This is a genomic window from Pantoea sp. XY16 (assembly GCF_025153065.1).
GTDB classification, from domain to species: Bacteria; Pseudomonadota; Gammaproteobacteria; order Enterobacterales; family Enterobacteriaceae; genus Pantoea; species Pantoea alfalfae.
In genome coordinates this window covers 54,169-111,839 of sequence record NZ_JANZNP010000015.1, presented here as the reverse complement: position 1 = coordinate 111,839, position 57,671 = coordinate 54,169, and the positions used below count along the sequence as shown (strand labels likewise).

Genomic DNA, 57,671 nt, shown 5'->3' with positions numbered 1-57,671 from the left:
AAGGCTGAACTGGAGTACATGGAGCAGGGCGGCGCGCTGATCAACATGGATGTCAAAAAGGATAGCCGCAAAGTGAGCTGGAGCGAGAAGTGGTTCCAGATTAAGCAGCTGCTGACGTCACGCATGATGCTGGGCATCTACCTCGGTCAATACTGTGTTAACGCCTTAACCTACTTCTTTATTACCTGGTTCCCGGTCTATCTGGTGCAGGCGCGCGGCATGTCGATTCTGAAAGCGGGCTTTATTGCTTCGATTCCGGCGGTGTGTGGCTTCCTCGGCGGCGTACTGGGTGGGGTAATTTCTGACTGGCTGATGCGTAAAACCGGCTCGCTGAATATCGCACGTAAAACGCCAATCGTGCTCGGCATGCTGCTCTCCATCTCGATGGTGATGTGTAACTACACCGATACCGAATGGATGGTGGTGTTCTTTATGGCACTGGCGTTCTTTGGTAAAGGCATCGGTGCGCTGGGCTGGGCGGTAATGGCAGATACCGCGCCGAAAGAGATCAGTGGCCTGAGCGGCGGTCTGTTTAACATGTTCGGCAACTTCTCCGGCATCGTAACGCCTATCGCCATCGGCTACATCATTGCCACCAGCGGATCCTTTGAGGGCGCGCTGATCTATGTCGGCATTCATGCCTTTGTCGCAGCCTTCAGCTTCCTGGTCATTGCGGGCGATATCAAACGTGTCGAACTGAAAAACTGGCCCGGTAAGGATGCATTATGAATACGCAAAGTTCGCCGGTGATTACTGAGATGCAGGTTATCCCGGTCGCCGGTTATGACAGCATGCTGCTCAATATTGGCGGTGCGCACAACGCCTGCTTTACCCGCAACATTGTGGTCCTCACCGACAGCGCCGGTCACACCGGCGTGGGTGAAGCGCCTGGCGGTGACACCATCTATCAGACGCTGGTGGAGGCGATTCCGCAGGTGAAAGGCCAGCAGATTGCGCGAATGAACCGTCTGGTGCAGCAGGTACATAAAGGCAATCAGTCGGCTGACTTCACCACTTTTGGCAACGGTGCCTGGACCTTTGAACTACGTGTCAATGCGGTGGCCGCGCTGGAAGCGGCGCTGCTTGATTTGCTGGGGCAGTGTCTGGGCGTCCCGGTGGCTGAACTGCTGGGGCCGGGCAAACAGCGCGATGAAGTCACGGTGCTGGGCTATCTTTTTTATCTTGGCGACCGCCGCAAGACGGATCTCCCTTATCTCAGTGGCGATCAGGCCAGCCACGACTGGTATCACCTGCGTCATCAGGAAGCGCTGACGAGCGATGCCGTGGTGCGGCTGGCTGAGGCGGCTGCGGATAAATATGGCTTTAAAGATTTCAAGCTCAAAGGTGGCGTGCTCCCCGGCGAGCAGGAGATCGCTACGGCGGCAGCGCTCAAGCAGCGCTTTCCCGAGGCGCGCATCACAGTCGACCCCAACGGTGCCTGGCTGCTGGACGAGGCGATAGCGCTGTGTAAAGGGATGCAGGATGTGCTGAGCTACGCCGAAGATCCCTGCGGAGCAGAGCAGGGCTATTCGGGGCGTGAAGTGATGGCCGAGTTCCGGCGCGCCACCGGCCTGCCGGTCGCGACCAATATGATTGCCACCAACTGGCGCGAGATGAACCACGCGGTGATGCTGAATGCGGTCGATATTCCGCTGGCGGATCCGCACTTCTGGACGCTGAGCGGTGCCGTGCGTGTCGCGCAGCTATGTGATGAGTGGGGCCTCACCTGGGGTTGCCACTCTAATAACCACTTCGATATTTCTCTGGCAATGTTCACCCATGTGGGTGCGGCGGCGCCGGGCAATCCCACCGCCATTGATACCCACTGGATCTGGCAGGAGGGCGATCAGCGCCTGACGAAAAACCCGCTGCAAATCCGCAACGGAAAAATTGCCGTACCGGATGCACCGGGTCTGGGCATTGAGCTCGACTGGGAGCAGGTAAACAAAGCCCATCAGCTTTATCAGTCACTGCCCGCCGGTGCGCGTAACGACGCCACCGCGATGCAGTATCTGGTCCCCGGCTGGACATTTGACCGCAAGCGCCCGGCATTTGGCCGGACAACAGCATAAGGAGCAGGAGATGAGTTCAACACCGAAAGTGACCGCCATGCAGGTTATTCCGGTCGCAGGCTACGACAGCATGCTGCTGAACCTCAGCGGCGCTCACTCGCCATTCTTTACCCGCAACATTGTGATTATCAAAGATAACGCCGGACACACCGGCGTCGGTGAAATCCCGGGCGGCGAGAAAATTCGCCAGACGCTGGAAGATGCCGCCTCGCTGGTGATCGGCAAAACGCTGGGTGAGTACAAAAATACCCTCAGCCTGGTGCGCAGTACTTTTGCCGACCGCGATGCGGGCGGACGCGGCAACCAGACCTTTGATCTGCGCACCACGATTCATGTGGTGACCGGCATCGAAGCGGCGCTGCTTGATCTGCTGGGTCAGCACCTGGGCGTCAACGTCGCCTCGCTGCTGGGCGACGGGCAGCAGCGCGACCGCGTTGAGATGCTCGGTTACCTGTTCTACATCGGCGACCGCACTAAAACCTCGCTCTCTTATCAGAATCAGCAAGACGATCCGTGCGACTGGTATCGCCTGCGCCACGAAGAGGCGTTAACGCCGGATGCGGTAGTGCGCCTGGCAGAAGCGGCTTATGAGAAATATGGCTTTAACGACTTCAAACTCAAAGGCGGCGTGCTGCGCGGCGGTGAAGAGGCTGAAGCGGTCACGGCGCTGGCTAAACGTTTTCCTGAAGCTCGCATTACCCTCGATCCCAACGGGGCCTGGTCGCTCAACGAGGCGATCATGCTCGGCAAACAGCTCAAAGATGTGCTGGCTTACGCAGAAGATCCCTGTGGTGCAGAGCAGGGCTATTCAGGCCGCGAAGTGATGGCGGAGTTCCGCCGTGCGACCGGCATGCCCACCGCCACCAATATGATCGCCACCGACTGGCGGCAGATGGGGCATACCCTGTCGCTGCAGTCGGTGGACATTCCGCTGGCCGATCCGCACTTCTGGACCATGCAGGGCTCGGTGCGGGTGGCGCAGATGTGTCACGACTTCGGCCTGACCTGGGGCTCGCACTCTAACAACCACTTTGATATTTCGCTGGCGATGTTTACTCATGTTGCCGCCGCCGCGCCGGGTGCCATTACCGCCATTGATACCCACTGGATCTGGCAGGAGGGCAATCAGCGCCTGACCAAAGAGCCGTTCCAGATTAAAGGCGGCATGGTGCAGGTGCCGCAGAAGCCAGGTCTTGGCGTAGAGCTGGATATGGATCAGGTGATGCAGGCCAATGCGCTCTATCAGAAGCAGGGACTGGGCGCGCGTGACGATGCTGAAGCGATGCAATTTTTAGTACCGGGATGGACTTTCGACAATAAACGCCCGTGCCTGGTACGTTAACCTTTCTGGCTCCCGCCGCGGAGCCACCGTCACAGGAGTTCAACCATGAGTAATGCAGCCTGGCCTAATGGATTTCGTCGTCGCCTGTTAGCGGGCGACACCCTGATTGGCAGCTGGTGTGCGCTGGCCAGTCCGATCTCAACTGAAATCCTGGGGCTGGCCGGTTTCGACTGGCTGGTACTGGATGGCGAACACGCGCCCAACGACATCACGACCTTCGTGCCGCAGCTGATGGCGCTGAAAGGCAGCCATAGCGCGCCCGTGGTGCGTCCGCCCTGCAACGAGCCGGTGATCATCAAGCGCCTGCTGGATATCGGGTTTAACAACTTCCTGGTGCCGTTTGTCGAGACCGAAGAGGAAGCCCTGCGGGCGGTCGCCTCAACCCGCTATCCGCCAGCCGGGATTCGCGGTGTCTCGGTGTCGCACCGCAGCAACATGTACGGCACGTTGCCGGATTACAACAGCACCATTAATGACAACATCACGGTGCTGGTTCAGATCGAAACTCAGCAGGCAGTCGACAACATTGACGCGATTGCAGCCGTTGACGGCGTCGACGGTATTTTTGTCGGGCCGGGCGATCTCTCCGCTGCACTGGGCTATCTCGGCCAGCCTGCGCATCCTGAAGTGCTGAAAGTGATTAAACACATTTTTGAACGTGCCAAAGCCGCCGGTAAACCGAGCGGCATTCTGGCACCGGTGGAAGCGGACGCGCGTCGCTATCTGGAGTGGGGTGCCACCTTTGTGGCCGTCGGCAGCGATGTCGGGATGTTCCGCAACGCTTCGCAGACGTTATGCGACAAATTTAAGCGTTAATCAATCAAGGGGAAACGCAATGAAAATTGGATTTATCGGCCTGGGCATTATGGGCAAACCCATGAGTAAGAATCTGGTGAAAGCCGGTTATTCGCTGGTGGTACGCGACAACAACACCGAAAACGAAGCGGAACTGGCTAAACTGGGCGCGACCGTGGCGAAAACGCCAAAAGAGGTGGCTGAGCAGTGCGATGTGGTGATTACCATGGTGCCAAACTCGCCGCAGGTTATCGATGTCTGCCTGGGGAAAAACGGCATCATTGAAGGGGCGAAGCCGGGCCTGGTGGTGATCGACATGAGTTCGATTGCGCCACTGGCGAGCCGGGAAGTGCATGATGCGCTGGCAGAAAAGCAGATAAAAATGCTGGATGCACCGGTCAGCGGCGGCGAGCCAAAAGCGATTGAAGGCACACTCTCTGTGATGGTCGGCGGTGATAAAGCCGTGTTCGATTCCTGTTATGACATCATGAAATCAATGGCGGGATCGGTCGTGCATACCGGCGACATCGGTGCAGGCAACGTGACCAAGCTGGCAAACCAGGTGATTGTGGCGCTGAACATTGCGGCAATGTCCGAGGCGCTGTCGCTGGCGACTAAAGCGGGTGTGAATCCGGATTTGGTTTATCAGGCGATTCGCGGTGGGCTGGCGGGCAGTACGGTGCTGGATGCCAAAGCGCCGATGGTGATGGATCGCAACTTCAAACCCGGCTTTCGTATCGACCTGCATATCAAAGATCTGGCGAACGCGCTGGATACCTCGCACAGCATCGGCGCGCATCTGCCGCTGACGGCGGCGGTGATGGAGATGATGCAGGCACTGCGCAACGATGGACAGGGTAACGCCGACCACAGCGCGCTGGCCTGCTATTATGAGAAGTTAGCGAAGGTTGAAATCGCCCGCTAAAACCCGGTGCCGGTCTCCCCAAACCGGACTGGTCAGGAGCCGTTTTAATTACTCAACTGCGCTCGGATTGCCTATGAAAATCGTAATCGCACCGGATTCATATAAAGAGAGTTTATCCGCCCTGGATGTGGCATCGGCGATTGAAGCGGGTTTCCGTGACATTTTCCCCGATGCGCATTACGTGAAAATACCGGTCGCCGACGGTGGCGAAGGCACGGTAGAAGCGATGGTGGCGGCGACGAAGGGGAAAATCGTCAGGCTGAAGGTGACCGGGCCGCTGGGCACGCAGGTCGATGCCTTTTATGGCTTGTCCGGCGATGAGTCCACTGCTTATATCGAAATGGCAGCAGCCAGCGGACTGGAGCGGGTGCCAGCATCACAGCGTGACCCGTTGATCACGACCTCATTCGGCACCGGCGAGTTGATCCGACATGCGCTGGATAAGGGCGTCGGCCACATCATCATTGGTATCGGCGGCAGCGCCACCAACGACGGCGGTGCCGGGATGATGCAGGCGCTGGGTGCCCGATTGCTCGACACCCAGGGTAAAGAGATTGGCCAAGGTGGCGGCGCGCTCTCTCAGCTCGCTAGCATTGATATTGACGCCCTGGATGCCCGCATCCATCAGTGCCGCATTGAAGTGGCCTGTGACGTCACGAATCCGCTGACCGGCAAAGAGGGCGCATCGGCTATTTTCGGTCCGCAGAAAGGGGCGACCCCGGCGCTGGTGCAGCAGCTCGATCAGGCGCTGGCCCATTACGCTGAGATTATTCACCGCGATCTCGACATCGATGTGCTGCATATTCCCGGCGGCGGCGCGGCGGGCGGCATGGGCGCGGCGTTGCACGCCTTCTGTCAGGCGGAGCTGCGGCGCGGCATTGAGATTGTTACTGAGGCACTGGGCCTGGCTGAAGAAGTCAAAGATGCTGACCTGGTGATTACCGGTGAAGGGCGTATCGACAGCCAGAGTATTAATGGCAAGGTGCCGATTGGGGTTGCCAACGTGGCAAAGCGTTTTAACAAGCCGGTGATTGGCATCGCCGGAAGCCTGACGGCGGATGTCGGCGTGGTGCATCAGCACGGGATTGATGCAGTGTTCAGCGTGCTCTACAGCATCTGTACACTCGAAGAGGCACTTGCGGATGCCGGAAAGAATGTCGAGATGACAGCGCGTAACGTGGCCGCGACGTTAAAACTGGCCGGATTTCACTGACCGTCAGGACTATCAGGCCAGGCAATGCGGGCCTGATAGTCCTGACGGTGATGCTGGTGGTAAGCATAGTTTTACGGCATCAGCCTTTTACCCCGGAGGCAGGTGCGTCAGCGGAAGCTAACGCACCTGCCGGTTAGCGTTTGCGCGAATAACAGGCGTGGCAGCAGGTCCGTCAGACTTCCCCGAATCCTAACAGTCGCCGGGCTTCTCTGGCGACGTTCTCCATCTCATCCTGCAGCTCCAGCAGTTCCGGCTCCAGCGCAGCGATATCGCTGGCCTCCAGTAGCCCGCGTTCCAGCTGATGACAGAGTTGCTTCATGCGCGGCACGCCGCTGTAGCTGGCACTGCCGTGCAGCTTGTGAATAATTTCACGCAGGGCGTTGACCTCATTGGCCGCCATAAACTGCGCCATCTTCGCATGCACTTCCGGTAAAAATTCCAGCAGCATGCGTAGCAGATCGCGCGCCAGATCCGGTTTGTTCGCCGCCTGTCGCAGCGCCAGCTGCCAGTCCAGCGTCGGTAATATCGGCTGCAGTTCCGGCAGGGAGACCACTGGCGGCGGCGTATAGCGTGCCAGCAGTTGTCTCAGCTTGCTCTCATCAATCGGCTTGGCAAGATAGTCATTCATGCCCGCCTTGATCAGCTGCTCACGCTCGCCATCAATCGCATGTGCGGTCACCGCCACAATCGGTGTATTCGCGTGATGCGGCAGACCCCGGATAATTTCGCTGGCACGAATGCCATCAATTTCGGGCATCTGAATATCCATCAGAATCACATCCAGCGACTGCTGACGCGCTGCGCGGATGGCGTGTTCGGCGCTGCTGCACAGCAGGATGTTCTGCACCTGCTCCTCCAGCAGCGCGCCAATCAGCTTGAGGTTGGCGGGATTGTCATCCACCGCCATCACCGTTAGCGGTAGACGCGGTGACAGCGGCAGCTCGCTGATCTGACGGGTATGGAGATCCAGTAACATCGGCAGAAGCCGTGTCAGTGAGATCGGCTTAGCAATGCAGCCGTCAATGCCGCGTACCTTCAGTTCATCAGCCAGCAACATCATCGGGCTGGGAAGGGCCATCAGCACGTTGTCTGCCCGATCCAGCAGCCCATTGATCAGGCGCTCATTAAGTAGTGCAGGCTGGCTGATACCGACCGGCATCGCCATCAGCAGCAGCGGATAGTGAGATTCTTTCAAACCTTCCAGCGTTTCGCTGTAGTCGATCTGCAATGGAGTGGCGCTTAACATCTCCAGCGCGGCGCTGGCAACGTTAGCATCCGCTTCCACATAGGCAATGCGCGCATGGGACAGCGCATCCAGCACGCGAGGCATACCGGGTGCATTGGGATTAAGATCCAGCTGTACGCGAATCACAAAGGTCGACCCCTGATCCGGCTGGCTGCTGAAGGTGATTTCTCCTCCCATCTCCCGCACCAGTTTCTGGGTGATGACCAGACCCAGCCCGGTGCCGCCATGGCGGCGCGTAATACTGGCGTCAGCCTGACGGAACGCCTGGAACAGCTGTGTCTGCTGCTGCTCAGAGATGCCGATGCCGGTGTCCTCAACCTGAATCTCCAGCTCGACGCGCGACTGGGTAATCACCCGCTGTCCGACGCGCATGCCGATGTAACCCTGCTCGGTAAACTTGATGGCGTTACCAATCAGGTTGATCAGAATCTGTTGCAGACGCAGCGCATCGCCAATCACGTTGTCCGGTACGCTGCTGTCACATACCACCGTCAGCTCCAGCCCCTTTTCATGCGCCGACGGCGCCAGCAGCACCAGGGTTTCATCCAGCGTGGCGCGCAGCGGGAAGGGGATTGCCTCCAGCATCAGCTTGCCTGCTTCCAGCTTCGAAAAATCGAGAACGTCATTGATAATACTGAGCAGGTTATTTGCCGAGCGCTCAATGGTCTGCATATAGTCGCGCTGGGTGGTGCGCAGTTGGGTTTTCAGCATCTGCCGGGTAAAGCCCAGCACGCCATTGAGCGGCGTTCGCAGCTCATGCGACATATTGGCCAGAAACTCAGATTTGATACGTGCGGCTTCCTGCGCGCGTTTCTTCGCCAGATCCAGTTCAACGTTCTGAATTTCCAGCTGCTCCAGCGTCTCTCTTAAATCCCAGGTTGCCTGGTCGATATTGTGCTGCATCTCTTCGTGATAGGCGGTCAGCGACATCGCCATCGCGTTAATGCCGTTTTTCAGAATGTTGAGTTCACCCAGCATGTAGCCCTCAACGCGGCTGTCGAGCTGGCCGCGACGGATGCGGTCAACGGTAGTGACCATATTGCGGATCGGGCCGGTGACATCGCGCATCAGACGATAAGCAAATAGCATGGCAAGACAGAGGCAGAAGAGCAGCATCAGCGTGGCAACAAACACCTCTTTGTACTGCTGTAACCGCACCGACTGCAGATCCAGTTCAATCGCCACATAGCCCAGCGGATTGCCCGCTGGCTTGGCATCTTCATCCGGTAATTCATCCACATCGTAACGCTCGCTGGTAATCGGCGTACGCAGAATTAATAGGCTGCCGTGGCGCTCCATTGAGACATCGTCAGGCAGGGCGCGGATATCATTCTGTTGCAGCAGGCTGAGGTTTTGCTTGTGGTTCGAGGTGACATAAAGCTGATTGTGATTATCAAACACCGAGATGGCCCGGACGATGCCGGAATGGCGGCGGTGCAGCAGGCTGACCAGTCCACGCATGGCATCACGGTTGTGCCACGTCATGCTGTATTCGCTGGAGATCGCCAGGGGTTCGATGATGTTAGCCCCGGCATCAATCACCTGGCGCTGCAGTTCGTTGTAGCGGTGCACCACAAAAAAGGAGCTGAGCAGCAGGCCAACCATCAGCGTGGGTGCCAGGATTAAAATCATCATTCGCGCCCGCAGGCTGTATTTGGTCATAATAGTCGCCTGGCTACTCCGGCATTAACGTCCCTGTGCATGCTGTCGACAAAACGATGCAGGCCGTTTTCGATAAAGAGAATGAATAACACTATGGCGCAATTCTACGTTGCAAAACAGCGCGTGACGACGCAACAACGGATCACCGTCACCATTGAGGAGCTCGACCCGTTCGGGCAGGGGGTGGCGCGCCACAAGGGCAAAACCCTTTTTGTCACGGGTGCTCTGCCGGGTGAACAGGCGGAGGTCGTGCTGACAGAGGATAAACGTCAATTTGCCCGGGCGAAAGTGACACGACTGATTAGCCGCAGCCCGGAGCGCGTCACGCCGCGCTGCCCGCACTACGATCGCTGCGGCGGCTGCCAGCAGCAGCATGCCGATGTGGCGCTGCAACAGCAGAGCAAATCCCAGGCCCTGAGCCGGATGCTGAGCCAGGCCGCAGCACAGAACGTGGCGGTAGATGAGGTGATCGCCGGTCAGCCCTGGGGCTACCGTCGTCGCGCCCGTCTGGGTCTGCAATGGCAAAATAAAGCGCAACGCTTACAGATGGGCTTTCGTCAGGAAGCCAGCAACGATCTGGTCGATATTCAGCACTGCCCCATTTTAGCGCCCGAACTTGAAGCGTTACTGGTTCCGCTGCACCAGTGCCTCAGTGAGTTGCGCGCCGTCAGGCGTCCCGGACATGTGGAACTGGTGCTGGCGGATAACGGCCCGCTGATGATTCTGCGCCATCTTGATGCGCTGCATGCCAGCGATCGTGAAAAACTGGAACAGTTTTCGCATAAGCATCAGCTTATGCTGTTCCTGGATGCCGGTGATGAAGCATTGACCGCGTTAAGTGAATCGACGCCGTTTTATCATTCGCACCAGCTTAAGCTAACCTTCAGCCCACAGGATTTTATTCAGGTTAACGATGCGGTTAATCAGCAGATGGTCGCGAAGGCGATCGCCTGGCTCGATCTGCAGCCGGAAGACCGGGTGCTGGATCTGTTTTGCGGCATGGGAAACTTCACACTTCCTATAGGAATCTTCGTACATAATGTGGTTGGTGTGGAGGGGATTGCAGCATTAGTACGGCAGGCAGCGTATAATGCTGATTTGAATAATCTTAAAAATGTCAGTTTCTTTCAGCATAATCTGGAAGAAGAGGTGTCGCGCCAGCCGTGGGCGGCACAGGGATTTAACAAGGTATTACTCGATCCGGCACGCGCCGGGGCTGCGGGCGTCATGGCGCATGTGGTTAAACTTGCACCAGAACGCGTGGTCTATGTTTCGTGTAATCCCACAACACTCGCCCGCGACAGTCAGACATTGCTGTCGGCAGGCTACCAATTGGAAAGGGTCGCGATGCTGGATATGTTCCCACATACCCGTCATCTCGAATCCATGGTGCTGTTCAGAAAAACATAAGCGATGAATGTCGTTGTGCAGGAGAGGTTATGGTTGCGGTCAGAAGTGCGCATTTAAATACTGAGGGGGACTTCGCCCTCGACCAGTGGATCGCCAGTCTCGGTATTGCCAACCCGCAATCCTGTCAACGCGTTGCTGAGACCTGGCGCTACTGCGAAGCGCAGACGCAGGGCCATCCCGATCAGTCGCTGCTCCTGTGGCGCGGTATTGAGATGGTGGAAATCCTCTCCATGCTCAGCATGGATATTGAAAGCCTTTGTGCGGCGCTGATTTTCCCGCTGGCTAACGATGAAGTGGTGAGTGAAGAGGAGCTGGAAACTGCCGTCGGCAAAGGCATCGTCTCGCTGGTACACGGCGTGCGCGATATGGACGCCATCCGCCAGCTGAAAGCGATCCATAACGACTCCATGGCCTCTGAACAGGTCGATAACGTCCGCCGCATGCTGCTGGCGATGGTGGAAGACTTTCGCTGCGTGGTGCTCAAGCTGGCCGAACGCATCATGAACCTGCGCGAAATGAAAGATGCGCCGGAAGATGAGCGGGTGCTGGCCGCCAAAGAGAGCACCAACATCTATGCGCCCCTGGCCAACCGTCTTGGTATTGGACAGCTCAAATGGGAGCTGGAAGATTACTGCTTCCGCTACCTGCATCCCGACGAATATAAGCGCATCGCCAAATTACTACATGAGCGAAGAATCGACCGCGAGCAGTACATCGATAACTTCGTCAGCAACCTGCGCAAAGAGATGGCCAAAGAGGGCGTGCGCGCCGAAGTCTATGGTCGCCCGAAACATATCTACAGCATCTGGCGCAAGATGCAGAAAAAGTCGCTGGCCTTCGATGAGCTGTTTGACGTACGGGCGGTGCGCATCGTGGCCGATCGCCTGCAGGATTGCTATGGCGCGCTGGGTACGGTGCATACGCTCTATCGCCATCTGCCCAGTGAGTTTGATGACTACGTCGCTAACCCCAAACCCAACGGCTATCAGTCAATTCATACGGTGGTGTTAGGGCCGCAGGGCAAAACGGTGGAAATCCAGATCCGTACCCGCCAGATGCATGAAGATGCCGAGCTGGGCGTGGCGGCGCACTGGAAATATAAAGAGGGGCCAACCTCCAGCAGCGCGCGCGGCGCGGCGGGTCATGAAGAGCGTATTGCCTGGCTGCGTAAGTTGATTAGCTGGCAGGAAGAGATGGCCGACTCCGGCGAGCTGCTGGAAGAGGTCCGCAGTCAGGTGTTCGACGACCGGGTCTACGTTTTCACCCCGAAAGGTGACGTGGTGGATCTGCCGGCCGGTTCGACGCCGCTCGACTTTGCCTATCATATTCATAGTGACATCGGTCACCGCTGCATCGGTGCAAAAATCGGTGGTCGCATCGTGCCGTTCACCTATCAGCTGCAGATGGGCGATCAGGTTGAAGTGATCACCCAGAAACAGCCGAACCCGAGCCGCGACTGGCTCAATCCGAATCTGGGCTATATCACGACCAGCCGTGGACGCTCGAAGATCCACAACTGGTTCCGAAAACAGGATCGCGACAAGAACATTATCGCCGGACGGCAGATTCTGGATAACGAACTGAATCAGCTCGATATCAGCCTGCGCGAAGCGGAAAAACTGCTGCTGCCGCGCTATAACGTGACCTCACTGGAGGAGCTGCTGGCGGCCATTGGCGGCGGCGATATCCGTCTTAACCAGATGGTTAACTTCCTGCAGGCGAAGCTGAATAAGCCGAGTGCTGAAGAGGAAGATCGCGAAGCGCTGCGCCAGCTGACCCAGAAATCCTACTCGCAGCCCGCACGCAAAGAGAGTGGACGCGTGGTCGTCGAGGGCGTAGGCAATCTGATGCACCACATTGCCCGCTGCTGTCAGCCGATTCCGGGCGATGATATTGTTGGCTTTATCACCCAGGGGCGCGGCATCTCAATTCACCGCGCCGACTGCGACCAGCTCTCTGAACTGATTTCACATGCGCCGGAACGTATCGTCGATGCCGTGTGGGGCGAGAGCTACTCCAGCGGTTACTCGCTGGTGGTGCGCGTCACCGCCAACGATCGCAGCGGCTTGCTGCGTGACATCACTACCATTCTCGCCAACGAGAAAGTGAATGTACTGGGCGTCTCAAGCCGCAGCGACACTAAAAAGCAGCTGGCGACCATCGACATGGATATTGAGATCTACAACCATCAGGTACTGGGACGTGTCCTGGCGCGCCTGAACCAGGTCTCTGATATTATTGACGCCCGCCGCCTGCACTGATATTCAGCTGCACTGCGGCAACCGGCAACAGGAGGTTGCGCGGACGTTTTCTGCGGTACTTGAGAGTGCCGGACGCGGTTCATCCCGTCCGGCACTGTTATACGCCTCGCCTCCTTGCCCGCTTCCTGTCACCTGACTACTCAAGGACCCGTCTGAATGAACGCTATTGAGCGCCTGCTTGGCATCATGAAAACCCTGCGCGATCCCCTCCATGGCTGCCCGTGGGATCGTGAACAGACCTTCACTTCTATCGCGCCCTATACGCTGGAAGAGACCTACGAAGTGCTGGACGCCATCCAGCGCGAAGATTTTGACGATCTGCGCGGCGAACTGGGCGATCTGCTGTTTCAGGTGGTGTTCTATGCGCAGATGGCCAGCGAACAGGATCGCTTTAATTTTGAGGATATCTGTCACGCCATCAGTGACAAGCTGGAGCGCCGTCATCCGCACATTTTTGGCGATGCCACGGCAGAAACCAGCAGTGACGTGCTGAAAAACTGGGAAGCGATTAAAACCGCCGAACGGGCTGATAAAGCCCAGCATTCAGCGCTGGACGACATTCCTAAAGCGCTGCCCGCACTGATGCGTGCTCATAAGATTCAGAAGCGCTGTCACAATGTGGGATTCGACTGGACTACGCTGGGGCCGGTGGTGGCAAAAGTGCATGAAGAGATTGATGAAGTGATGCACGAAGCACAGCAGAGCGTGGTGGACAGTGAAAAGTTGGAAGAGGAGATGGGTGACCTGCTGTTCGCCACCGTTAACCTGTCGCGCCATCTTGGCAGTAAAGCGGAAACGGCGCTGCAAAAGGCCAATGACAAGTTTGAGCGCCGGTTCCGCGAAGTCGAAGCGATCATCGCAGCACAGGGGTTAAGCATGCCGGGCGCCACGCTGGAGCAGATGGAAGCGGCCTGGCAGCAGGTAAAACTGGGCGAAAAAAGCTGATTATTCCAGCGCTGTGCATAAAGTCGCCATGTGTGCTTACTCGTTTCAGCGCGGCAACAACTTTGTGACGCACATCAACATTTCATTGGCAGCTATCCGCTATGGTAGGACGCAGCAATGCGTTGGAGGATGGCTGTGATTCATCAATTGTGGCTGATAGCGGTTTCCAGTATACTGTTTTCCCGTCCTGGTTATTCCACCGTCTTTAAACCTAAACTCTCAGGTTCAGCATGACAACGAATTATATTTTTGTGACCGGCGGGGTCGTTTCCTCTCTGGGTAAAGGCATTGCCGCCGCCTCCCTCGCAGCCATTCTCGAAGCTCGTGGTCTGAACGTGACCATCATGAAGCTGGACCCGTATATCAACGTGGATCCAGGCACCATGAGCCCGACCCAGCACGGCGAAGTTTTCGTCACTGATGACGGCGCTGAAACCGATCTCGATCTGGGTCACTACGAGCGCTTCATCCGCACCAAAATGTCGCGTCGTAACAACTTCACCACCGGCCGTATCTACTCAGAAGTCCTGCGCAAAGAGCGCCGTGGCGACTATCTGGGTGCAACCATTCAGGTTATCCCGCACATCACCAACGCCATCAAAGAACGCATTATTGAAGGCGGTGAAGGTCATGATGTGGTGCTGGTCGAAATCGGCGGCACGGTAGGGGATATCGAATCACTGCCATTCCTGGAAGCGATTCGCCAGATGGCCGTGGATGTGGGCCGTGAACACACCATGTATATGCACCTGACGCTGGTACCGTACATGGCGGCTGCCGGTGAAGTGAAAACCAAACCGACTCAGCACTCCGTAAAAGAGCTGCTGTCGATTGGTATCCAGCCAGATGTGCTGATTTGCCGTTCTGACCGTGCCGTACCGGCCAACGAACGTGCCAAAATCGCCCTGTTCTGTAACGTTCCTGAAAAAGCGGTAATCTCGCTGAAAGACGTTGATTCCATCTACAAGATTCCTGGCATGCTTAAGTCGCAGGGCCTGGATGACTATATCTGCAAGCGCTTCAACCTGAATGCACCGGAAGCCAACCTGGCCGAGTGGGAGCAGGTGATCTACGAAGAAGCTAATCCGGGTGGTGAAGTCACCATCGGTATGGTGGGCAAGTATGTTGAGCTGCCGGATGCCTACAAATCCGTTATCGAAGCGCTGAAACATGGTGGCCTGAAAAATCGTGTCACCGTGAACATCAAACTGATCGATTCGCAGGATGTTGAATCCCGCGGTGTCGAATTACTGAAAGATCTGGATGCGATTCTGATCCCGGGTGGCTTCGGCTACCGTGGTGTGGAAGGCAAGCTGATGACCGCACAGTACGCACGTGAAAACAACGTGCCGTACCTGGGCATCTGTCTGGGCATGCAGGTTGCGCTGATGGAGTTCGCGCGTAATGTTGCGGGCATGCCGGGCGCCAACTCCACTGAATTTGTGCCAGACTGTAAATACCCGGTGGTGGCATTAATCACCGAATGGCGTGACGAAGAAGGCAACGTCGAAGTCCGCAGCGAGCAGAGCGATCTGGGCGGCACCATGCGTCTGGGCAGCCAGCAGTGTCAGTTAACGCCGGGCAGCCAGGTTCGCCAGCTCTACGGCTCTGACACCATCGTTGAGCGCCATCGCCACCGCTATGAAGTGAACAATATGCTGTTAAAGCAGATTGAAGCAGCCGGTCTGCGCGTAGCAGGTCGCTCTGGTGATGATCAACTGGTTGAGATTATCGAGATCCCGAACCATCCGTGGTTTGTGGCCTGCCAGTTCCACCCTGAGTTTACCTCGACCCCACGCGACGGCCATCCGTTGTTTGCCGGCTTTGTTAAAGCCGCGCATGAGCATCAGAAGCGTTTAGCGAAGTAAGTTTCACAGACAACGCGCGAACTTTTCGCGCGTTGTCTGTCTTAGGATTGACTAACTTGTACTGAGGAAAATCGTAATGTCCAAAATCGTAAAAGTCATCGGTCGCGAAATTATCGACTCACGTGGTAACCCGACTGTTGAAGCTGAAGTGCATCTGGAAGGCGGTTTTGTCGGCCTGGCCGCTGCGCCATCAGGTGCCTCTACCGGTTCACGCGAAGCGCTGGAACTGCGTGACGGTGACAAATCACGTTTCCTGGGCAAAGGCGTAACCAAAGCCGTTGCTGCAGTAAACGGTCCGATTGCTGAAGCGGTAAAAGGCAAAGACGCGAAAGATCAGGCGAACATCGATAAGATCATGATCGACCTGGACGGTACTGAGAACAAATCTAACTTCGGTGCTAACGCCATTCTGGCTGTGTCACTGGCAGCGGCTAAAGCAGCTGCAGCTTCTAAAGGTCAGGCGCTGTATGAGCACATCGCTGAGCTGAACGGCACCCCAGGCAAATACTCTATGCCACTGCCTATGATGAACATCATCAACGGCGGCGAACATGCCGACAACAACGTCGACATCCAGGAATTCATGATCCAGCCGGTTGGCGCTTCTAACGTTAAAGAAGCTATCCGTATGGGTTCTGAAGTATTCCACAACCTGGCAAAAGTGCTGAAAAGCAAAGGCATGAGCACGGCAGTGGGTGACGAAGGCGGCTACGCGCCTAACCTGGGTTCCAACGCCGAAGCGCTGGCTGTCATCGCTGAAGCGGTAAAAGCAGCAGGCTACGAGCTGGGCAAAGACATCACTCTGGCGATGGACTGTGCGGCATCTGAGTTCTACAAAGATGGCAAATACGTTCTGGCCGGTGAAGGCGGTAAAGCGTTCACCTCTGAAGAGTTCACCCACTTCCTGGAAGATCTGACTAAACAGTATCCGATCGTCTCTATCGAAGATGGCCTGGATGAATCTGACTGGGACGGCTTCGCTTACCAGACCAAAGTGCTGGGCGATAAAATCCAGCTGGTGGGCGACGACCTGTTCGTGACCAACACCAAAATTCTGAAAGAAGGTATCGATAAAGGTATCGCTAACTCCATTCTGATCAAATTTAACCAGATCGGTTCTCTGACCGAAACCCTGGCTGCGATCAAAATGGCGAAAGATGCAGGCTACACTGCCGTGATCTCTCACCGTTCAGGCGAAACTGAAGATGCAACCATCGCTGACCTGGCGGTAGGTACTGCAGCGGGCCAGATCAAAACCGGTTCAATGAGCCGTTCTGACCGTGTTGCTAAGTACAACCAGTTGATCCGTATCGAAGAAGCGCTGGGTTCTAAAGCGCCATTCAACGGTCTGAAAGAAGTTAAAGGTCAGTAATGACCCTGTGCTGATGGCGCGTTAAGCGGCATCGCATACACTGAAAGCCCCGCCTTGTGCGGGGCTTTTGCTTTTTCGTGTCGCGCAGCTGTTGTTGTGCGGTACACGCTGGCATAATCAGCGCCCCGATTTATCCAGGCGAGTAAAAAATGTTCTACCCGATTAACGAAATGTTCCAGACACTGCAGGGCGAAGGTTATTACACCGGCGTGCCTGCTATTTTCATCCGCCTGCAGGGCTGCCCGGTGGGCTGTAGCTGGTGTGATACCAAACATACCTGGGAAAAGCGGGCAGATCGGGAAACGTCGCTGGGCGATATTTTGATCAAGACAGTGGAAAGCGACGCCTGGGGTGATGCCGATGCGGCGACCCTGGTGAGTGCCATTGCGCAGCAGGGCTGGACGGCGCGCCACGTGGTGATTACCGGTGGTGAACCGGCGATTTATGACCTGCGTCCGTTAACGACTGCGCTGGAGCAGCACGGTTTCCAGTGCCAGATTGAGACCAGCGGAACCCACGAGATCCACTGTTCCGAACAGACCTGGGTGACTGTCTCCCCGAAGGTCAACATGCGCGGCGGCTACGATGTGCTGCCCCAGGCGCTAAGCCGGGCCGATGAAATTAAACATCCTGTGGCGCGTCAGCGTGATGTGGACGCACTGGATCTGCTGCTGGCGGGGATGGATGACACCAAAGCCCGAATTATCGCCCTGCAGCCCATCAGTCGCAAAGATGAGGCTACCCGACTCTGCATTGAGACCTGTATTGCACGCAACTGGCGTCTGTCGATGCAGACCCATAAATATCTCAATATCGCCTGATAAAGCGCGCGATGTCGTTAACCGCAGGAAAGAGGTGATTCAGATACGTGACGGAAAGGGAAATAGTGTCGGATCGAAGGGTTCGATCCGACAGGTTTAGCCGCGGTAAACGCAGCCTGCGGTGCAGGTTTCTTTGATCATGACCGCGCTTAACAGCGGCAGTTGCGGCTTCATCTGATCCCAGATCCATTTCGCCAGCACTTCGCTGGTGGGATTTTCCAGGCCAGGAATATCATTCAGATAGTAGTGGTCCAGCCGATTGTAAAGAGGCTTAAACACCGCCTTCAGTTCAGCAAAATCCATAACCCAGCCGGTATGCGCATCCACTTCGCCGGTAATCTCCAGACGAACCAGGAACGAATGACCGTGCAGACGGCCACATTTGTGTCCGGCCGGCACATTCGGAAGATGGTGCGCGGCTTCGAACTGGAACTCTTTAAACAAGGTGGTAGACATAGTGGTTCTCAGACATTTAAAAACCGCTGAATTCTACCTGATTACCGCTTTTTTCGCACCCGCGCCGCACAAAGCGATACTTTCCCATCCGATTACCGGATCGTGTCGAGCTAATTAACTAATAAATCACCCGTTTGCTTATCAGTTTTAACGATTAACCCTACCAGAAAAACCACTTAGTCATTTTGGTTATTTGATATGTCGAAGGTGTATTTAATCGTTAATATACGGACCGGTAACCTACGCACTCTTCCGCCACTTTACGGTCCGGACTTCTGATACTGGAATTTTTAACGCGATGACGACTCAGGCACCTGGTTCACTGCTTCCGCTCTCACCGGAACAACTCGCCCGCTTACAGGCGGCGACGACAGATTATTCCCCGACTCAACTGGCGTGGCTGTCAGGCTATTTCTGGGGCCGGGTAGAGCAGACGCCGGGTGGCGCCGTCGCCAGCAGCGCACCGTCCGCGCCCGCCGCTGAAGCGCCGGTTATTACCTTGCTTTCCGCCTCTCAGACCGGCAATGCCCGTCGCCTGGCGGAGCAGCTGCGTGATGATCTGCTGGCTGCGAAGCTGAACGTAAACCTGGTGAATGCCGGTGATTACAAGTTTAAGCAGATTGGCCAGGAAAAAATGCTGGTGGTGGTCACCTCTACTCAGGGCGAAGGTGAGCCACCGGAAGAGGCGGTGGCGCTGCATAAATTCCTGATGTCGAAGAAGGCACCGAAAATGGAGGGGGCGGCCTTTGCAGTGTTTGGCCTGGGCGATACCTCTTATGAATTCTTCAGTCAGGCGGGCAAAGATTTTGACAGCCGTCTGGCGGCGCTGGGCGGCGAACGTCTGCTGGACCGCGTTGATGCGGATGTCGAGTATGCAGAGCAGGCCACGGCCTGGCGCGGTGCGCTGACGGAAATTCTGAAAAAGCGCGTGCCGACCGAATCCCCGGCGCAGGCTGCGGCGACAGCGGCAGGCACCGTCAACGAAGTGACCACCAGTCCCTACAGCAAAGAGTCTCCACTCAGCGCCAGCCTGGCGGTGAATCAGAAAATTACCGGACGTGACTCAGACAAAGATGTGCGCCATATCGAAATCGATCTGGGCGACGCCGGTCTGCGCTATCAGCCTGGCGATGCGCTGGGCGTCTGGTATGAAAATGACGCGGCGCTGGTCAGCGAACTACTGGAGCTGGTCTGGCTGAAAGGCGATGAGTCAGTGGAGGTTCAGGGCAAAACCCTGCCGCTGGCTGAGGCGCTGCAGAAGCACTTTGAGCTGACAGTGAATACCGCGCAGATTGTCGCACAGTACGCTCAGCTGTCCCGTAACGCCGAGCTGCTGTCGCTGGTGGATGATAAAGCCCGGCTGCAGCAGTATGCGCAGCACTATCCGATTGTGGATATGGTGCGGCTGGCACCGGCTGAACTGAGCGCTGAACAGCTGACCGGGCTGCTGCGCCCGCTGACGCCGCGACTCTACTCTATCGCCTCTTCACAGGCCGAAACCGACACCGAAGTGCACATCACTGTAGGTGCCGTGCGCTTCGATATTGAAGGCCGCCAGCGCGGCGGCGGTGCATCGACCTGGCTGGCCGATCGTGTTGAAGAAGAGGGCGAAGTCCGCGTCTTCATCGAGCACAACGACAATTTCCGCCTGCCGGCTAATCCGGACGCGCCGGTGATCATGATTGGCCCGGGCACCGGCATCGCGCCGTTCCGCGCCTTTATGCAGCAGCGCGACAACGACGGTGCCAGCGGCAAAAACTGGCTATTCTTTGGTAATCCGCACTTCACCGACGATTTCCTCTATCAGGTGGAGTGGCAGAAATATGTGAAGGATGGCCTGCTGACGAATATTGACCTTGCCTGGTCACGCGATCAGGCAGAGAAGATTTACGTACAGGATAAGATCCGCGCGAAAGGGGCCGAAGTCTGGCGCTGGATTGAAGAGGGCGCACATCTTTATGTCTGTGGCGACGCGAATCGTATGGCAAAAGACGTCGAGCAGGCATTGCTGGATGTGGTGGTCGAACACGGCGGAATGGATCGTGAAACGGCCGACGAATTTTTAAGTGAGCTGCGCATTGAGCGCCGTTATCAGCGAGACGTTTACTAATGAGTGATAAACACCCTGGACCGCTGGTTGTAGAAGGTAAGTTAACCGACGCTGAGCGCCTGAAGAAGCAGAGCAACTATCTGCGCGGCACCATCAAAGAAGATCTGGAAGAGGGTCTGACCGGTGGCTTTACCGGCGATAACTTCCTGCTAATCCGTTTTCACGGCATGTACCAGCAGGACGATCGCGACATTCGCGCTGAACGTGCGGAGCAGAAGCTGGAACCGCGCCACGCCATGATGCTGCGCTGCCGACTGCCGGGCGGGATCATTACGCCGACGCAGTGGCTGGCCATCGACAAATTTGCTACCGACAAAACTATTTATGGCAGCATCCGTCTGACCAACCGTCAGACCTTCCAGTTTCACGGCATTCTGAAGAAGAACGTCAAGCCGACGCATCAGATGCTGCATGAAGTGGGACTGGATGCGCTGGCGACCGCCAACGACGTCAACCGTAACGTGCTCTGTACGTCGAACCCGGTTGAGTCGGAACTGCATCAGGAAGCGTATGAGTGGGCGAAGAAGCTCTCCGAGCATCTGCTGCCGCGCACCCGTGCCTATGCCGAGATCTGGTGGGATAAAGAAAAAGTCGCGACAACAGACGAAGAGCCGATTCTCGGTGAAACCTATCTGCCGCGTAAATTCAAAACGACGGTAGTGATCCCGCCGCATAACGATGTAGATCTGCACGCCAACGATCTGAACTTTGTCGCCGTCGCCGAGAACGGCAAGCTGGTGGGCTTCAACCTGCTTGTGGGAGGCGGTCTTTCGATCGAGCACGGTAACAAAGCGACTTACGCGCGTACCGCCAGCGAATTTGGTTACTTCCCGGTTGAGAAGATCCTCGATGTTGCCGAGGCGGTCGTGACGACGCAGCGTGACTGGGGTAACCGTACCGACCGTAAAAACGCCAAAACCAAGTACACCCTGGAACGCGTTGGCGTCGAGACCTTTAAAGCGGAAGTTGAAAAACGCGCTGGCCTGACGTTTGAGCCGATCCGTCCCTATGAGTTCACCACCCGTGGCGATCGCATTGGCTGGATCAAAGGCATCGACAACAAATGGCATCTGACGCTGTTTATCGAAAATGGTCGCCTGCTCGACTATCCGGGCCGACCGCTGAAAAGCGGCATCGCGGAAATTGCGAAAATCCATCAGGGTGACTTCCGCCTGACCGCCAACCAGAACCTGATTGTGGCGGGCGTGCCGGAAAGCGAAAAAGCGCAGATTGAAGCGATCGCCCGCGCACATGGTCTGATGGATCATGTGACGCCACAGCGCGAAAACTCGATGGCCTGCGTCGCGTTCCCGACCTGTCCGCTGGCGATGGCAGAAGCCGAACGCTTCCTGCCCGCGTTTGTGACTAAAGTCGAGGGCATCATGCACGCGCATGGCGTTGGTGATGAGCACATAGTGTTACGCGTTACCGGTTGTCCGAACGGTTGCGGCCGTGCCATGCTGGCTGAACTGGGTCTGGTGGGTAAAGCGCCAGGCCGCTACAACCTGCATCTGGGCGGAAACCGCAGCGGAACGCGTATTCCCCGTATGTATCGTGAAAACATTAACGAAAGCGAAATTCTCGCCACCATTGATGAGCTGGTGGGACGCTGGGCCACCGAGCGCCAGGCCGCTGAAGGCTTTGGTGACTTCACCATCCGCGCAGGCATTGTTGCGCCGGTGCTGGACCCGGCACGCGACTTCTGGGAGGAAGCAAAATGAGTCAGCCCGACCTCGCAGCACTGAATGAGATGTCCAAAGTCCAGCGTGCGATGGCGCTGGCGGCGACCAATGCGCAGCTGGAGAAGTCATCAGCAGAAGAGCGGGTCAGCTGGGCGCTGGAGAATCTGCCGGGCGCCTATGTGCTCTCCTCCAGTTTCGGTATTCAGGCCGCGGTGTCGCTGCATCTGGTGACGCGTCAGCAGCCCGATATTCCGGTGATCCTGACCGACACCGGCTATCTGTTCCCGGAGACCTATCGTTTTATTGATGAGCTGGCGGACCAGCTTAATCTCAACCTCAAGGTGTTCCGTGCCGGAACCTCACCGGCCTGGCAGGAAGCGCGCTATGGCAAACTGTGGGAGCAGGGGGTCGAAGGGATTGAGAAGTATAACGAGATCAATAAAGTCGAGCCGATGAACCGGGCTATTGAAAGCCTGGGTGCCCAGACCTGGTTTGCCGGTCTGCGCCGCGATCAGTCCGGCAGCCGGGCGAATCTGCCGGTGCTGGGCGTGCAGCGAGGCGTCTTCAAGCTGCTGCCGATTATCGACTGGGATAACCGCCAGATTCATCAGTATCTGGAGCAGCACAAGCTGAAGTATCATCCGCTGTGGGATGAAGGCTACCTTTCGGTGGGCGATACCCACACCACCCGCAAGTGGGAGCCGGGTATGGCAGAAGAAGAGACGCGCTTCTTTGGTCTTAAACGCGAGTGTGGTCTGCACGAAGGCTGATGCCGTGCTTCTCTCCCCCGCCAGGGGGAGAGAATGTCTTCGTGCAGTCAGTCAGGCAGGAAGTTAAACGCCTTTTAATCCGGCAAACGCCTCCGCTGCACGGGTCACATTCACTTTCGTCACCTCATACTCCGCCACCGCGACAAACGGATCTTCCGCTAAGATCGCATCCAGCTTTTCACGTTCCATCTCCCTGACCATCAGCATGCCGCCCGTGCGTGGATCTTTACGTCCCGCGGCAATAAAAAAGCCCGCATCAAAATAGCGATCGAGCCAGTCGATATGGCCTGCCAGCAGCGCTTCAACCTCTTCTATCGGACGAACGTAATTCAGAAATACCACGTACATGTCAGATCCTCACACTTTGGGATTGGTCAGTTCGCTGAGCAGCGGCAGCAGCACGCGAACACTGTCGCGGGTTCGCAGGGCTATCTGGCCCGGCAGCCAGCGGTCGAGATAGCTCAGATTATCCAAATCAGTCTGATGACGGGTTACACCATCAGGAAAGTGGTGGCTGCGATGACGCTGTAACGCGCCATCTTTATTTCCCAGCGTCCAGTTGCTGGCGGTGACATCCAGCAGCGGAAAGCCCGCCCTGTCGAAGGCATTCAGACCGTTGAAGTCTTTGCGATTCAGCTGGTGGCTGGCAGCGGGAATGCCCAACTGACGGGCCAGTAGCAGAGCGCGGTCGCTGGTCTGCTTGCGCACCGCCCGAGGCGTGTTCATGCCGCTGTTGAAATAGAGATGATCGCCGGTGATCAGGCTGTTCAGATCGATGACCAGCAGCGTATTTTTCTTCTCACGCGTGCTCATCCGCTCAACATAATCATCCATGCCGTGCAGATCGGTTTCTCCGGCGCTGAGCGCCACAAAGCGGATGCCGTAGTGCAGCGGTTTGTGACTCAGCTGCTGTGCCAGCTCCAGCATCACGCCAAGACCCGACGCATTATCGTCGACGCCCTGCAGACGCAAGCCGCCCAGATTATGATGGACCTGGCTGCTGTTCTGCGGCGTCCAGGTATCCAGATGCGCCACGATCAGAATCTCCTGCGGCACGCTGCCTGCACGCGCGGCTATCACCGAGGTGGCCGTGAGCTTATGCCAGCGCTGCGTACCGTCATCCTCCTGCCATTTATAGCCGGTGTTGAACTGGCGGGTATCGGTTTTATACCCCAGCGCGGTAAATTGCTGTTGCAGATAGTCAGCGGCCATCAGTTCAGCCGGACTTCCGCTCATCCGGCCAGGAAAATAGGTGGCGATGTGCCGGACCTGCTGTTCGGCAAACTGACCCGCTGGCGCGGCCAGGACCAGCGGGGAAATGAGTGCGCTAAACAAAACTGTCGCGACCCTCAGGCGGAGGGAACAAAACATAGTGCATCCTTTTTTTCATTATCCGGGAGCCAACAGGCATGCGGGCCAGGGCCAGCCATGCCGCGCGCATTATACGCCTTTTGTTCTGTGAGCTGGTTAGCGGAATCGGGCGCTGCTCTGAGCGAAAGCACGAACACACATTTATTACTGGCACTTATCTGGTTTTGCAGACGCAGGCGCGGCCCTGAATGTGTGAACCTGTTCACAAAAAAGCCATTAAATACATCTGCTAAGAACAAATTGTTCTGTGCTTTGCGGCGTCGTTATTCCATTCGGTAACTACTCATTCCAATTCGTAATTTCATCTGGATAAACTCAGCGACGTATAGTCGCGTTAATACAAAGTTAAATCATCAGGGTTAACGTGGACTATTTGCCTCTTTTTGCCGATCTCTCTGGCCGCCCGGTTCTGGTTGTCGGCGGTGGAGATATTGCGGCGCGAAAAATTGAACTGCTGCGTCGCGCGCGCGCGCGTATTCAGATCGCCTCTCGTGAACTCTGCCCTGAACTGCAGGCACTGCTGGATAAGCAGGAGCTGGAGTGGGTGGCGACCGCATTTGACCCGACCCAGCTGGATGGTGTTTTCCTGGTGATTGCCGCCACCGACGACAACCAGCTTAATACCCAGGTTTTTGAAGCCGCAAACGCGCGGCATAAGCTGGTTAACGTGGTCGACGACCAGCCAAAATGCACCTTTATCTTCCCGTCGATTGTTGACCGCTCACCGCTGGTGGTGGCGATCTCCTCCAGCGGCACCGCACCGGTGCTGGCACGCATGCTGCGCGAAAAAATCGAAACGCTGCTGCCCGCCAGTCTTGGTCAGATGGCGGAGGTAGCCGGACTCTGGCGCGATAAGGTCAAACAGCGCTTCAGCCGCATGTCCGATCGTCGGCGTTTCTGGGAGCGTGCCTTCGACGGTCTGTTCGCCAGTCAGATGTCCGCCGGTAACGTCGAAGAGGCGAAGCGCACGCTGGATCGTGAACTGCTGGAAGAGCCAACCCGTCAGGGCGAGATCTTTCTGGTCGGTGCCGGGCCGGGCGACAGCGGCCTGCTGACGCTGCGTGGCCTGCAGGTAATGCAGTTAGCCGATGTGGTGCTCTACGACCATCTGGTCAGCGAAGAGGTGCTGGACCTGGTGCGTCGCGACGCCGACCGCATCTGCGTCGGTAAACGCGCCAGCGCGCATACGTTGCCGCAGGAAGAGATTAATCAGTTGCTGGTTTCACTGGCGCTGAAAGGTAAGCGCGTTGTCCGCCTTAAGGGCGGCGATCCCTTTATCTTTGGCCGCGGCGGCGAAGAGCTGCAGGCGGCACAGCAGGCGGGCGTGCCGTTCCAGGTGGTGCCGGGCGTCACCGCGGCTGCCGGCGCGACAGCCTATGCCGGGATTCCGCTGACCCATCGCGATTACGCGCAGAGCGTGATGTTTATTACCGGTCACTGCCGTCCCGATGGCGATGATATTGACTGGCCATCGCTGGCGCGTGCGCGTCAGACGCTGGCGATCTACATGGGCACGGTTAAAGCAGCCGCTATCAGCGCAGCGCTGATTCAGCACGGTCGCGCGCCATCAACGCCAGTGGCGGTGATCAGTCGCGGCACCCGTCAGGATCAACAGGTGCTGACCGGCACCTTAGAACAACTTGAGGCGCTGGCCGCCTCGGCACCTACTCCGGCGCTGCTGGTGATTGGAGAGGTGGTTAATCTGCACGGGCAACTCGCCTGGTTTAAACATTCAGCACAACAGGGGACTCGCGAGTCCGCCGTTGTCAATCTGGCTTGAGGGAAAATCATGGACCAAAAACGACTCACTCATCTGCGTCAGCTGGAGGCGGAGAGTATCCACATCATTCGCGAAGTGGCAGCGGAGTTCAGCAACCCGGTGATGATGTACTCCATCGGCAAAGACTCCTCGGTGATGCTGCATCTGGCGCGTAAAGCCTTTTATCCGGGCACGCTGCCGTTCCCGCTGCTGCATGTGGATACCGGCTGGAAATTCCGTGAAATGTACGCGTTTCGCGACCGCACCGTGAAAGCGATGGGCGCAGAGTTGCTGGTTCACCGCAATCCGGAAGGCGTGGCGATGGGGATTAACCCTTTTGTCCACGGCAGTGCCAAACACACTGACATTATGAAGACCGAAGGGCTGAAGCAGGCGCTGAACAAATATGGTTTTGATGCGGCCTTTGGTGGCGCTCGTCGCGATGAAGAAAAGTCACGCGCCAAAGAGCGTATCTACTCCTTCCGTGACCGCTTCCATCGCTGGGATCCGAAAAACCAGCGTCCTGAGCTGTGGCACAACTACAACGGCCAGATCAACAAAGGCGAGAGCATCCGTGTCTTCCCGCTGTCGAACTGGACCGAACTGGATATCTGGCAGTACATCTTCCTGGAAAACATCGAGATCGTGCCGCTCTATCTCGCCGCGCCGCGTCCGGTGCTGGAGCGTGATGGCATGCTGATGATGATCGATGACGATCGCATCAACCTGCAGCCGGGTGAAGAGATCACCCAGCGGATGGTCCGTTTCCGTACGCTCGGCTGCTGGCCGCTGACTGGGGCGGTAGAGTCCGAAGCGCAGACGCTGCCGGAGATCATCGAAGAGATGCTGGTCTCCACCACCAGCGAGCGTCAGGGCCGCATGATCGATCGCGATCAGTCCGGTTCGATGGAACTGAAAAAACGCCAGGGTTATTTCTAAGGAGACGCCAGATGAATACCGTAATTGCACAACAGATTGCCGACCAGGGCGGCGTTGAAGCCTGGCTGACCGCTCAACAGCATAAGAGCCTGCTGCGTTTTCTGACCTGCGGCAGCGTGGACGACGGAAAAAGTACCCTGATTGGGCGTCTGCTGCATGACACCCGTCAGATCTATGAAGATCAGCTTTCATCACTGCACAACGACAGCAAACGACACGGCACCCAGGGCGAGAAGCTCGATCTGGCGCTGCTGGTGGATGGCCTGCAGGCGGAGCGTGAGCAGGGCATTACTATTGATGTGGCCTACCGCTACTTCTCGACCGAAAAGCGTAAATTTATTATCGCGGACACGCCGGGACATGAGCAGTACACCCGCAACATGGCGACCGGCGCGTCAACCTGCGATCTGGCGATCCTGCTGATCGATGCACGTAAAGGCGTACTGGATCAGACCCGCCGTCACAGCTTTATCTCAACGCTGTTGGGCATCAAACACCTGGTGGTGGCGATCAACAAGATGGACCTGGTGGAGTACGATCAGGCACGCTTCGAGCAGATCAAACAGGATTACCTGGATTTTGCTGCCCAGCTGCCGGAAGACCTTGATATCCGCTTTGTGCCAATGTCAGCGCTGGAAGGGGACAACGTTGCCTCTGCCAGTCAGACCATGCCGTGGTACAGCGGACCGACCCTGCTGGATGTACTGGAAACCGTGGAGCTGAAGCGCGTTGTCGATCATCAGCCGATGCGTTTCCCGGTGCAGTATGTGAACCGTCCCAACCTGGATTTCCGTGGCTATGCCGGTACTCTGGCGTCGGGCAGCGTGCAGGTGGGCCAGCGGGTAAAAGTGCTGCCGTCTGGCGTGGAGTCGACTATTGCCCGTATTGTGACTTTTGATGGCGATTTGCAGGAAGCGGGTGCAGGCGAAGCGATTACGCTGGTACTGCAGGATGAGATTGATATCAGCCGTGGCGATCTGCTGGTGGATGCCAGCGAAGCACTGGCTGCGGTGCAGTCTGCCAGCGTTGATGTGGTCTGGATGGCGGAACAGCCGCTGCAGGCCGGTCAGAGCTATGACCTGAAAATCGCCGGTAAGAAAACCCGTGGTCGCGTTGAGAAGGTGCTGCATCAGGTCGAGATCAATTCGCTGGAGACGCGTCAGGTCGATTCGCTGCCGCTGAACGGTATTGGTCGCATTGAGATCACCTTTGACGAACCGATGGTGCTCGATAGCTATCAGCAGAACCCGGTAACCGGCGGCATGATCTTTATCGATCGCCTGAGTAACGTCACCGTGGGTGCCGGCATGATCCATCAGCCAAACCATGATGCGCCGGTTAACAGCGGTGAGTTCAGCGCGTTTGAGCTGGAACTGAATGCGCTGGTGCGTCGTCACTTCCCACACTGGAACGCGCGCGACCTGCTGGGCGGTCAATAATGGCGCAGCACGATGATAACGTGGTGTGGCATGACCATCCGGTAACACGTGCTTCTCGCGAGCAGCAGCACGGCCATCAGGGCGTGGTGCTGTGGTTCACCGGGCTTTCGGGCTCGGGGAAATCCACCGTCGCAGGTGCGCTGGAGCAGGCGCTGCACCGCATCGGTGTCAGCACCTATCTGCTGGATGGTGACAATGTGCGTCACGGCCTCTGTCGTGACCTCGGCTTCAGCGATGATGACCGCAAGGAGAACATCCGTCGGGTCGGTGAAGTGGCGAAGCTGATGGTGGATGCCGGACTCGTGGTGCTCACCGCCTTTATTTCGCCGCATCGCGCCGAGCGTCAGATGGTGCGCGACCTGCTGGAGCCAGGGCAGTTTATCGAGGTGTTTGTCGATACACCGTTAGCGGTGTGTGAAGCGCGCGATCCGAAAGGTTTATATCGCAAAGCGCGCGCCGGTGAGCTGCGTAATTTCACCGGCATCGACAGCGTCTATGAGGCGCCAGACAGCCCGGAAATCAAGCTGGATGGCGAACAATTGGTTACAAAACTGGCTGCCCAATTGTTAGACCTGCTGCGCGACCGCGATATCATCAGATCCTGAAGAGACAGCGGCAGATCGGGTCTGATCTGCCGCCCTCGCGCCAACAGGATGCCTATGCAGAACATTACCCCAATGCTCGCCCGTAAAGATGACTCAGCCCCGGATGAGCCACGCTCACTGCTGCCGGGCGGCGTTATCGGCTTTCTTGCTTACTGGTGTGCGCTGGCGATTCCATTCCTGCTGTTCGGCTCTAACACGCTGTTTTTCTTTCTCTATACCTGGCCATTCTTTCTGGCGCTGTTGCCGGTCGCTGTGGTGACGGGTATTGCACTGAATACGCTGCTGAGCGGGCAGTGGCTCTGGGCCGCGCTTGCCACAGTGATTATGGTGGTCACGCTCTTCTGGTTAATGTTCTCATTTCTTTCTGGCTGGTAAGCCATCACTGCGCTTGTGCTGATGTGCAAACGCATCGGCAGGTTACAAATCTTTTCCCGCCAGAATCGGTACTGATTACCCGGACGCGCAGCAAAGCATGCCATTTTCGCCGCTGGTGTGGAGTCCTGTGCAAAGTTATGGGATGATTGGGCCGTTTTTAGGGGGCGGGATGGGAAAACTGACGTTACTGTTATTGGTGCTGCTAGGCTGGCTGCAATATTCATTGTGGCTGGGGAAAAATGGCATCCATGACTATACGCGCGTCAATGATGATGTCGCGGTGCAACAGGCAAACAATGCCAAACTGAAATCGCGAAACGATCAGCTGTTTGCCGAAATTGATGACCTCAATGGCGGCTCGGAAGCGATCGAGGAGCGTGCGCGCAATGAACTGGGCATGATTAAGCCCGGTGAGACCTTCTATCGTCTGGTGCCTGACCAGAATAAACGCAACGCGCAACAATCAGCGCAAAACCTACAACGATAAAACATGAACACTCTGGCCTCCCTTGCGGATGTGATTGCCGTGGTGCCCGCTGCCGGGATCGGCAGCCGCATGCAGGCAACCTGTCCAAAGCAGTATCTGACGATTGGTCAGTACACCCTTCTGGAACACAGCATTGCACGTCTGTTTTCCCATCCCGCTATCAGACAGGTGATTGTTGCCCTTAGCCCCGATGACGAGCACTTTGCTTCCCTGCCGCTGGCACGCGATCCGCGCGTGGTCAGGGTCACAGGCGGAGAGACCCGTGCCGAATCGGTGCTGGCAGGACTCCAGGCCGCACAGGGTTCCGCCTGGGTGCTGGTCCATGACGCTGCGCGTCCCTGTCTGCATCCCGACGATCTCCAGCAACTGCTCAACGTGCGCGAACAGAGCCACGTAGGCGGAATTCTGGCCGCGCCCGTGCGCGACACGATGAAGCGGGGCGAGCCGGGCAAAGCGGCAGTGGCCCATACCGTAGAACGTGACGATCTCTGGCACGCCTTAACACCGCAATTTTTCCCTCATGCACTGCTTACCGCCTGCCTGACGCGGGCGCTGGCAGAAGGCGCGACCATCACCGATGAAGCGTCGGCGCTAGAGTATTGCGGCTACCATCCGCTGTTAGTCAGCGGACGCAGTGATAACATCAAAGTCACCCGGCCAGAAGATCTGGCGCTGGCGGCTTTTTATCTGAGTCAGATTCAATTAAAGGAGAGCGCATGATGCGTATCGGTCACGGTTTTGACGTTCACGCCTTTGGCGGAGAAGGTCCGTTAGTGATTGGCGGTGTGCGGATCCCGTTTGAACACGGTTTTATCGCCCATTCGGATGGCGATGTAGCGCTGCATGCGCTGACTGACGCGCTGCTTGGCGCAGTAGCGATGGGCGACATCGGCAAGCTGTTTCCCGACACCGATCCGGCCTTTAAAGGGGCAGACAGCCGCGGCCTGTTGCGAGAGGCCTGGCGTCGTATCGAAGCCAAAGGCTATCGTATCGGTAATGTCGACGTTACGATTATTGCTCAGGCTCCGAAAATGCTGCCGCACGTGCCACAGATGCGCATCAACATTGCAGAAGATTTAGGCTGCCATATGGATGCGGTCAACGTTAAAGCGACCACCACCGAGAAGCTCGGCTTTACCGGGCGCGGCGAAGGCATCGCCTGTGAAGCGGTCGCGTTAGTTCTGAAAGCTGACAGCCAATGACGCTGAATTACCTGCACGGCACGCCCGTCGCTTCCGGCGTGATCAAAGCCAACCCGGAAGATTTCGTGGTGGTGGAAGACCTCGGGTATGGCGCGGATGGGGAAGGTGAGCATCTGCTGGTGCGTATCCGTAAGGTCGGGGCCAATACCCGCTTTGTGGCGGAGGCGCTGGCTAAGTATCTTGGTATTCATCAGCGCGACATGAGCTATGCCGGGATGAAAGACCGCCATGCGGTCACGGAGCAGACCCTCTGTTTTCGTCTGCCAGGCAATGCGATGCCCGATCTGCGTGGTTTTTCGCTTGAGGGCGTCGACATTCTGCAGGTGGTACGCCACAAGCGTAAGCTGCGCATCGGCGCACTGGCAGGGAATGCGTTCCGGCTGGTCATTCGCCAGATCAGCGATCGTGATGCGGTTGAAACGCGTCTGGCGCAGATTCGCGATGCGGGCGCGCCCAACTATTTTGGTGAACAGCGTTTTGGTCGCGGCGGCAATAACCTGGAGATGGCGGAAAAGTGGGCGCGCAATGAGATCATTATTCGCGACCGCAACAAGCGCAGCCTGATGCTTTCTGCCGCACGCAGTGCGCTGTTTAATCAGGTGACCAGTGCGCGTCTGCAACAGCAGGGCAGCCTGACGCAGGTGCTCAACGGCGATGCTTTGCAGCTGACTGGCCGTGGCAGCTGGTTTGTTGCCCAGCCTGATGAACTTGCAGAGTCACAGCGCCGGGTTGAACAGCATGAGCTGCGCATTACCGCGCCGCTGCCCGGACGCGGTGAACCTGGCCCGCAGGCTGACGCGCTGGCCTTTGAGCAGCAGGCGCTGGCGGATGAGTCGCTGCTGCTGGAATTAATGGAACGTGAGAAGGTCGATGCCGCCCGCCGCGCCATGCTGGTGGTGCCGCGCGATATGCAATGGAGCTGGTGGGATGACGTCACGCTGGAACTGGCGTTCTGGCTGCCTGCGGGTAGCTTTGCCACCAGCGTGGTCCGGGAGCTGCTGACTCAAACGGATGCGCCCGATCAGCCTGATGAGTAATCTTCGCTGCAACATGACCCGACTTGTGGGTAATGTTGCGGCAAACCCCCACCGTCGTGTGATTTACGCCTACCACTTCCTTGCGTGCCTCGCTAGAATGCAAAAATCGCTGTCCATTCATCACCTGTTGCCATGCCGTTGAAACAGGTTCAGTCACGGCGACCAGTCGAATAAAAAAAGGTCAGAACGAAATGCGGATATTGCTCAGCAACGATGACGGCATTCATGCGCCAGGCATTCAGACTCTGGCAAACGCTCTGCGGCAGATTGCTGACGTGCAGGTTGTTGCTCCCGATCGTAACCGAAGCGGTGCCTCCAACTCCTTAACGCTGGAAACACCTCTGCGTACTTTCACCCATGAAAACGGCGATATCGCGGTTCAGATGGGCACCCCGACCGATTGCGTCTATCTGGGGGTGAATGCGCTGATGCAGCCGCGTCCTGACATTGTGGTGTCAGGCATCAATGCCGGCCCTAATCTGGGCGATGATGTCATCTACTCCGGCACGGTGGCGGCGGCGATGGAAGGGCGACATCTTGGTTTACCGGCGATAGCGGTTTCGCTTAACGGCCATCAGCACTACGCCACTGCGGCAGCGGTGACCTGCGCAATCCTCAGGGCGCTGACGCATGAACCGCTGCGCACCGGCCGCATTCTCAACATCAATGTCCCCGATCTGCCGCTGGCCGAACTTAAAGGCATCCGCGTGACGCGCTGTGGCAGTCGCCATCCAGCGGATCAGGTGATTGCGCAGCAGGATCCGCGTGGCAATACCCTCTACTGGATTGGCCCGCCGGGCGAAAAACTGGATGCGGGCCCGGATACGGACTTTGCCGCCGTGGATCAGGGCTACGTTTCTGTGACCGCACTACATGTCGATTTAACGGCGCACAGCGCGCAGAATGTGCTCAGTGACTGGCTGGCTAAAGCTGAGGTGAACCTGGCATGGTGAATCGGCGTATTGAGACATTGCTGTCACAACTGCGTCAGCAGGGTATTGATGATGAGAACCTGCTGAAAGCCATCAGCGAGGTGCCACGCGAACGGTTTATTGACGAGGCGTTTGAGCATAAAGCCTGGGACAATGTAGCCTTGCCTATCGGCTCCGGTCAGACGATCTCACAGCCCTATATGGTCGCGCGGATGACCGCGTTACTCGGCCTGAATCCGCATTCGCGTGTACTGGAGATTGGTACGGGGTCCGGGTATCAGACAGCGATTCTTGCCCATCTGGTAGACCATGTTTATTCAGTGGAACGCATCAAAGGGCTGCAGTGGCAGGCCAAGCGTCGTCTGAAACAGCTGGATCTGCATAATGTCTCAACCCGCCATGGCGATGGCTGGCAGGGCTGGCCTTCTCGCGGGCCGTTCGATGCCATTATCGTTACAGCCGCTCCACCGGAAATTCCGAATGCGCTGATAGCACAACTGGCAGAAGGCGGCATTATGGTGCTGCCGGTTGGCGAAGATCAGCAGGTACTGAAGCGCCTGCGCCGCCAGGGCGCAGAAGTTACGGAAGAGATCATTGAACCGGTGCGTTTTGTTCCGCTGGTGCAGGGCGATCTCGCCTGACGCTCTTCGTATTTCTTCACAACTGTTTCATGGCACCACCTGGTTGATATTGTTACTATCCAGTTTATTCAACGAAAACACAGATTTTATCGCGCCGCGCAGAGCATTCTGCTGGCCGGTACAGTGAAACAGATAGATCAGCGTTGCCATCACGGGGGATTAATGAGCACGGGAAGCACACTTTTTCAGTTACGCCGTCTGGCGGCACTTTCACTGGTAGGATTCTGGCTTGCAGGCTGTAGCTCCGGCGACAACTCACAGGCACCCATCAGTCGCGTTGGCGATGATGGTGGCATGATGAACAGCCAGGCTGGCGCAGGCCCGGTTTCGGGTGGTGTTCCTGCCGCGCCGTCTCAGGGACAAATGTTAAGCAGAAATTCAGCATCTGTTCCCAGCAATGGTGGAATGATTAGTACCAACAGTAATGTTGAGACGCAGAACGGCCGGATAGTGTACAACCGCAGTTACCAGAATATTCCTAAGGGTAGCTACTCCGGTGAAACGTATACCGTTAAGCGCGGAGACACCTTGTTTTACATTGCCTGGATTACCGGCAATGATTTCCGTGATTTAGCCCAGCGCAATAACGTTGCCGCGCCATATAGCCTGAATGTAGGCCAGACTTTACAGATTGGTAACGGATCGGGCCAGCCGATTACCGGTGGAAATCCCATTACCGTTGCTGATGCAACGCAGGGCGGCGTGCCGGCCGCGCCACAAATTAAATCGCCTGCTGTTGCACAGCAACCTGTTATTACGTATTCTGATGATTCAGGTAATTCGGGTGGCAGCAAATTGTTGCCTTCGAAAGGAGCAAATGTTGCAACGACAACAGCTCCGGTGATTACCGCACCCCCAACGGTTAGCAGTACTACCAACAGTTCAACGCCGGTCGGAAGCTGGCGCTGGCCGACTGACGGGAAGATTATCGATAACTTCTCTGCCGCCGAAGGTGGCAATAAAGGTATCGATATCGCCGGGACGCGCGGACAATCTGTGGTTGCCACTGCTTCAGGACGAGTGGTTTACGCAGGTAACGCACTCCGGGGTTACGGTAATTTGATCATCATTAAACACAACGATGATTACCTGAGCGCCTACGCCCACAACGATACAATGCTGGTTCGGGAACAACAGGAAGTTAAGGCGGGGCAAAAGATCGCTACCATGGGTAGCACCGGAACCAGTTCAGTCAGATTACACTTTGAAATTCGTTACAAGGGGAAATCCGTAAACCCGTTGCGTTATTTACCGCAGCGATAATCCGGCAGAACAAAACTGTTTTATGTTCTGCCCTGGAATCACGGGTAGGAGCCGCTTATGAGCCAGAATACGCTGAAAGTAAACGAGTTACATGAGAACGCGGAATTCGATGAGAATGGAGCTGAAATTTTTGACGAGAAGGCACTCGTTGAAAACGAAGCCAGTGATAGCGACGTAGCGGAAGAAGAGTTGCTATCACAGGGTGCGACGCAGCGTGTATTAGATGCGACGCAGCTCTATCTTGGGGAGATTGGCTATTCTCCGTTGTTAACGGCAGAGGAAGAAGTTTTCTTCGCTCGCCGTGCATTGAGAGGTGACATCCCTTCCCGTCGCCGCATGATCGAAAGTAACTTACGCCTGGTAGTGAAAATCGCCCGTCGTTACAGCAATCGTGGTTTAGCCCTGCTGGACCTGATTGAAGAAGGTAACCTCGGCCTGATTCGTGCCGTTGAGAAATTTGACCCCGAGCGCGGGTTCCGTTTCTCAACCTATGCTACCTGGTGGATTCGTCAGACCATTGAACGGGCGATCATGAATCAAACCCGTACCATTCGTCTGCCGATTCACATTGTAAAAGAACTGAATGTTTATCTGCGAACTGCGCGTGAACTTTCCCACAAGCTCGACCATGAGCCGAGTGCGGAAGAGATCGCCGATCAGCTTGATAAACCTGTTGAGGACGTAAGCCGTATGTTACGTCTCAACGAACGCATTACCTCAGTTGATACGCCATTGGGCGGTGATTCTGAAAAAGCGCTGCTGGATATTCTGGCCGATGAGAAAGACAACGGCCCTGAAGACACCACGCAGGACGATGATATGAAACAAAGCATCGTCAAATGGCTGTTCGAACTGAACGCCAAGCAGCGTGAAGTGCTGGCACGTCGTTTCGGCCTGTTAGGCTATGAAGCGGCAACGCTTGAGGATGTGGGTCGTGAAATCGGCTTAACCCGTGAGCGTGTACGTCAGATTCAGGTTGAAGGTTTGCGCCGTCTGCGAGAAATCCTGCAGGCGCAGGGCCTCAGCATCGAAGCACTGTTTCGTGAATAATCGTCTGTAAGATGGTCTGAGTTCGAATGCAAAAAGCGGTGGTGAAAACCACCGTTTTTTTTATGCCTGCAGAAAAGTGATTTACAGAAGTGTGCCAGCGCCGCACCGTGCGTTCACACGATGCGGCGTGCTATCACACCAGTGATTTAAGCCGGTAAATCCAGTCGAGCGCCTGACGCGGTGTCAGCGTATCCGGATCCAGCGCCTCAAGCGCCTCCACCGCTGGCGAGGTCTCTTCAACCAGCAGCGGCAGCTGAGAACCATCTACCGTTGATGATGCCGAGTGATTTGAAACGGTTTCCAGCTCTTTCAGCTTGTTGCGCGCTCGCTTGATCACCTCTTTAGGCACGCCGGCCAGCGCGGCTACGGCCAGACCATAACTCTTGCTCGCTGCACCTTCCTGAACGCTGTGCATAAAGGCAATAGTGTCGCCATGCTCAACCGCATCCAGATGGACGTTGACCACGCCTTCCATTTTTTCCGGCAATGTTGTCAGCTCAAAGTAGTGGGTGGCAAACAGCGTCATCGCCTTGATGCGGTTCGCCAGGTTTTCGGCGCATGCCCAGGCCAGCGATAAACCGTCGTAGGTCGAGGTGCCGCGTCCAATCTCATCCATTAGCACCAGACTGTTTTCAGTGGCGTTATGCAGGATGTTTGCGGTTTCGGTCATCTCAACCATAAAGGTCGAGCGCCCGGAGGCGAGATCGTCAGCGGCACCGACGCGGGTAAAGATGCGATCCAGTGGTCCAATCAGCGTCTCATCGGCAGGAACGAAACTGCCAATCCATGCCATCAGCGCAATCAGTGCCGCCTGTCGCATATAGGTACTTTTACCACCCATGTTAGGACCGGTAATAATCAGCATTCTGCGCTGGGGTGCCAGTGACAGCGGGTTAGCAATAAACGGCTCTTTCAGGACCTGCTCAACCACCGGATGGCGACCGCCACTGATTTTAATGCCGGCTTTATCCTGCAGCACAGGACGGCAGTAGTTCAGGGTCCAGGCACGTTCTGCCAGGTTGCTCAACACGTCCAGTTCGGCCAGCGCGGCGGCACTCAGCTGTAGCGCTTCAAGGTGCGGCAGCAGCTGATCGAACAGCGCCTCATACAGGCTCTTCTCCAGCGACAGGGCTTTACCCTTCGAGGTGAGAACTTTATCTTCGTACTCTTTCAGTTCCGGGATGATGTAGCGCTCAGCGTTTTTCAGCGTCTGACGACGGACATAGTGCATCGGAACCTGATGACTCTGTCCCCGACTCACCTGGATGTAATAACCATGCACACCGTTAAAGCCGACCTTCAGCGTATCCAGTCCCAACTTCTCGCGTTCACGGATCTCCAGCCGGTCAAGGTAGTCGGTAGCGCCATCGGCCAGCGCGCGCCACTCATCCAGCTCCGCGTTGTAGCCTGGCGCAATCACCCCGCCGTCGCGAATCAGCACCGGCGGTGACTCAATCACCGCCTGTTCCAGCAGCTCACGTAACGCGCTGAATTCGCCCATCTGCGTGCGCAGCTTCTGTAGCTGTGGCGCTTTAACGTCGGCCAGCAGTTGGTTGAGTTCCGGCAGTTGTTGAAACGCATGACGCATGCGGGCCAGGTCGCGCGGACGCGCAGTGCGCAGTGCGAGACGTGCCAGGATACGTTCCAGATCGCCGACCTGACGCAGCACCGGCTGCAGCACGTCGCTGAGATTCTGCAGTTCAGCAATCGACTCCTGACGCTGGTTAATGATGCGCACATCACGCAGCGGCATATGCAACCAGCGCTTCAGCATCCGGCTGCCCATCGGGGTGACGGTTTTATCCAGCACAGCCGCTAAGGTGTTGTCAGTACCGCCAGCCAGGTTCTGGGTAATCTCCAGATTGCGGCGGGTGGCGGCATCCATGATGATGCTGTCCTGCTGCCGCTCCATGCTCAGCGAGCGGATGTGGGGCAGCGTGGTGCGCTGGGTATCTTTGACATATTGCAACAGGCAGCCCGCCGCACTCAGTCCGAGGTGCGCGTTCTCTACGCCGAAGCCATTGAGGTCGCGGGTGCCGAACTGCAGATTCAGCTGCTGGCGCGCGGTGTCAATTTCAAACTCCCACAGCGGACGACGGCGCAGGCCACGACGCTGATCGATCAGCGACATCGCCTGAAAATCTTCAGGGTAGAGCAGCTCAGCAGGATTGGTGCGCTGTAGCTCTGCCGCCATGGTTTCGGCATCAGCCGGTTCGCTTAATCGAAAACGGCCTGAGCTGATATCCAGCGTGGCGTAGCCAAAACCGCGCGGACTTTGCACAATCGCCGCCAGCAGATTGTCATGCCGCTCCTGCAATAGCGCCTCATCACTGATGGTGCCGGGTGTTACAATGCGCACCACTTTGCGCTCGACCGGTCCTTTGCTCAGCGCCGGATCGCCTATCTGCTCGCAGATGGCAACCGATTCGCCCAGCTGAACCAGCTTAGCCAGATAGCCTTCAACCGCATGATAGGGCACACCTGCCATCGGGATCGGTTCGCCCGCGGACGCGCCGCGTTTGGTGAGTGAAATCTCCAGCAGCTGTGAGGCGCGTTTTGCGTCGTCATAAAACAGCTCGTAGAAGTCACCCATACGGTAAAACAGCAGAATATCAGGATGCTCAGCCTTGAGGCGCAGGTACTGCTGCATCATGGGCGTATGGGAAGGAAAGTCCTTTTCGGTTGGCTCTTGCATAAGGTTTTAACTCATCTTTAATGCGGTAAATTTCTGGCGGTCAACGCCCATGAAACCGAAAGGATTCGCGTCGGCGCGCAGGATAACCAGATGATAACGAATAGGGCAGGGCATATGCCAGCCTGATAATCGCCCTGATCCTGACCGGGTATAACCTGACAGGCATCCTGGCAAATGTGGCGACGGCTGGCGACAGAAAAGTGGCGTTTTTCATGATGCTGGCGCGGTGCTGCGAGGCGGCTCGCGATTTCTGCGTCAGTTTATGGCGGAAGGGGCGGCGCTACAGCGCACAGCAGAAGGAAAATACTCAGTGCAGCCCGTTCTGCAGCGCCCAGACGGCGGCTTCAAGGCGGGATTTGAGGTTCATTTTTTTCAGCAGATATTTGACGTGAACCTTGACCGTGCTTTCACTGATAGCCAGTTTGCGGGCAATCGCTTTGTTGGTCATTCCATCGCTGATCAGTTGCAGGATGTCGCGTTCACGTCGGGTCAGCTGGCTGATATCGCGCGTCTGCGCAGGCTGTGAATTGCGCAACCGCGCAACCAGAATTGGGGTTAACGCTTCGCTCAGTACGATCTGCCCGGCGGCCGCCTGATGCAGCGCTTTCAGCAAGGCTTCGGGTTCCATATCTTTCAGCAGATAACCATCCGCACCGCGCTTCAGCGCGCTGACCACATCCTCTTCATTATCGGAAACGCTGAACACCACCACCCGGCCAGAAAGGGCGATTTCGCGCAGTTGGGTGAGGGTATCCAGCCCGCTCAGACCGGGCATATTAAGATCCAGCAGGATCAGGTCGGGATCGTGCTGTTGTGCCAGCGCCAGACCATCAATGCCGTTACCCGCTTCGGCCACTACCTGCAGTCGTTCATCCAGCGCAATCAGCTGCTTCAGACCGTTGCGCAGCATAGGATGATCATCGATTAATAAGAGCGTAAATTTCTCTGCCGTCACAATCTTTCCTGTCCTATACGCCAGCCCTGTACGGGCGAAGGTGCCTATCTTACCGGTGAAGCGGGGTCGCTATATACTCCCAAAGGACTACTCCTTTATTTCCATTCAGATGCCCTTTTGCTGAAGATGTTCGCAGCTGCAATTAAACCGCATGATTTATAAGGTTTATCTGCATTCAGTTAACTACTTAACCGGGATGAGCTGAGATTGCCACGCCTTTGTAACCTGCATTGCCGTTGATTTGTATCAAGCAAGCCACCAGGCCGGATGCGCAGGATATGCACAATTATTATTCTGCTGATGAGAGATTTATGACCCAATCTGCCCCATTGCAAACCCCGACGCGCGGCGCGTTAATCCAGGACTGGCAACCTGAAAATGAGGCGTTCTGGCAGACGCGCGGCAAGCGTATCGCCAGCCGTAACCTGTGGATTTCTGTTTTTTGCCTGCTGCTGGGCTTCTGCGTCTGGATGCTGTTCAGCACCGTCGCGGTGAATCTGAATAAAGTCGGCTTTAACTTCACTACGGAGCAGCTCTTTTTGCTGACCGCGCTGCCGTCTGTGTCCGGCGCGCTGCTGCGTGTGCCTTACTCTTTTGTTATTCCCATCTTTGGTGGTCGCCGCTGGACTGCTTTCAGCACCGGCATCCTGATTATCCCCTGCCTGTGGCTCGGCTTTGCGGTACAGGACAGCCAGACCTCATTCGCCACATTTATGGTGATCTCCCTGCTGTGCGGATTTGGTGGCGCTAACTTTGCTTCGAGCATGGGCAACATCAGCTTCTTCTTCCCTAAAGCCCATCAGGGGGGCGCGCTGGGTATCAACGGCGGCCTTGGTAATCTTGGCGTCAGCGTGATGCAGTTTGTCGCACCGCTGGCAATCTCCTGTGCCATTTTTGGCTTTGCCGATGTGGGTCAAACCACCGTCACCGGCGACAGCATCTGGCTGGAAAATGCGTCCTGGATCTGGGTGCCTTTCCTGGCGATCGGCACGCTCGCAGCCTGGTTCGGCATGAACGATCTCGCGGCGGCGAAATCCTCGCTGCGTGAGCAGTTGCCGGTGCTGAAACGTCCACATTTGTGGATTATGGCACTGCTCTATCTGGCGACCTTCGGTTCCTTTATCGGATTTTCTGCTGGTTTCGCCATGCTGACGAAAACGCAGTTTCCAGATGTTGTGATCATGCATTACGCCTTTTTCGGCCCGTTAATTGGTGCGCTGGCCCGTTCAGCAGGCGGCATCGTTTCTGACCGCCTCGGCGGTACCCGCGTCACGCTGGTTAACTACATCCTGATGGCGCTGTTTGCCGCACTGTTGTTCCTCACACTGCCGGGAGATGGACATGATGGCTCGTTCATTGCCTTCTTCGCCGTGTTTATGGGCCTGTTTCTGACCGCCGGTCTGGGCAGTGGCTCCACCTACCAGATGATTGCGGTGATCTTCCGCAAGCTGACGCTGGAACGTATCAAAGCTGAAGGTGGTGACGATGCGCATGCGCAGCGTGAAGCGGCAACTGAAACCTCGGCTGCGCTGGGCTTTATCTCCGCCATTGGTGCACTGGGCGGCTTCTTTATTCCACAGACCTTTGGCCTGTCGCTTGCCATGACAGGTTCACCTGCTGGCGCGATGAAAATCTTCCTGGTCTTCTATCTCTGCTGCATCGCCGTGACCTGGCTGGTTTACGGACGAAAAGCCCGCGCCTGATAACGACAAAGCCGGTGTGGCGCACCGGCACCATTTTACTTTCTGTATCGCGACAGATGCAGAGTCAGCAATGTCATACCAGGCCTTCAGGAGTATTCCGGATGAGCAAGTTTCTTGATCGATTTCGTTATTTCAAACAGCTGGCTGAGCCCTTTTCCGGCCAGCATGGGCAGACTTTAAACAGTAACCGCGACTGGGAAGATGGTTATCGCAGCCGCTGGCAGCACGATAAAGTCGTACGCTCTACCCACGGTGTTAACTGTACCGGCTCCTGCAGCTGGAAAATCTACGTCAAAAATGGATTGGTCACCTGGGAGACCCAGCAGACCGACTATCCGCGTACGCGTCCCGATCTGCCTAACCATGAGCCGCGTGGTTGCCCACGTGGAGCCAGCTACTCCTGGTATCTCTACAGCGCTAACCGCCTGAAATATCCGCTGATGCGTAAGAAGCTGATTCAGCTGTGGCGCGACGCGAAAGCGCAGCACAGCGATCCGGTGGAGGCATGGGCATCCATTATCAGCAATCCAGAGAAAGCGAAAAGCTACAAGCAGGCGCGCGGACGTGGCGGCTTTGTGCGTTCCAGCTGGCAGGAAGTGAACGAGATGATCGCTGCTGCGAACATCTGCACCGCGAAGACCTACGGCCCTGACCGAATTATGGGATTCTCGCCGATTCCGGCGATGTCGATGGTCTCTTACGCTGCCGGCGCTCGTTATCTGTCACTGATCGGCGGAACCTGCCTGAGCTTCTATGACTGGTATTGCGATCTGCCGCCTGCGTCACCGATGACCTGGGGCGAGCAGACCGACGTGCCGGAATCGGCCGACTGGTACAACTCCTCTTACATTATTGCCTGGGGCTCCAACGTGCCGCAGACCCGTACCCCGGATGCGCACTTCTTTACGGAAGTCCGCTATAAAGGGACAAAAACCGTGGCAATCACCCCGGACTATGCAGAAGTCGCGAAGCTGTGCGACCAGTGGCTGAGTCCGAAGCAGGGCACCGACAGCGCGATGGCGCTGGCGATGGGCCATGTGATGCTGAAAGAGTTTCATCTTGATCGCGAAGTCGGTTATTTCCGCGACTATGTGCGCCGCTACACCGATATGCCGATGCTGGTCATGCTGGAGCCACGCGAGGGCGGCTACTACGCCGCAGGCCGTCAGCTGCGCGCCAGCGATCTGGTGGAGGGTCTGGGTCAGGAGAATAACCCGGAGTGGAAAACCGTGGCGCTGGATCAGGCGACCGGTGAATTGATTGCGCCGCAGGGCTCTATCGGCTTCCGCTGGGGCGAAAAAGGGAAATGGAACCTGGAGCAGCGCGACGGCCTGTCACAAAAAGAAGTGGAGCTGCAACTCAGCCTGCTCGGCAGCCACGATGAGGTCGTTGAAGTCGGTTTCCCTTACTTTGGCGGCATCACCAGCGAGCATTTTAACAGTGTCGCGCTGGATGAGATTCTGCTGCACAAGCTGCCGGTGAAACGCCTGAAACTGGCGGATGGCAGTGAAGCGCTGGTCACCAGCGTCTACGATCTGACGCTGGCGAACTACGGTCTGGATCGCGGCCTTGATGATACTAACTGCGCGCAAAGCTACGACGAAATTAAAGCCTACAGTCCGGCCTGGGCAGAGCAGATTACGGGTGTTTCCCGGCAGAACATCATCCGCATTGCCCGTGAGTTTGCCGAAAACGCCGAGAAAACCCGTGGCCGTTCAATGATTATCGTCGGTGCCGGTATGAACCACTGGTACCACATGGACATGAACTACCGCGGCCTGATGAACATGCTGATTTTCTGCGGCTGCGTCGGTCAGAGCGGCGGGGGCTGGGCGCACTATGTCGGTCAGGAGAAACTCCGTCCACAGACTGGCTGGACCCCGCTGGCCTTTGGCCTCGACTGGCAGCGTCCGCCGCGTCAGATGAACAGCACCTCTTTCTTCTACAACCACTCCAGTCAGTGGCGCTATGAAACCCTGGCTACCAGCGAACTGCTGTCACCGCTGGCGGATAAAAGTCGCTACAGCGGCAGCCTGATCGACCTCAACGTGCGTGCCGAACGCATGGGCTGGCTGCCTTCCGCACCGCAGCTTAACGTCAACCCGCTGCACATCGCGGCGCAGGCGAAAGCCGCCGGTCAGTCCCCGCTGGATTACACCGTGGAAAGCCTGAAGCAGGGCACCATGCGGTTTGCCGCTGAACAGCCGGACGACCCGCAGAACTTCCCGCGTAACCTGTTTGTCTGGCGCTCTAACCTGCTCGGCTCCTCAGGTAAAGGGCATGAGTACATGCTCAAGTACCTGCTGGGCACCGAAAACGGCATTCAGGGTAAAGATTTAGGTCAGCAGGGCCGCGTGAAGCCGGAAGAAGTGGAATGGCTGGATCAGGGTGCCGAAGGCAAGCTGGATCTGGTGGTCACACTCGACTTCCGTATGTCGAGCACCTGTCTCTACTCCGATGTCGTACTGCCAACCGCCACCTGGTATGAAAAAGACGATATGAATACCTCGGATATGCATCCGTTTATTCATCCGCTGTCGGCGGCCGTCGACCCGGCCTGGGATTCAAAAAGCGACTGGGAGATTTATAAAGGCATCGCGAAAGCCTTCTCCGATCTCTGCCCTGGCCATTTAGGTGTTGAAACGGATGTGGTGACGCTGCCGGTGTTGCATGACTCACCGGCCGAACTGGCGCAGCCGTTCGAGACTAAAGACTGGAAAAAAGGCGAGTGCGACCTGATTCCGGGCAAAACCGCGCCACACATTATGGTGGTAGAGCGCGACTATCCGGCGATCTGGGAACGCTTTACCTCGCTGGGACCGTTGCTGGATACCCTGGGTAACGGCGGCAAAGGCATCAGCTGGAACACCAGCAAAGAGGTCGATTTCCTCAAGCTGCTTAACTATGTCAAAGCCGATGGTCCGGCAGCGGGGCGGCCAAATATTGACACGGCGATCGATGCAGCAGAAGTGATCCTGGCACTGGCACCAGAAACCAACGGTCAGGTGGCGGTGAAAGCCTGGCAGGCGCTGGGGGCGATTACCGGTCGTGACCACACGCATCTGGCACTGAACAAAGAAGATGAGAAGATCCGCTTCCGCGATATCCAGGCACAGCCGCGCAAAATTATCTCCAGTCCGACCTGGTCAGGTCTGGAAGATGAACATGTCTCCTACAACGCCTGCTACACCAACGTTCATGAGCTGATCCCGTGGCGTACCCTGAGCGGTCGTCAGCAGCTCTATCAGGACCATGAGTGGATGCGCGCCTTCGGTGAGAGCCTGATGGTTTATCGTCCGCCAATTGATACCCGTGCGGCGAAGCCGTTGCTGAACAGCAAACCCAACGGTAACCCGGAGAAGGCGCTGAACTTCCTGACGCCACATCAGAAATGGGGCATTCACTCCACCTACAGCGACAACCTGCTGATGCTGACGCTATCACGCGGCGGCCCGATTGTCTGGATGAGTGAAGATGACGCCCGCGAGCTGGGCATTGTGGATAACGACTGGATCGAGGCGTTCAACGCCAACGGTGCACTGACCGCGCGTGCGGTGGTGAGCCAGCGTATCCCGGCCGGTATGACCATGATGTATCACGCTCAGGAACGCATCGTGAATATCCCCGGTTCGGAGATCACCAGCCAGCGCGGCGGCATCCATAACTCCGTGACGCGAACCTGCCCGAAACCGACCCATATGATCGGCGGTTATGCCCAGCTCTCCTGGGGCTTTAACTACTACGGCACCGTCGGCTCTAACCGCGATGAGTTCGTGGTGGTCAGAAAAATGAACAACATTAACTGGTTAGATGGGGAAGGCAACGATGCCTGCCAGGGCAGCCAGCAGGAGGTAAAACCATGAAAATTCGTTCACAGGTCGGCATGGTGCTGAATCTCGACAAATGTATCGGCTGCCACACCTGTTCGGTGACCTGTAAAAACGTCTGGACCAGTCGCGAGGGCATGGAATACGCCTGGTTCAATAACGTCGAAAGCAAACCTGGCGTCGGCTATCCGCACGCCTGGGAAAATCAGCAGAAATGGAAGGGTGGCTGGATCCGTAAGATCAACGGCAAGCTGGAGCCGCGCATGGGCAGTCGCGTCGGCCTGCTGTCGAAGATCTTCGCTAACCCGGATGTGCCTGCACTGGATGATTACTACGAGCCGTTCGATTTCGATTATCAGCATCTGCACAACGCGCCTGCCGGTAAACATCAGCCGATCGCACGTCCGCGCTCACTGATCACCGGTGAGCGGATGAAAAAGATCGAAAACGGCCCGAACTGGGAAGAGATCCTTGGCGGCGAATTTGCCAAGCGCTCGCAGGATAAGAACTTCGATAATATCCAGAAGGAGATCTACGGCCAGTTTGAGCATACCTTCATGATGTATCTGCCGCGCCTGTGTGAGCACTGCCTCAACCCGGCGTGCGTGGCGACCTGCCCCAGTGGCGCGATCTACAAGCGCGGCGAAGATGGCATTGTGCTGATCGACCAGGATAAATGTCGCGGCTGGCGGATGTGCCTGACCGGCTGTCCTTACAAGAAGATCTACTTCAACTGGAAAAGCGGCAAATCGGAAAAATGCATTTTCTGTTATCCACGTATTGAAGCGGGCCAGCCCACCGTCTGCTCGGAAACCTGTGTCGGCCGCATCCGCTATCTCGGCGTGCTGCTCTATGACGCTGACCGCATTGAACAGGCGGCCGCAGTGGAAAACGAGAAAGATCTCTATCAGAGCCAGCTGGATATCTTCCTTGATCCCCACGATCCGGCCGTGATCGCCCAGGCACTGAAAGATGGCGTTGCGCAGAGCGTGATCGACGCCGCGCAACGCTCTCCGGTCTACAAAATGGCGATGGAATGGAAGCTGGCGCTGCCGCTTCATCCTGAATACCGCACGCTGCCGATGGTCTGGTATGTGCCGCCATTATCACCGATTCAGTCGGCGGTGGATGGCGGGGCGCTGGCGCATACCGGCGTGCTGCCGGATGTGGAAAGCCTGCGCATTCCGGTTGAGTACCTGGCGAACCTGCTGACCGCAGGCGACACCGCACCGGTGCTGCTGGCACTGAAACGCATGCTGGCGATGCGCCATTACAAGCGCGCAGAAAGCGTGGACGGTGAGCATGATGTCCGGGCGCTGGAGCAGGTCGGTCTGACCGAAGCGCAGGCGCAGGAGATGTACCGTTATCTGGCGATCGCTAACTATGAAGATCGCTTTGTGGTGCCTTCCAGCCATCGTGAACTGGCGCGTGAAGCCTTCCCGGAAAGCAAAGGCTGTGGCTTCAGCTTTGGCGATGGCTGCCACGGCAGCGACAGCAAATTTAACCTGTTCAACAGCCGCCGTATTGATGCCATTGACGTCAGCAGGAAAACCAGCCGTCCGGAGGATGCCTCATGATCACGCTGCGTGTTGTGTCGCGTCTGCTGGACTACCCGGATGAGGCGCTGTTTACCCACTATCCCGACCTGAACGCGGCGCTGGAAGAGGCCAGCGAACTCAACCTGCAACAGAGCGCACGGCTGGTACGCTTCATCAATCAGCTCTGCACCCGGCCCATGCTGGATGTGCAGGCTGACTACTGCGAACTGTTTGATCGCGGCCGCGCCACCTCGCTGCTGCTGTTTGAACATGTGCACGGTGAGTCGCGCGATCGCGGTCAGGCGATGGTTGATCTGCTGGAACAGTACCGGGCTGACGGTCTGGAACTGGACAGCAAAGAGTTGCCCGATTATCTGCCGCTCTACCTGGAATATCTCGCCTGCAAAAGCGATGAGGCCGCGCGTCAGGGGCTGGAGGACATCGTGCCAATTCTGGCCTTGCTGGCCGCGCGTCTGGAAGAGCGACAGAGTCCTTATGCTGACCTGTTCACCGTGTTACTGACGCTGTCCGGCAGCGCAGTCGATCCTGCGGCCCTCAAGCCCCAGGTGGCGCAGGAAGCGCGTGATGATACCCCGGCAGCACTCGATGCGGTCTGGGAAGAGGAGCAGATTAAATTTCTCGGCGAACAGGGCTGTGCCTCAGCGCAGCAGGCGAGGCATCAGCGTCGCTTCGCCGATGCGGTCGCGCCGCAGTATCTGGATATCGCCGCGGCGACGGCGCGCACCACAGGAGAATCAGCATGAATTTTATTAACACTTTCTTCTTCGATATTTACCCTTACCTGGCCGGAACGGTTTTTCTGGTTGGGAGCTGGCTGCGCTATGACTACGGGCAGTACAGCTGGCGGGCCGGTTCCAGTCAGATGCTGGACAAAAAAGGAATGCGGCTTGCCTCTAACCTTTTCCACATCGGCATCATCGGTATCTTCTTCGGTCATATCGTCGGGATGCTGACCCCGCACTGGATGTATGAATCCTTCCTGCCGATCGACGTGAAGCAGAAGCTGGCGATGATTGCCGGTGGCCTGTTCGGTGCGATGACGCTGGCGGGTGGGGCGCTGCTGCTGAAGCGCCGTCTGACCAATCCACGAGTGCGGGCGACCAGCAGCGTCGGCGACATTCTGATCCTGACGTTGCTGGTGGCTCAGGCCACGCTGGGTCTTCTGACCATTCCGTTCTCTGCTCAGCATTTGGACGGCAGTGAGATGATGAAGCTGGTGGGCTGGGCACAGGCGGTGGTGACCTTCCACGGTGGTGCGTCGCAACATCTTGAGGGCGTCGCGTTTATCTATCGCGTGCACATGGTACTGGGCATGACGCTGTTCCTGCTGTTCCCGTTCTGTCGTCTGGTGCATATCTGGAGCGCACCAGTTGAATATCTGAACCGCCGTTATCAGCTGGTGAGAAACCGCCGCTAATCCCGGAAAGGCTGTGGGGGGAGATACCGCCCCGCAGCCATGTTAACCCACGGCTGCGTTGACGTTTTTTTAAGATTCCGGACTGTATGTCAACGCGCTGAACGACTACTATTACCGCATCTGAATTTACCCTTCGTTTATGGATAACCGATGCGTCTCAAGTTAGCCCTCCTTGCGTTCATCCCGCTTCTGGCCTCCTGCAGCAGCAAACCTGACGTTCCTTCCCAGCAGAAGATGCTGGCTGCGCCACAGGGCGGTTTCTTACTGCAGCCGTCGCACAGCGGGCAGGCGATGTTCGGCGACTTTGCCGGTAATCCGGCCGCAGAGCAGTTTATCGATAAGATGGTTGAGAAGCATGACTTCGACCGTGAGCAGCTGCACAACATCATCGGTCAGGCTAAGCGACTTGATTACGTGCTGCGGCTGATGGATCGTCAGGCACCGAGCTATACGCCTGCACCGGGACCTAACGGTGCCTGGATCCGCTATCGCAACAAGTTCATTACGCCGGATAACGTGCAAAACGGCGTGGCGTTCTGGAACCAGTATCAGGATGCGCTGCAACGCGCGCAGCAGGTCTATGGCGTGCCGCCGGAAATCATTGTCGGCATCATTGGCGTGGAAACCCGCTGGGGTCGCGTAATGGGGAAAACGCGGATTCTGGATGCGCTTGCAACCTTATCGTTTAACTATCCGCGCCGTGCCGCGTACTTCAGCAGCGAGCTGGAAACCTTCCTGCTGATGTCGCGTAAAGAGCAGGATGATCCGCTGGCGCTGAAAGGCTCTTTCGCCGGGGCGATGGGCTATGGTCAGTTTATGCCTTCCTCTTACAATGATTACGCGGTTGATTTCAACGGCGACGGCCATGCAAACCTGTGGGATCCGGTGGATGCGATCGGCAGCGTGGCGCACTACTTCCAGAAACACGGCTGGCGCAGCGGTGAAAATGTGGCGGTCCCGGCAAGCGGTCAGGCACCGATGCTGGAAGATGGCTTCAAAACCCGTTACAGCGTGAGCATGCTGGCGGCGTCAGGCCTGTCACCTCAGGGTTCGCTGGACGGTAACAATCAGGTCAGTCTGCTGCGCCTCGACTTAGGCACCAGCTACCAGTACTGGTACGGCTTACCCAATTTCTATGTCATTACCCGCTACAACCACAGTACTCATTATGCGATGGCGGTATGGCAACTGGGTGAGGCGGTGAGCAAGGCACGGCAGGGCGGCCTGTTATAAAGGCTATCCTTGTTAACTGTAAGGTTATATGATGACGCCCTTTTTCAGGCCATACAGCCACTGATACCTCTGGAGTCGTTATGTCTTTACCTGCCTGCCCAGCTTGTCACGCCGATTACACCTGGCAAGATGGTGATAATCTCAACTGCCCCTCCTGCGGCCATATCTGGACCGAAGGAGAGGGGGACAGCAGCAACGGATCGCTGGAAGTGCGTGATGCCAACGGCAATCTGCTGGCAGATGGCGACAGCGTCACGGTGATCAAAGATCTCAAGGTGAAGGGCAGTTCCTCATCGTTGAAGATCGGCACCAAAGTGAAAAGCATTCGCCTGGTTGAAGGGGACCACAACATCGACTGTAAAATCGACGGTTTTGGCCCGATGAAATTAAAATCTGAGTTTGTAAAAAAGAACTGAGATCCGGGGCGCAGGGATGCGCCCGCCTTTCTTTTAGCTGAACAGCCGATCGATTGCGGCGCACTGTTCCGCGTTCAGAGCACCACCGTAATTACGCGAATTACTGCTCATTGAGTCATAGCGACGCGCTACAGCCGTTTTAATCGTTGTCACAAAATCATCCCCGATACTGTAAATCGCCATCAGCCGACCAATCTGCTGCTGCAGACGCGTCAGCTCAGGAAGATTGCCTGTCCGCCACGCGTTCATCATTCCGGCGAAGTACTCCGGCACAATATTATTCAGGCCTGAAATCACCCCGGCCCCCCCCGCCAGCAGATTGGGAAGCAGGTATTCGTCATATCCTGACAGCACGGCAAAATCACTGCGTATCTTGCGGGTCTCCTCAATCATTGCCCGGTTATGCGACAGGCAATCCACCGTATCTTTGATACCGACAAAGTTGGGCAGCTTTGCCGCCAGAGCGGCAATCAGCGTTGGCGTCAGATCGCAGCCGGTGCGAGCCGGGAAGTTGTAGGCAAACCATTTGCCACCCAGCTGCGCATCAAGCGCTTCGAAGTAGTGCAACAGCTGCTGTTGCGTCTGTCCGTAGTAGTAGGGCGGCAGCACCATCACCGCGTCAAAGTCATTTTTCCAGGCGGCTTCGGCCAGTGTCAGCATGTCCGGGATACAGGTTGCCGAGATGTTCGCCACCATTTTTAGTGGTGACAAGGGTCTGGCTTCCTGAATCAGCTGTAAACGCTCCTGCTGCGTCAGTGAGGCAAACTCGCCAATGCTGCCCATCACCAGCAGGGTGTCAATACCGGAGTCATTGAGGCGGGAGAAGTGTCGCCCGAGCGCGTCGATATCAAGGCCGCCCTGCGCACTGAAAGGGGTGACGGTAGGGCACCAGACACCGGCAAAGGCCGATTTTTCACGCATAGCTGTCTCCTGAAGTAAATGTTAAAAATGAAACAGTGTTTTAACTTAATGGCTCCAGCCAGTCTCTGCCAGCGCGTGATGCAAAAATGAGCAACGAGTCGCACTTTTTCGCCTTTCATCCGTCTCAGTAAGCGAATACTTCTTACAACTGAGCGAGAGGTGATGATGAAAGAGTGGGATCCCGTGCTGTATCGCAAATTTGAAGCGGAACGAACCCGTCCAGCCCGCGAACTGCTGGCTCGGATCAGCCTGGAACAGGTTGAGCAGGTGACGGATCTGGGCTGCGGACCCGGCAACAGCACCGAGCTGCTCGCCGATGCCTGGCCGCTGGCGCAGATCACAGGACTAGACAGTTCAGCGACGATGCTAACTCAGGCCCGTGAACGTCTGCCGCACTGCCGTTTCGTCCAGGCAGATATCCGTACATGGCAGGCGGATACGCCGCAGCAAGTGATTTATGCGAACGCATCTCTGCAATGGCTGGATAATCACGCCACGCTGTTTCCTCATCTGGTCAGCCAGCTTGCACCCGATGGCGTGCTGGCGATACAGATGCCTGATAACCTCAATGAGCCGTCGCACTATCTGATGCGCGAGGTGGCGGCTGGAGATCGCTGGTCGTCACTCATTAATGCCAGTGTCGCTGAACGTACACAGCTGCTTTCTACGGGCGAGTACTACAATCTGCTGACCGAGGCTGGCTGTGAGGTAGATATCTGGCTGACCACCTATTATCACGTGATGGCCGATGCACAGGCGATTATCAGCTGGTTGCAGGCGACCGGCCTGAGGCCTTTCCTGGCTATGCTGAATGAATCTGAACAGTCGGCTTTTCTGTCTGATTATCATCAGCGCTTACTTACTGCTTATCCGGCTCAGGCCGATGGTCAGATTCTGCTCGCCTTTCCGCGACTTTTTATGGTTGCAGTGAAAAAAGGTGATGGCGCTGGAAAGCATGCCGCAAAATCAGGGCAATAATGATAAGAGCCCTTGAAAAAGTGGTTTTTCTGCACCACCTTCAACCTACGACCAAAGGGAGAGTTGCAATGGACGATCAGCAATTGCAGGCGTTAAGCGCGCAGATAGGTGAGAAGCTGAAGCAGCGTAATGCTACCGTAACCTGTGCGGAATCCTGTACCGGCGGCTGGATTGCCAAAGTCTTTACCGATATCAGCGGCAGTTCCGCCTGGTTCGAACGCGGTTTTGTCACCTACAGTAATGAGGCTAAACAGCAACTGGTCAATGTGCAGACAGACTCGCTGGCGCAGTATGGCGCGGTGAGTGATGCGGTGGTACGTGAGATGGCGCTGGGTGCCCGTAAGGCGGCCCATGCTGACTACGCGATCTCCGTAAGCGGCATTGCCGGCCCGGATGGCGGCAGTGAAGAAAAACCGGTCGGCACGGTATGGTTTGGCTTTGCCGGGCCGCAGGATAACGTATTGACTTTTCAACAGCATTTTAGCGGCGGTCGTGATGCCGTCCGCCGCCAGTCGGTGGCATGGGCCCTGCAGAAACTGTATGGCGAATTTCTGACAAATTAAACTTGATACTGTATGACTATACAGTATAATTGTCGGCAACAGAAAGAGTGCAGGCACCCTGAGTGCGTGTTTACCCGGCTTGATTAGGAGTTGAAATGGCGATTGATGAAAACAAACAGAAGGCTTTAGCTGCCGCGCTGGGCCAGATTGAGAAACAATTTGGTAAAGGCTCCATCATGCGCTTGGGTGAAGACCGCTCAATGGATGTGGAAACCATCTCTACCGGTTCGCTCTCGTTGGATATCGCATTAGGTGCAGGCGGTCTGCCAATGGGACGTATCGTTGAGATCTACGGACCAGAGTCTTCCGGTAAAACCACGCTGACCCTGCAGGTTATCGCATCTGCACAGCGTAAAGGCAAAACCTGTGCCTTTATCGATGCTGAGCATGCGCTTGATCCGGTTTACGCCAAAAAACTGGGCGTAGATATCGAAAACCTGCTCTGTTCTCAGCCCGACACCGGTGAGCAGGCGCTGGAAATCTGTGATGCGCTGGCGCGCTCTGGTGCTGTTGATGTCATCATCGTCGACTCCGTTGCGGCGCTGACGCCGAAAGCGGAAATTGAAGGTGAAATCGGTGACTCACATATGGGCCTCGCGGCACGTATGATGAGCCAGGCGATGCGTAAACTGGCTGGTAACCTGAAGCAGTCCAATACGCTGCTGATCTTCATCAACCAGATCCGTATGAAAATTGGTGTGATGTTTGGTAACCCGGAAACCACTACCGGTGGTAACGCGCTGAAGTTCTATGCGTCTGTCCGTCTTGATATCCGTCGTATCGGTGCCATCAAAGAGGGCGATAACGTGGTGGGTAGTGAGACCCGCGTTAAGGTAGTGAAAAACAAAATCGCCGCGCCATTTAAACAGGCTGAATTCCAGATCATGTACGGCGAAGGTATCAACACCTTTGGTGAGCTGGTCGACCTGGGCGTTAAGCACAAGCTTATTGAAAAAGCGGGTGCATGGTACAGTTACAATGGCGACAAGATTGGTCAGGGTAAATCGAATGCCGGCAACTTCCTGAAAGAGAATGCTGCTGTGGCAAACGAAATTGATCTGAAGTTGCGTGAGATGTTGCTCAACGGCGCAGATGAGAAACTCGCAGCAGCCGACAAAGCTGCTGAGAAAGAAGACGCGGCAAGTGAAGCAAACGAAGACTTCTGATTTATGATGTGGGAGGGGCAAAAGCCTCTCCCGCTGTTTTATCCCCCTCATACCTTTCCTGCCTTCCCTCTGTCCTGTTCTGTCGCCATAATCTCCCTCTGTTTGTAGAAGGTGCGCAGTATGACTGAATCCTCTCAGCCCCAACCCAATGTTGTCTCTTATTCTCGTCTGCTTGACCGTGCGATGCGCATTTTGGGTCAGCGCGACCACAGCCGTGCAGAGTTATCCCGTAAGCTACAACAGTCAGCTCAGCGTGCCGCATGGGCGCAGAAAAAAGAGCCTGAAATTATTACTGAAGCGCTGCTGGAGCAGGTACTGGACTGGTGTCAGGAAAGCGGCTGGTTAAACGACGAGCGTTTTACCGATCGGTTTATTCAGAGCCGAAGCCGTAAAGGTTTTGGGTCGCAGCGCGTACGGCTTGAACTGGCCCAGAAAGGCATCGATCGTGAAGCCATTGATATTGCGATGGAAGAGACTGAAGTCGACTGGGCGGCCTGCGCGGCTCAGTTGGCTGAAAGAAAATTCGGACATCCGCTGCCTACAGAGTGGAAAGAGAAAGCGAAAGTACTACGCTATCTGCAGTCAAAGGGCTTTCAGACCGACGATATCCAGTCCATTTTCAGAAATTTTGATGACTAAAAGCCGATGTAATTTTACTTCCCACCGAAGAAAATTTATCTTATTCCCACTTTTTGTTCCGCTAATCAGGCACCACGAGAATGTGGCCGCGCCGATCAGAGGGAACGTTCGTTAGCGTGATTCCAGGACATATATGAGCAAGAGCACTGCTGAGATCCGTCAAGCGTTTCTCGACTTTTTTCATAGCAAGGGACATGAGGTTGTAACCAGCAGCTCCCTCGTACCGAATAACGATCCAACGTTGTTGTTTACTAACGCCGGGATGAACCAGTTTAAAGATGTGTTCCTCGGTCAGGACAAACGTGATTATACACGTGCGACCACGTCACAGCGCTGCGTACGCGCAGGCGGCAAACACAACGATCTTGAAAACGTCGGCTACACCGCACGTCACCACACCTTCTTTGAAATGCTGGGTAACTTCAGCTTTGGTGACTACTTCAAGAAAGAGGCGATTGGTTTTGCCTGGGAACTGCTGACGAGCGAGCAGTGGTTCAGCCTGCCGAAAGAGCGTCTGTGGGTGACGGTCTATGAAACCGATGATGAAGCCTACAATATCTGGGCGGACGAAATCGGCGTGCCACGCGAGCGCATTATCCGCATCGGCGACAACAAGGGCAGCGCGTACGCGTCAGATAATTTCTGGCAGATGGGCGATACCGGTCCTTGTGGTCCGTGCAGTGAAATTTTCTACGATCATGGCGATCACATCTGGGGTGGCCCGCCAGGCAGCCCGGAAGAAGATGGTGACCGTTATATTGAGATCTGGAACATCGTCTTTATGCAGTTCAATCGTCAGGCTGATGGCACTATGCTGCCGCTGCCAAAACCGTCGGTTGATACCGGAATGGGCCTTGAGCGTATTTCTGCCGTTCTGCAACACGTTAACTCCAACTATGAAATCGACCTGTTCCAGAAACTGATTCAGGCTGTGGCACAGGTTACCGGCGCGACCGATCTGAGTAATAAATCGTTGCGCGTGATTGCCGACCATATCCGCTCCTGTGCTTTCCTGATTGCCGATGGCGTGATTCCGTCGAATGAGAACCGTGGCTACGTGCTGCGTCGTATCATTCGTCGTGCCGTACGTCATGGCAATATGCTGGGCGCCAAAGAGGCTTTCTTCTATAAGCTGGTTGCGCCACTGGTTGAGGTTATGGGGGCTGCGGGCGAAGAGTTACAGCGTCAGCAGGCTCAGGTTGAGCAGGTGCTGAAAAGCGAAGAGGATCAGTTTGCCAGAACGCTGGAGCGCGGACTGGCGCTACTGGATGAAGAGCTGGAAAAACTGCAGGGCGACACGCTGGATGGCGAAATCGTCTTCCGTCTTTACGATACCTTTGGCTTCCCGGCTGATTTAACGGCTGACGTCTGCCGCGAACGCAACCTGAAAATTGATGAAGCGGGCTTTGAGCAGGCGATGGAACAGCAGCGTCAGCGTGCACGTGAAGCAAGTGGCTTCGGCGCTGACTACAGCAACGTTATCCGCATTGATGCCGCCTCCTCCTTCAAAGGCTACGACCAGCTTCATCTGGCCGCCACGGTGAAAGCGCTCTACGTTGCGGGCGAGGCGGTTAATGAAGTGACCGCCGGTCAGGATGCTGTAGTCGTGCTGGATGAAACGCCATTCTATGGCGAATCCGGTGGTCAGGTAGGCGATACCGGTCTTCTGAAAGGGAAGAATGCTGAATTTAGCGTCCAGGATACACAAAAATATGGTCAGGCAATCGGTCATGTCGGTAAGCTGACCGCAGGGCAGTTGCGTATCGGAGATCGTCTTGAGGCCCAGGTTGATGCGGCACGCCGTGCACGCATCCGTCTTAACCACTCCGCGACCCACTTATTGCATGCCGCATTGCGTCAGGTTTTAGGTGAGCATGTGGCGCAGAAAGGCTCGCTGGTTAACGACAAATACCTGCGTTTCGATTTTTCGCATTTCGAAGCGATGAAACCTCAGGAGATTCGTCAGGTCGAAGATATCGTCAATGCGCAGATTCGTCGCAACCTGCCGGTTGAAACTGAAGTGATGGATCTGGATGCGGCAAAGTCTAAGGGTGCGATGGCACTGTTTGGCGAGAAATATGATCAGCGCGTACGCGTTCTGACCATGGGTGATTTCTCTGTTGAGCTGTGCGGGGGGACTCATGCTGCGCGCACGGGTGATATCGGCCTGTTCCGTATTCAGGCTGAGTCAGGAACGGCGGCAGGCATCCGTCGTATCGAAGCCATTACCGGTGAAGGGGCGCTGGCGCAGGTCAATGCGCAGAGCAGCCAGCTGCAGGATCTTGCGCAGCTGGTCAAAGCGAACAGCAGCAACCTGAACGAGAAAGTACGTGGTCTGGTTGATCATGTGCGGGCTCTGGAGAAAGAGTTGCAGCAACTGCGCGATCAGCAAGCCGCGCAGGAGAGCGCTTCACTGAGCAGCAATGCCATCGACGTTAAGGGAGTGAAACTGCTGGTCAGTGAGCTCAACAATGTTGAACCTAAAATGTTGCGTACCATGGTTGATGATCTTAAGAATCAGCTGGGGTCGGCGATTATTGTGCTGGCAACGGTTACTGAAGGTAAGGTGTCGCTGATTGCGGGTGTGACCAAAGATCTGACTGACCGTGTTAAAGCGGGTGAGTTGATTGCCGGTCTGGCTCAGCAGGTTGGCGGGAAGGGCGGTGGCCGTCCTGATATGGCACAAGCTGGTGGTAACGATGCGGGTGCTCTGAAAGGCGCATTAGCAGGGGTTGAGGACTGGGTCAGCAGCCGTCTGTAAGTGAATTAAAACAAGGCATCGTAAAAAGCGTCAGAACGGTTGTTCCGGCGCTTTTTAATACGATGCTAAAGCAGCAAATGACAAAGTCAGGTTGATGTAGTGTATTTCGGCTAAACTAACTATCAGCAGAATGTATTGGCGCATCGATGTGCATTGGTGTATTTCTCATACACATTGTGCAGCGTTAAATGATGGATAATGCCGGGAGCCTGTACAAGCCCGACTCTTTTAATCTTTCAAGGAGCAAAGAATGCTTATTCTAACTCGTCGAGTTGGTGAAACCCTCATGATCGGTGATGAGGTAACTGTAACGGTGCTGGGTGTTAAGGGTAACCAGGTTCGTATAGGGGTTAACGCGCCGAAAGAAGTGTCTGTGCATCGCGAAGAGATCTATCAACGCATCCAGGCTGAAAAAACGCAACAAACCAGCGTTTAACGGATTCAGCGTCTCGCACAAGTGCGAGGCGCTACCGCTTTGTTAAAAATCCTGCTTTTTCTTTTCTGCTTTCTCTTCCCGGTTTCGTTAACGACATCACCTTTCATTGTTGATAATTCACTCTTTTTGTCGCCATTTTGTCCCAATTGTGTGTGATTTGCGCAATCAAACAAAGTTTCGGAAAAATTGTTTGACTTAAAAGTCCGGGAAAGTAATATGTGCGCCACGCAGTGCCGATGAGCAGAAACAACGTTCAGACGCACAGTTCGAAAGAAAGCGTAAGGTGAGGTGGCCGAGAGGCTGAAGGCGCTCCCCTGCTAAGGGAGTATACGGTCAAAAGCTGTATCGAGGG

General features: G+C 56.2%; 48 protein-coding genes and 1 tRNA gene (2 of these 49 only partly in view). 42 read left to right on the top strand and 7 right to left on the bottom strand.

Annotated features, from left to right (window positions below; genetic code table 11):
- The 6 genes from N1689_RS19545 to N1689_RS19520 all read left to right on the top strand — a co-directional run.
- A protein-coding gene (locus N1689_RS19545) for an MFS transporter (protein WP_161732823.1) crosses the window boundary here: on the top strand, nucleotides 1–729 show its 3' portion. It extends 633 nt beyond the left edge of the window; only the last 729 of its 1,362 coding nucleotides appear in the window; its start codon lies beyond the left edge, outside the window; it ends in the stop codon at nucleotides 727–729.
- On the top strand, nucleotides 726–2,072 hold the full coding sequence (locus tag N1689_RS19540) for an enolase C-terminal domain-like protein (protein ID WP_161732821.1): 1,347 nt from the start codon (nucleotides 726–728) through the stop codon (nucleotides 2,070–2,072). Before N1689_RS19545 ends, N1689_RS19540 begins: the two co-directional genes overlap by 4 nt.
- A gap of 10 nt (nucleotides 2,073–2,082) precedes the next feature.
- Nucleotides 2,083–3,414, top strand: coding sequence for a glucarate dehydratase (gudD, locus tag N1689_RS19535; RefSeq protein WP_161732819.1), 1,332 nt, complete (start codon nucleotides 2,083–2,085; stop codon nucleotides 3,412–3,414).
- A 45-nt stretch (nucleotides 3,415–3,459) separates the two neighbouring features.
- Nucleotides 3,460–4,230: a 2-dehydro-3-deoxyglucarate aldolase gene (garL, locus tag N1689_RS19530; RefSeq protein WP_161732817.1), complete on the top strand. Its 771-nt coding sequence runs from the start codon at nucleotides 3,460–3,462 to the stop codon at nucleotides 4,228–4,230.
- Between the two features lie 19 nt (nucleotides 4,231–4,249).
- The gene (gene garR, locus N1689_RS19525; protein ID WP_161732815.1) at nucleotides 4,250–5,134 is read left to right on the top strand and encodes a 2-hydroxy-3-oxopropionate reductase; all 885 of its coding nucleotides are present in this window, start codon (nucleotides 4,250–4,252) and stop codon (nucleotides 5,132–5,134) included.
- A 73-nt stretch (nucleotides 5,135–5,207) separates the two neighbouring features.
- Nucleotides 5,208–6,347, top strand: coding sequence for a glycerate kinase (locus N1689_RS19520; protein ID WP_161732813.1), 1,140 nt, complete (start codon nucleotides 5,208–5,210; stop codon nucleotides 6,345–6,347).
- 172 nt (nucleotides 6,348–6,519) lie between these two features.
- Here the strand turns inward: N1689_RS19520 and barA are convergent, their stop codons facing one another.
- Nucleotides 6,520–9,255: a two-component sensor histidine kinase BarA gene (barA, locus tag N1689_RS19515; RefSeq protein ID WP_260059962.1), complete on the bottom strand. Its 2,736-nt coding sequence runs from the start codon at nucleotides 9,253–9,255 to the stop codon at nucleotides 6,520–6,522.
- A gap of 93 nt (nucleotides 9,256–9,348) precedes the next feature.
- Here barA and rlmD point away from each other — a divergent pair, with 93 nt between their 5' ends.
- From rlmD to queE, 6 genes are all read left to right on the top strand, one after another.
- Entirely contained in the window at nucleotides 9,349–10,665 is a 1,317-nt protein-coding gene (gene rlmD / locus N1689_RS19510; protein ID WP_161732809.1) for a 23S rRNA (uracil(1939)-C(5))-methyltransferase RlmD, read from the top strand.
- 29 nt (nucleotides 10,666–10,694) lie between these two features.
- Nucleotides 10,695–12,926 (top strand): GTP diphosphokinase, encoded by a 2,232-nt coding sequence (gene relA / locus N1689_RS19505; protein ID WP_161732807.1) that lies wholly within the window; start codon nucleotides 10,695–10,697, stop codon nucleotides 12,924–12,926.
- A 156-nt stretch (nucleotides 12,927–13,082) separates the two neighbouring features.
- On the top strand, nucleotides 13,083–13,871 hold the full coding sequence (mazG, locus tag N1689_RS19500) for a nucleoside triphosphate pyrophosphohydrolase (protein WP_161732805.1): 789 nt from the start codon (nucleotides 13,083–13,085) through the stop codon (nucleotides 13,869–13,871).
- A gap of 230 nt (nucleotides 13,872–14,101) precedes the next feature.
- Nucleotides 14,102–15,739, top strand: a complete 1,638-nt coding sequence (gene pyrG, locus N1689_RS19495; RefSeq protein ID WP_013358881.1) for a glutamine hydrolyzing CTP synthase — start codon at nucleotides 14,102–14,104, stop codon at nucleotides 15,737–15,739.
- Between the two features lie 76 nt (nucleotides 15,740–15,815).
- Nucleotides 15,816–17,111 carry a phosphopyruvate hydratase gene (eno, locus tag N1689_RS19490; protein ID WP_013358880.1) on the top strand — a complete coding sequence of 432 codons (1,296 nt, stop codon included), beginning with the start codon at nucleotides 15,816–15,818 and terminating at the stop codon, nucleotides 17,109–17,111.
- A 149-nt stretch (nucleotides 17,112–17,260) separates the two neighbouring features.
- Entirely contained in the window at nucleotides 17,261–17,932 is a 672-nt protein-coding gene (queE, locus tag N1689_RS19485) for a 7-carboxy-7-deazaguanine synthase QueE (RefSeq protein ID WP_161732801.1), read from the top strand.
- A gap of 96 nt (nucleotides 17,933–18,028) precedes the next feature.
- Here the strand turns inward: queE and queD are convergent, their stop codons facing one another.
- Entirely contained in the window at nucleotides 18,029–18,388 is a 360-nt protein-coding gene (gene queD, locus N1689_RS19480; protein WP_161732799.1) for a 6-carboxytetrahydropterin synthase QueD, read from the bottom strand.
- Nucleotides 18,389–18,686: 298 nt separating this feature from the next.
- On the opposite strand from queD, the gene cysJ reads away from it, so the two are divergent.
- From cysJ to N1689_RS19465, 3 genes are read left to right on the top strand one after another with little or no spacing between them, the layout of a single operon-like run.
- A complete protein-coding gene (gene cysJ, locus N1689_RS19475) occupies nucleotides 18,687–20,498 on the top strand; it encodes an NADPH-dependent assimilatory sulfite reductase flavoprotein subunit (RefSeq protein ID WP_161732797.1) in 1,812 nt (603 codons plus the stop codon).
- Nucleotides 20,498–22,219 carry an assimilatory sulfite reductase (NADPH) hemoprotein subunit gene (gene cysI / locus N1689_RS19470; RefSeq protein ID WP_161732795.1) on the top strand — a complete coding sequence of 574 codons (1,722 nt, stop codon included), beginning with the start codon at nucleotides 20,498–20,500 and terminating at the stop codon, nucleotides 22,217–22,219. The genes cysJ and cysI overlap by 1 nt, the downstream gene beginning before the upstream one ends.
- A complete protein-coding gene (locus tag N1689_RS19465) occupies nucleotides 22,216–22,950 on the top strand; it encodes a phosphoadenylyl-sulfate reductase (RefSeq protein WP_260059953.1) in 735 nt (244 codons plus the stop codon). Before cysI ends, N1689_RS19465 begins: the two co-directional genes overlap by 4 nt.
- Before the next feature lie 63 nt (nucleotides 22,951–23,013).
- Here the strand turns inward: N1689_RS19465 and N1689_RS19460 are convergent, their stop codons facing one another.
- Both N1689_RS19460 and N1689_RS19455 read right to left on the bottom strand, forming a co-directional pair.
- Entirely contained in the window at nucleotides 23,014–23,298 is a 285-nt protein-coding gene (locus tag N1689_RS19460; RefSeq protein WP_161732792.1) for a YciI family protein, read from the bottom strand.
- Nucleotides 23,299–23,307: 9 nt separating this feature from the next.
- Nucleotides 23,308–24,321, bottom strand: a complete 1,014-nt coding sequence (locus N1689_RS19455) for an aminopeptidase (RefSeq protein ID WP_260059950.1) — start codon at nucleotides 24,319–24,321, stop codon at nucleotides 23,308–23,310.
- A 364-nt stretch (nucleotides 24,322–24,685) separates the two neighbouring features.
- Here N1689_RS19455 and cysG point away from each other — a divergent pair, with 364 nt between their 5' ends.
- The 13 genes from cysG to rpoS all read left to right on the top strand — a co-directional run bounded on the left by cysG (nucleotide 24,686) and on the right by rpoS (nucleotide 36,050).
- Complete coding sequence (cysG, locus tag N1689_RS19450) at nucleotides 24,686–26,101, top strand: siroheme synthase CysG (protein ID WP_253419877.1); 1,416 nt, start codon at nucleotides 24,686–24,688, stop codon at nucleotides 26,099–26,101.
- Between the two features lie 9 nt (nucleotides 26,102–26,110).
- Nucleotides 26,111–27,019 carry a sulfate adenylyltransferase subunit CysD gene (cysD, locus tag N1689_RS19445; protein ID WP_013358871.1) on the top strand — a complete coding sequence of 303 codons (909 nt, stop codon included), beginning with the start codon at nucleotides 26,111–26,113 and terminating at the stop codon, nucleotides 27,017–27,019.
- Nucleotides 27,020–27,030: 11 nt separating this feature from the next.
- On the top strand, nucleotides 27,031–28,458 hold the full coding sequence (gene cysN, locus N1689_RS19440; RefSeq protein WP_161732786.1) for a sulfate adenylyltransferase subunit CysN: 1,428 nt from the start codon (nucleotides 27,031–27,033) through the stop codon (nucleotides 28,456–28,458).
- A complete protein-coding gene (gene cysC / locus N1689_RS19435) occupies nucleotides 28,458–29,063 on the top strand; it encodes an adenylyl-sulfate kinase (protein ID WP_161732784.1) in 606 nt (201 codons plus the stop codon). The genes cysN and cysC overlap by 1 nt, the downstream gene beginning before the upstream one ends.
- Before the next feature lie 54 nt (nucleotides 29,064–29,117).
- Nucleotides 29,118–29,438 (top strand): DUF3561 family protein, encoded by a 321-nt coding sequence (locus N1689_RS19430; RefSeq protein ID WP_150014624.1) that lies wholly within the window; start codon nucleotides 29,118–29,120, stop codon nucleotides 29,436–29,438.
- Between the two features lie 169 nt (nucleotides 29,439–29,607).
- The gene (gene ftsB, locus N1689_RS19425) at nucleotides 29,608–29,925 is read left to right on the top strand and encodes a cell division protein FtsB (protein WP_003849108.1); all 318 of its coding nucleotides are present in this window, start codon (nucleotides 29,608–29,610) and stop codon (nucleotides 29,923–29,925) included.
- 3 nt (nucleotides 29,926–29,928) lie between these two features.
- Entirely contained in the window at nucleotides 29,929–30,645 is a 717-nt protein-coding gene (gene ispD, locus N1689_RS19420; protein ID WP_253419874.1) for a 2-C-methyl-D-erythritol 4-phosphate cytidylyltransferase, read from the top strand.
- Nucleotides 30,645–31,127, top strand: coding sequence for a 2-C-methyl-D-erythritol 2,4-cyclodiphosphate synthase (gene ispF / locus N1689_RS19415; RefSeq protein ID WP_008927107.1), 483 nt, complete (start codon nucleotides 30,645–30,647; stop codon nucleotides 31,125–31,127). Before ispD ends, ispF begins: the two co-directional genes overlap by 1 nt.
- The gene (gene truD / locus N1689_RS19410; protein ID WP_253419871.1) at nucleotides 31,124–32,164 is read left to right on the top strand and encodes a tRNA pseudouridine(13) synthase TruD; all 1,041 of its coding nucleotides are present in this window, start codon (nucleotides 31,124–31,126) and stop codon (nucleotides 32,162–32,164) included. The genes ispF and truD overlap by 4 nt, the downstream gene beginning before the upstream one ends.
- A gap of 191 nt (nucleotides 32,165–32,355) precedes the next feature.
- Nucleotides 32,356–33,117: a 5'/3'-nucleotidase SurE gene (surE, locus tag N1689_RS19405; protein WP_150014618.1), complete on the top strand. Its 762-nt coding sequence runs from the start codon at nucleotides 32,356–32,358 to the stop codon at nucleotides 33,115–33,117.
- A complete protein-coding gene (locus tag N1689_RS19400; RefSeq protein ID WP_260059938.1) occupies nucleotides 33,111–33,737 on the top strand; it encodes a protein-L-isoaspartate(D-aspartate) O-methyltransferase in 627 nt (208 codons plus the stop codon). The genes surE and N1689_RS19400 overlap by 7 nt, the downstream gene beginning before the upstream one ends.
- Nucleotides 33,738–33,899: 162 nt before the next feature.
- On the top strand, nucleotides 33,900–35,000 hold the full coding sequence (gene nlpD, locus N1689_RS19395) for a murein hydrolase activator NlpD (protein WP_161732888.1): 1,101 nt from the start codon (nucleotides 33,900–33,902) through the stop codon (nucleotides 34,998–35,000).
- Between the two features lie 57 nt (nucleotides 35,001–35,057).
- A complete protein-coding gene (gene rpoS / locus N1689_RS19390; protein ID WP_161732776.1) occupies nucleotides 35,058–36,050 on the top strand; it encodes an RNA polymerase sigma factor RpoS in 993 nt (330 codons plus the stop codon).
- A 133-nt stretch (nucleotides 36,051–36,183) separates the two neighbouring features.
- Here rpoS and mutS read toward each other — a convergent pair whose 3' ends face one another.
- Together mutS and narL are read right to left on the bottom strand one after the other, a co-directional pair.
- Entirely contained in the window at nucleotides 36,184–38,745 is a 2,562-nt protein-coding gene (gene mutS, locus N1689_RS19385) for a DNA mismatch repair protein MutS (RefSeq protein WP_161732774.1), read from the bottom strand.
- Between the two features lie 307 nt (nucleotides 38,746–39,052).
- A complete protein-coding gene (gene narL / locus N1689_RS19380) occupies nucleotides 39,053–39,700 on the bottom strand; it encodes a two-component system response regulator NarL (protein WP_161732772.1) in 648 nt (215 codons plus the stop codon).
- 311 nt (nucleotides 39,701–40,011) lie between these two features.
- Here narL and N1689_RS19375 point away from each other — a divergent pair, with 311 nt between their 5' ends.
- The 7 genes from N1689_RS19375 to N1689_RS19345 all read left to right on the top strand — a co-directional run bounded on the left by N1689_RS19375 (nucleotide 40,012) and on the right by N1689_RS19345 (nucleotide 49,855).
- A complete protein-coding gene (locus N1689_RS19375; protein ID WP_260059931.1) occupies nucleotides 40,012–41,403 on the top strand; it encodes a NarK family nitrate/nitrite MFS transporter in 1,392 nt (463 codons plus the stop codon).
- Between the two features lie 101 nt (nucleotides 41,404–41,504).
- Nucleotides 41,505–45,266 carry a nitrate reductase subunit alpha gene (locus N1689_RS19370; protein WP_260059929.1) on the top strand — a complete coding sequence of 1,254 codons (3,762 nt, stop codon included), beginning with the start codon at nucleotides 41,505–41,507 and terminating at the stop codon, nucleotides 45,264–45,266.
- Nucleotides 45,263–46,807 carry a nitrate reductase subunit beta gene (gene narH / locus N1689_RS19365; RefSeq protein ID WP_260059927.1) on the top strand — a complete coding sequence of 515 codons (1,545 nt, stop codon included), beginning with the start codon at nucleotides 45,263–45,265 and terminating at the stop codon, nucleotides 46,805–46,807. The genes N1689_RS19370 and narH overlap by 4 nt, the downstream gene beginning before the upstream one ends.
- Nucleotides 46,804–47,532, top strand: a complete 729-nt coding sequence (narJ, locus tag N1689_RS19360) for a nitrate reductase molybdenum cofactor assembly chaperone (protein ID WP_260059924.1) — start codon at nucleotides 46,804–46,806, stop codon at nucleotides 47,530–47,532. Before narH ends, narJ begins: the two co-directional genes overlap by 4 nt.
- Nucleotides 47,529–48,206 carry a respiratory nitrate reductase subunit gamma gene (narI, locus tag N1689_RS19355; protein ID WP_260059922.1) on the top strand — a complete coding sequence of 226 codons (678 nt, stop codon included), beginning with the start codon at nucleotides 47,529–47,531 and terminating at the stop codon, nucleotides 48,204–48,206. The genes narJ and narI overlap by 4 nt, the downstream gene beginning before the upstream one ends.
- A gap of 150 nt (nucleotides 48,207–48,356) precedes the next feature.
- Nucleotides 48,357–49,439, top strand: coding sequence for a lytic murein transglycosylase B (gene mltB / locus N1689_RS19350; protein WP_161732760.1), 1,083 nt, complete (start codon nucleotides 48,357–48,359; stop codon nucleotides 49,437–49,439).
- An 80-nt stretch (nucleotides 49,440–49,519) separates the two neighbouring features.
- Nucleotides 49,520–49,855 carry a zinc ribbon domain-containing protein YjdM gene (locus tag N1689_RS19345; protein ID WP_222925060.1) on the top strand — a complete coding sequence of 112 codons (336 nt, stop codon included), beginning with the start codon at nucleotides 49,520–49,522 and terminating at the stop codon, nucleotides 49,853–49,855.
- Between the two features lie 33 nt (nucleotides 49,856–49,888).
- Here N1689_RS19345 and N1689_RS19340 read toward each other — a convergent pair whose 3' ends face one another.
- Nucleotides 49,889–50,776, bottom strand: a complete 888-nt coding sequence (locus tag N1689_RS19340) for a dihydrodipicolinate synthase family protein (RefSeq protein WP_260059918.1) — start codon at nucleotides 50,774–50,776, stop codon at nucleotides 49,889–49,891.
- 165 nt (nucleotides 50,777–50,941) lie between these two features.
- Here N1689_RS19340 and tam point away from each other — a divergent pair, with 165 nt between their 5' ends.
- The 7 genes from tam to N1689_RS19305 form a co-directional block, all read left to right on the top strand.
- Nucleotides 50,942–51,754, top strand: coding sequence for a trans-aconitate 2-methyltransferase (gene tam / locus N1689_RS19335; protein ID WP_260059979.1), 813 nt, complete (start codon nucleotides 50,942–50,944; stop codon nucleotides 51,752–51,754).
- Between the two features lie 68 nt (nucleotides 51,755–51,822).
- A complete protein-coding gene (pncC, locus tag N1689_RS19330) occupies nucleotides 51,823–52,317 on the top strand; it encodes a nicotinamide-nucleotide amidase (protein WP_161732754.1) in 495 nt (164 codons plus the stop codon).
- Between the two features lie 95 nt (nucleotides 52,318–52,412).
- On the top strand, nucleotides 52,413–53,483 hold the full coding sequence (recA, locus tag N1689_RS19325; protein ID WP_161732752.1) for a recombinase RecA: 1,071 nt from the start codon (nucleotides 52,413–52,415) through the stop codon (nucleotides 53,481–53,483).
- A 120-nt stretch (nucleotides 53,484–53,603) separates the two neighbouring features.
- A complete protein-coding gene (locus N1689_RS19320; protein WP_150014588.1) occupies nucleotides 53,604–54,122 on the top strand; it encodes a regulatory protein RecX in 519 nt (172 codons plus the stop codon).
- A 133-nt stretch (nucleotides 54,123–54,255) separates the two neighbouring features.
- On the top strand, nucleotides 54,256–56,883 hold the full coding sequence (gene alaS / locus N1689_RS19315) for an alanine--tRNA ligase (RefSeq protein ID WP_260059913.1): 2,628 nt from the start codon (nucleotides 54,256–54,258) through the stop codon (nucleotides 56,881–56,883).
- Nucleotides 56,884–57,133: 250 nt separating this feature from the next.
- The gene (csrA, locus tag N1689_RS19310; RefSeq protein ID WP_008927091.1) at nucleotides 57,134–57,319 is read left to right on the top strand and encodes a carbon storage regulator CsrA; all 186 of its coding nucleotides are present in this window, start codon (nucleotides 57,134–57,136) and stop codon (nucleotides 57,317–57,319) included.
- Nucleotides 57,320–57,601: 282 nt separating this feature from the next.
- Nucleotides 57,602–57,671: transfer RNA gene (locus N1689_RS19305), tRNA-Ser, on the top strand; it runs 23 nt beyond the window's last position.

Bases quoted from the DNA above. Each gene is read 5' to 3' on its own strand.
- N1689_RS19520 (WP_161732813.1), top strand. From the start codon at position 5,208: ATGAAAATCGTAATCGCACCGGATTCATATAAAGAGAGTTTATCCGCC.
- narJ (WP_260059924.1), top strand. From the start codon at position 46,804: ATGATCACGCTGCGTGTTGTGTCGCGTCTGCTGGACTACCCGGATGAG.
- recA (WP_161732752.1), top strand. From the start codon at position 52,413: ATGGCGATTGATGAAAACAAACAGAAGGCTTTAGCTGCCGCGCTGGGC.
- ispD (WP_253419874.1), top strand. From the start codon at position 29,929: ATGAACACTCTGGCCTCCCTTGCGGATGTGATTGCCGTGGTGCCCGCT.
- gudD (WP_161732819.1), top strand. From the start codon at position 2,083: ATGAGTTCAACACCGAAAGTGACCGCCATGCAGGTTATTCCGGTCGCA.
- garR (WP_161732815.1), top strand. From the start codon at position 4,250: ATGAAAATTGGATTTATCGGCCTGGGCATTATGGGCAAACCCATGAGT.
- mutS (WP_161732774.1), bottom strand. From the start codon at position 38,745: ATGCAAGAGCCAACCGAAAAGGACTTTCCTTCCCATACGCCCATGATG.
- garL (WP_161732817.1), top strand. From the start codon at position 3,460: ATGAGTAATGCAGCCTGGCCTAATGGATTTCGTCGTCGCCTGTTAGCG.
- N1689_RS19375 (WP_260059931.1), top strand. From the start codon at position 40,012: ATGACCCAATCTGCCCCATTGCAAACCCCGACGCGCGGCGCGTTAATC.
- truD (WP_253419871.1), top strand. From the start codon at position 31,124: ATGACGCTGAATTACCTGCACGGCACGCCCGTCGCTTCCGGCGTGATC.
- rlmD (WP_161732809.1), top strand. From the start codon at position 9,349: ATGGCGCAATTCTACGTTGCAAAACAGCGCGTGACGACGCAACAACGG.
- N1689_RS19400 (WP_260059938.1), top strand. From the start codon at position 33,111: ATGGTGAATCGGCGTATTGAGACATTGCTGTCACAACTGCGTCAGCAG.
- N1689_RS19540 (WP_161732821.1), top strand. From the start codon at position 726: ATGAATACGCAAAGTTCGCCGGTGATTACTGAGATGCAGGTTATCCCG.
- queE (WP_161732801.1), top strand. From the start codon at position 17,261: ATGTTCTACCCGATTAACGAAATGTTCCAGACACTGCAGGGCGAAGGT.
- eno (WP_013358880.1), top strand. From the start codon at position 15,816: ATGTCCAAAATCGTAAAAGTCATCGGTCGCGAAATTATCGACTCACGT.
- csrA (WP_008927091.1), top strand. From the start codon at position 57,134: ATGCTTATTCTAACTCGTCGAGTTGGTGAAACCCTCATGATCGGTGAT.
- barA (WP_260059962.1), bottom strand. From the start codon at position 9,255: ATGACCAAATACAGCCTGCGGGCGCGAATGATGATTTTAATCCTGGCA.
- cysN (WP_161732786.1), top strand. From the start codon at position 27,031: ATGAATACCGTAATTGCACAACAGATTGCCGACCAGGGCGGCGTTGAA.
- N1689_RS19345 (WP_222925060.1), top strand. From the start codon at position 49,520: ATGTCTTTACCTGCCTGCCCAGCTTGTCACGCCGATTACACCTGGCAA.
- N1689_RS19370 (WP_260059929.1), top strand. From the start codon at position 41,505: ATGAGCAAGTTTCTTGATCGATTTCGTTATTTCAAACAGCTGGCTGAG.
- rpoS (WP_161732776.1), top strand. From the start codon at position 35,058: ATGAGCCAGAATACGCTGAAAGTAAACGAGTTACATGAGAACGCGGAA.
- narH (WP_260059927.1), top strand. From the start codon at position 45,263: ATGAAAATTCGTTCACAGGTCGGCATGGTGCTGAATCTCGACAAATGT.
- ispF (WP_008927107.1), top strand. From the start codon at position 30,645: ATGCGTATCGGTCACGGTTTTGACGTTCACGCCTTTGGCGGAGAAGGT.
- ftsB (WP_003849108.1), top strand. From the start codon at position 29,608: ATGGGAAAACTGACGTTACTGTTATTGGTGCTGCTAGGCTGGCTGCAA.
- N1689_RS19465 (WP_260059953.1), top strand. From the start codon at position 22,216: ATGAGTCAGCCCGACCTCGCAGCACTGAATGAGATGTCCAAAGTCCAG.
- relA (WP_161732807.1), top strand. From the start codon at position 10,695: ATGGTTGCGGTCAGAAGTGCGCATTTAAATACTGAGGGGGACTTCGCC.
- N1689_RS19430 (WP_150014624.1), top strand. From the start codon at position 29,118: ATGCAGAACATTACCCCAATGCTCGCCCGTAAAGATGACTCAGCCCCG.
- surE (WP_150014618.1), top strand. From the start codon at position 32,356: ATGCGGATATTGCTCAGCAACGATGACGGCATTCATGCGCCAGGCATT.
- alaS (WP_260059913.1), top strand. From the start codon at position 54,256: ATGAGCAAGAGCACTGCTGAGATCCGTCAAGCGTTTCTCGACTTTTTT.
- mazG (WP_161732805.1), top strand. From the start codon at position 13,083: ATGAACGCTATTGAGCGCCTGCTTGGCATCATGAAAACCCTGCGCGAT.
- pncC (WP_161732754.1), top strand. From the start codon at position 51,823: ATGGACGATCAGCAATTGCAGGCGTTAAGCGCGCAGATAGGTGAGAAG.
- N1689_RS19340 (WP_260059918.1), bottom strand. From the start codon at position 50,776: ATGCGTGAAAAATCGGCCTTTGCCGGTGTCTGGTGCCCTACCGTCACC.
- tam (WP_260059979.1), top strand. From the start codon at position 50,942: ATGAAAGAGTGGGATCCCGTGCTGTATCGCAAATTTGAAGCGGAACGA.
- nlpD (WP_161732888.1), top strand. From the start codon at position 33,900: ATGAGCACGGGAAGCACACTTTTTCAGTTACGCCGTCTGGCGGCACTT.
- cysI (WP_161732795.1), top strand. From the start codon at position 20,498: ATGAGTGATAAACACCCTGGACCGCTGGTTGTAGAAGGTAAGTTAACC.
- queD (WP_161732799.1), bottom strand. From the start codon at position 18,388: ATGTCTACCACCTTGTTTAAAGAGTTCCAGTTCGAAGCCGCGCACCAT.
- N1689_RS19320 (WP_150014588.1), top strand. From the start codon at position 53,604: ATGACTGAATCCTCTCAGCCCCAACCCAATGTTGTCTCTTATTCTCGT.
- cysC (WP_161732784.1), top strand. From the start codon at position 28,458: ATGGCGCAGCACGATGATAACGTGGTGTGGCATGACCATCCGGTAACA.
- N1689_RS19455 (WP_260059950.1), bottom strand. From the start codon at position 24,321: ATGTTTTGTTCCCTCCGCCTGAGGGTCGCGACAGTTTTGTTTAGCGCA.
- cysJ (WP_161732797.1), top strand. From the start codon at position 18,687: ATGACGACTCAGGCACCTGGTTCACTGCTTCCGCTCTCACCGGAACAA.
- cysD (WP_013358871.1), top strand. From the start codon at position 26,111: ATGGACCAAAAACGACTCACTCATCTGCGTCAGCTGGAGGCGGAGAGT.
- narI (WP_260059922.1), top strand. From the start codon at position 47,529: ATGAATTTTATTAACACTTTCTTCTTCGATATTTACCCTTACCTGGCC.
- pyrG (WP_013358881.1), top strand. From the start codon at position 14,102: ATGACAACGAATTATATTTTTGTGACCGGCGGGGTCGTTTCCTCTCTG.
- mltB (WP_161732760.1), top strand. From the start codon at position 48,357: ATGCGTCTCAAGTTAGCCCTCCTTGCGTTCATCCCGCTTCTGGCCTCC.
- N1689_RS19460 (WP_161732792.1), bottom strand. From the start codon at position 23,298: ATGTACGTGGTATTTCTGAATTACGTTCGTCCGATAGAAGAGGTTGAA.